Origin of the sequence: Azospirillum sp. (assembly GCF_035628975.1) — a bacterium.
Lineage (GTDB): Bacteria > Pseudomonadota > Alphaproteobacteria > Azospirillales > Azospirillaceae > Azospirillum.
This window is the reverse complement of the sequence record NZ_DASPIS010000027.1, coordinates 1-55,255: the sequence shown is the minus strand read 5'-3', so window position 1 is coordinate 55,255 and position 55,255 is coordinate 1. Positions and strand designations below refer to the sequence as shown.

Genomic DNA, 55,255 nt, shown 5'->3' with positions numbered 1-55,255 from the left:
AACCCTGGCGCCCCCGGCTTCGGCCGCGTCACCCAGGGTGCCCTGGAGACCTCCAACGTCAACGTCGTGCAGGAGATCACCACCCTGATCACCGCACAGCGCGCGTACGAGATGAACTCCAAGGTCATCAAGACCACCGACGAGATGATGCAGCAGGCCAGCCAGATGAGGTAACGGCGGCACCGCCGGCGCCTCGCCTCAGCCTCGAATTCGGGAACCACCGCCATGATCCGCCACCTCGCCGCCCGCCGCCTGCCCGCCCTGATCCTCGGCGCCGCCCTGCTGACCGCCCCGGTCGCAGTGCAGGCCGCCACGGCTCCGGCCGCGGGTGCGACGGCGCCGGTTCCGGACGTCGTCTACGGCATGCCGCATGTCGAGGCTGTGCTGTCGGACGCCCTGTCGCGGGTGGTCACCGTCGGCCGGCTCCAGATGGAACTGGACAGCCGCGCGGCGGAGCTGCGGGCGCCCCAGGGCGCCGGCGGGCTGGCGGTGGAGAACCTCTATTACAGCCCGGTCCAGGGCCGCTTCGCCGCCGAGATCGTGGTGACGGGCAGCCAGATCCGCCTGCCGGTGTCGGGCCGCGCCTTCGGCGTGGTGCAGATTCCGGTGCTGTCGCGCCGCGTCATCCCGGGCGACATCATCGGCCCGGGCGACATAGACTGGCAGGACGTGCGCGCCGACCAGACCACCAGCGACACCGCCGCCACCGACGCCCAGCTGATCGGCATGACGCCCCGGCGCGGCGTGTCCACCAACCAGCCCGTCCGCCTGCGCGACCTGCAATCGCCGCGCATGATCGACAAGGGAGCCCTGGTCACCATCACCCTGTCGACGCCGTCCATGACGCTGACCACCCAGGGCAAGGCCCTGCAGGACGGCGGCAAGGGCGAAGTCATCCGCGTCGTGAACACCCAATCCAACCGCATCGTCGAAGCGACGGTCGCAGGCCCCAACGTCGTCGCCGTGGCAAAGCCCGGCACCATCGCGCAGTGAGGAGAAAGCTCCAATGTCCGCCACCAAGACCGCCCGCCTGATCCGCTTCGCGATGATCGCCGCCGCCGCCACCTCGCTGACCGCCTGCGGTGCCGCCTCGCGCATCGCCGACATCGGCAAGGCGCCGGAGCTGTCCACCATCCAGGACCCGCAGGCCAAGCCCGGCTACCAGCCGGTCAGCCTGCCGATGCCGACCCCGCTGCCGACGGAGCGCAACCCGAACTCGCTGTGGCGGAACGGTTCGAAGGCTTTCTTCAAGGACCAGCGCGCCAACAAGGTGGGCGACATCCTGACCATCAACATCTCGATCGACGACAGCGCCAAGGTCGCCAACTCCAGCAAGCGGTCGCGCGCCAATTCCGAGGATGCCGGCATGCCGAGCCTGTTCGGTCTGGAAGCCGGTACGCTGAGCCGCGTCCTGCCGGCCGGCGCATCGGCCGCCAACCTGGTGGACCTGACCAGCAACAGCTCGAACGACGGCAAGGGCTCGGTCGACCGCAACGAGCAGATCGACCTGAAGGTCGCGGCGCTGGTGACGCAGTCCCTGCCCAACGGCAACCTCGTCATCCAGGGCCGCCAGGAAGTCCGGGTGAATTTCGAAGTCCGCGACCTGCAGATCCACGGCGTGATCCGTCCCGAGGACATAACCGCCCAGAACACCATCAGCTACGAGAAGATCGCGGAGGCCCGCATCTCCTACGGCGGCCGCGGCCAGATCAGCGACGTTCAGCAGCCGCGCTATGGCCAGCAGCTGTACGACATCATCATGCCGTTCTGAGGATTGTCCGCGGAGTGATGGCGGGGATGCGGCGTGGGCGCTTTGCTCGTGCGCATCCCTGCCGGATGGGAAGATCCTGCCGCCCGGCGGGTTGTGCCGGGGCGATGTTGCCGTGACGTGGCCTCACCTCAAGATGCGCCGGAGCTTCATCCCCCTACCGCCCGGCCAGCACATAGCGACAGGCGCGGCCGAGCAGCCACGGCACGACCGCCATCAGCGCGATGGACAGCGCGTTCCACTTCTGCCCGCTCTCGAGCTCGGTTGCCATGGCCGCAGCGAAGAGGAGAATCAGGGCGGCGATCCCACAGCCTGTCCAGTAGAGGACGTTGCCGAGGCGGGCCAGAATGCCGGTCATTGTTCCCCATAGCCGTAGCAAGCCACCCGTTGGGTGGTCGGAGCCTGCAGATAGGCAGGAGCGGCAGAGAAACTGGCCGTGAGCATGCCACCGGTATGAGGGTTCACATTCCCCTGCATCGAATAGGTGTCGAACAACGCCATCCCTTCGGCGCAACGGGATTTTGGCAGAGGGGCTGACGACTGTCCAGGCGGCGCCGATGGGCGACAGGCGAACGGGGTCGTCCCGCAGGGGTGCCCCCGTTCGTCAGCCGCGTTTGTGCTGCTTACTGGTAGCCGCCTTCGCGGGCGCGGTCCTTGGCAGCTTCCTCCTGGGCCTTCGCGGTGCGGCTGTCGATCTTGCCGCCTTCGGTCTTGTCGGTATCGCCTGCGGGCTTCTGCAGGTCGTCGCGCTGGGCGTCGGTTTGCTGCTTGTCGGGTTGATCGGCCATGTTGGTGCTCCTCGGTCGCGTATGGATTGGCGATGATGAGGAAACAGCACAGGCACCGGATCGTCGCGACTATCCGGCGGGGGGGCCGGCGGGGGAGCCGGCGGGGCGGCCGGTGGCGATCTCAGCCGGTCGGCGGATCGGTCTCGCGGTCGGTGTCGGCGCGGTCCAGAGCGGCGTTGATCTGGTCCAGAGTGCGGCCGCAGCCGGTGCAGACATCGCCGTCGATGGCGCACATGCCCAGGCAATCGGGATCGTCGCTCATGCGGTCAGGCCTTTCCGGCTGGTGGTAACGCGGTTCCATCCCTAGCCGAAAGCCCCTCGCTCCTCAAGATGTGCGCCAACTTGGATTGCCGTGAGGCGACCTATCCCGGTATGCATAGCTGCCCTTCGGTGGGGTGCCTCGGATTGCGGCACAAGGACCATGGCGCTAAACCTTCAGCGTAGCCCACCGATTACGAAGGTATTCATGCCGACGGCTCTGCTGGTGTCCTGCGCGATGTATCGTCACGGAACGGCACGAATGCCGGCGGCCCTGAAGGCTGCGGGTTTTCGCGTCTTTGCCATTTGTCCGCAAAACTCCCTGCTGGAGTTCAGCGACAGCATCGACGGCAGGCACTGCTTTCCCGCCGGCTTCGGTCCCGACGACCTGACCGTGATCACCGCAAGGGCCGCGGCACAGCTTCGCGCCGATATCGTGATCGCCTGCGAGGAAAGGGCCGTCAGAGTGTTGAGCTCCGCCAGCCGGCTGCTGGAGCAGGTGCCGGTCGACAGTGCCGATGCGCGGTGTCTTCGCATGGTCGGGGCGTGGTACGCAGGCCAATGCTGGGAGACGGTGCGATCGCACTGCGTGCAGCAGGCCGCCGCCGCCGGGATCCGCACGCCACGGCAGATCATCGTCGCTCCCGGTGAGACCAGCGTCGCCGATCTGGCCGGACTTGGCACGCCGCTGCTGTTGAAGCGGGACTACAGCTCGGCCGGATGCGGGATTCAACTGGCCGGCTGCCCCCGGGAGGCGCTGGAGCTTGTGGCGCAGGCCGTGACCGGCCGACGGGAAGACGGCTCCGCGATGCCCACAGACGGTAAAATTGTCGCGCAGGAGTTCATCCGGGGGCCGGCGGCATCGGTATCGTTCAGCGCGCTGCACGGCCGGATGCTGGAGGGATTCGCCTACACCACGCTTCACCATCAGCCGGAGCCCTTCGGTCCGGCGTCCGTGATCGAGGTGGGAGACCATCCCGCATTGATCGACATCGCGCGCCGTGTGGTGGAGATGACCGGCTATTCCGGCTTCGGCGGCATCGACGCGATCCTGCCGGAGGATGGCAGCCCGCCGGTCTTCCTGGAATTCAACGCCCGTCCCACCCAGACCAGCCATCTCGGCGGTCTGGTGGGAGCCGACCTGTGCCGGGCAATGGCCTGTGCCCTGGAAGGCCGCCCCTATGACTGCAACGTCGGGCGGAGCGTGGCCGTGCCGATCGCCCTGTTTCCGGCGGAATGGGTCCGCGATCCCAACAGCCGCTATCTCAAGTTGGCCCACCATGACGTGCCGTGGAACGAACGCAGGATGACCGCGGCGATCCTCAGCATCACCCCGCAGCTCCACTCCGCCTGACGCCTCACCCCGGCGGTTTTTCCAGCGACAGGTCGCCGGTGACCTCGTGCGTCAGGCCGATGCCGTCGACGGTCAGGACCACGCGGACGGGCAGCGACGTCACTCCGTCCAACCGGCCGTCCGCCAGTGCGCGGCCGACGGCCAGTTCGATTTCCCGCTGGGAGGTCACGCCGACCTGCTTCAGGAACTTGCGCAGGTCGAGGTTGAAGGTCTCGTTGTCCATGGATCGTCCCCCGGAGTCGGAACCGCCGTATGCCGTGCCGTTCCGAACCCCGGAGGGCTGGCTTTGGTTCCGCCCGCCCAATCGCACGCCCGCTGCGCACATGCCAAAGGCACCGGTCGGGATGACCGATGCCTTTGCCAGAACGGCGTGACGGCGGCAGCGATAGCGCAGGGATGAGCCGCCGGCGACCGGGACGGGTGGCAACAGTCCCTTGCGGCCGCGCGGCGTCAGTCGTCGCGCTGGGTCCGTTCCATCCGCTCGTGCCGTTCCTGGGCTTCCAGGCTCAGCGTCGCGATCGGGCGGGCATCCAGCCGGCGGACGGAGATGGGGTCGCCCGTCTCCTCGCAATAGCCGTAGCTGCCGTCGACGAGGCGCTCCAGCGCCGCGTCGATCTTGGAGATCAGCTTGCGTTCGCGGTCACGGGTGCGCAGTTCCAGCGCGCGGTCGGTCTCCGCCGAGGCGCGGTCGGCGATATCCGGTTCCTGGATACCGCCTTCCTGGAGGCTGTTCAGCGTGCCGGTGGATTCCGCGAGCAGTTCCGCGCGCCAGCGCAGCAGCTTCTGGCGGAAATACTCCCGCATGATCGGGTTCATGAACTCCTCGTCTTCCGACGGGGAATAGTTCTGGGGCAGAAGCGGCGACGTCATCCGAAAGCATCCAGCGAAAAAGGGGTGATCCGGGCGGCGCGGAGTATAGGCACGCCACGTCAGGACCGCAACCCTATGGTTCGCCCCCGCAACGACCAAACAAGCCCTTGGAATAAAAAAGATTTGTGACCGTGGCGAATCCGCCGCCCCAACCGGGGCGCGTGAGGCGGCCGGATGGCCGCCGGCAGGTCAGGAGGTGAGCTTCGCCAGTTCCACCTGCGCGCGCAGGTCGATCTCGTCGAGAATCTCGGCCAGGCCGGGGTCGTCGACCTGGGCGCGGCGCGATTGGACCACCTTGGCGAGATCCACCAGCTTCTGGACCGACAGGGTGCCGGACAGCAGGCCGTGCTGGATTTCCTCCAGCCGGTCAAGCATCTCTTCGGCCCGCATCTTGCCGCGCGACGCACGCGCGGTGGCGTCGTCGGTCGCGTCGACCTCCTGCAGGGCCAGCACGCCCGCGATCCCGGCCGTCGCGGCGGTGCCGCTGACCCCGTGGGCGGAGCCGGTCTCTCCCACCAGCTGCTTGGAGAACGCGGCGCCGGACGAGCCTTCGGCCTTCCCGGTGCGGCGAACCGAACCGCTGCCGCGTATGTTTCCGGTGCCTTCGACTTTCATGATCCGTGCAACCGTTTGCAGTAAAGGATGCGTAAACGCGCGCACTGTAGATGGATCAACCTTAACATCCGGTCAAGGCTTGCCGCAATCGGGCAAAAATTGCCGGGCGGCTGTGACCGAAACGCGTCATCTTCCGGGCGTTTTTCAGGGCAATGACCGAAAGCGGCCGTCCGCCGCATCTGGCACGGCGTTTGTATAGGACCGGGCACGAGTTCAGGAGTGTCCGCGTCATGATCCCCACCACCCTTCGCCTTCTGCGCCGCCGCACCGTCATGGTCGTGCTGACCGCCCTGCTGGCGCTCGGTGTCCAGGCGGCACCGGCAATCGCCGCGTCCGCCCGTATCAAGGACATCGTCGATGTGGAGGGTGTGCGCGACAACATGCTGATCGGCTACGGGCTGGTGGTTGGCCTGAACGGCACCGGCGACAGCCTGAACAACTCGCCCTTCACCGAACAGAGCCTGACCGGCATGCTGGAGCGGATGGGCGTCAACACCCGCGGCACCAACCTGCGCACCAAGAACGTGGCGGCGGTGATGGTGACGGCGACGCTGGGCGCCTACTCGGCCCAGGGCACGCGCATCGACGTCACCGTGTCGGCGATGGGCGACGCCAAGAGCCTGCTGGGCGGCACCCTGCTGGTCACCCCGATGATCGGCGCCGACGGCGAGGTCTATGCCGTGGCGCAGGGGCCGATCGCGGTGTCGGGCTTCTCCGCCCAGGGCCAGGGGGCCAGCGTGACGCGGGGCGTGCCGACCTCCGGCCGCATCTCCTCCGGCGCCATCGTGGAGCGGGAAATCCAGTTCTCGCTGGCAGAGCTGCCGGTCCTGCGCCTGTCCTTGCGCAATCCCGACTTCACCACCGCCCAGCGCGTGGCGACCGCCATCAACATCCAGCTGCGCGGCAACCGCGCCCAGGCGACCGACCCGTCCTCCGTCCTGATCAACGTGCCGGAGACGCGGCGCGGCGACGTGGTCGGGCTGGTGACGGAGATCGAACAGCTGCGCATCACACCCGATCAGGTCGCCCGCGTGGTGGTGGACGAGAAGTCCGGCGTGATCGTGATGGGGGAGAATGTCCGCATCTCCACCGTCGCCATCGCCCAGGGCAACCTGACCATCCGCATCACCGAAACCCCGCAGGTCAGCCAACCCGGCCCCTTCAGCCAGGGCCAGACCGCGGTGGTGCCGCGCACCGACATCCAGGTTGACGACCAGTCCAACAACCGCCTCGCCGTGATGAATGCCGGGGTGACGCTGCAGGAGTTGGTACAGTCCTTGAATGCGCTTGGCGTAGGACCGCGTGACATGATCGCCATTCTCCAGTCGATCAAGGCCGCCGGAGCCCTGCAAGCCGAGATCGAGGTGATCTGATGTCCATGAGCTCCGCCCTTTCCGCCGGTTTCGGCGTGCGCACCCAGGCAAGGATTTCCGATCTGGAGGCAAAGGCCGACCCGGCAAAGCTTGCCCAGCTGCGCAAGTCCGCCAACGAGTTCGAGAGCCAGTTCATTTCGCAGATGCTGGGCCCGATGTTCGAGGGGATCGGCACCGACGAGACCTTCGGCGGCGGGCGCGGCGAGGAGATGTTCCGCCCGATGCTGATCGAGCAGTTCGGCAAGCAGATCACCCAGCGCGGCGGCTTCGGCATCGCCAATCAGGTTTACGGAGAGCTTCTTCGCGCCCAGGAGGCCAGCCATGGATAAGGTCGACGTCCGTTTCCCCCAGCAGTCCAAGCCGGCCGCCAACCTGCCGAAGAATGCGCAGGAGCGCGCGGTGGCCCTGATCGAGCTGATGGGCCGCCTGACCGCCCTGCTGGAGCGCGAGGCCGCCGCCGTCCGCGCCCGCCGACCGGCGAAGGAACTGGCCCAGATCGTCCGGGACAAGCAGCCGATGACGCTGGTCTACGAGGAGATCAGCCGCCTGCTGCGCGTCGACCGCGAGGGGCTGATGGCGCTGCCTGCGGAGATGAAGACGGCGCTGAAGGAGGCGACCGGCAAGCTCTATGCCGCCACCGCCGACAATGCCGAGGCCCTGCGCATCGGCGGCGAGGCCCAGAAGGTGATGGTCGATACCGTGGTCACCGTGATCACCCGCCAGCAGAAGGCGCCCGCGACCGCCTATGCCGCGCATATGGGCGGCGGCCGCGGCTATTCCCCGCCGCCGAGCGGCCCGCGCACCTCGGCGGCGCTCAACACCCGGCTTTGAGCGACGCTCGCCGACAGCCTTCATCCGTGACTGCCGAGTTGTTTCGGACGGCCGCCTCCCGATCGGAGGCGGCCTTTTTCTTTGCGGGGATCGGTGAGCCGGCATCGGCAAGGCGCCGCGGCAAGAAAGACCCCACAGGGGGACGTTTTTGCCGGTCGCGGCCATGCCATGGGGCCGGAACTGCCGCCCTGCCCCTCCCCGGCACCCCGGCGGAGCCCGTCCGGCGGTTGGCCCGCCCGTTGCATTGATCTTGCCGCATCGCTGCCGGTGCGCTCCGCCGTCCTGAGAGGCCGTTCCATGGATATCCAATCGAACAACATCGCCGCATCCTTGTTCGACGGTCTCGGCCAGTCCCAGCAGGCGCAGGGGACGGCGGCGAAGAACGACCTGTTCTCCAAGATGATGGACCGCATGCTGGCCGACGCCGCCGCGCGCAAGCGCGAGCAGGCCGCGGATGCCGCCCGCGACTCCGCCAACGAGGCGAAGGAGGCCCGCGACGCCCGCACCGCCGACGCCCAGCGCAAGACCCCGGTCCGGGCGGAGCCCAAGCCCGAACTCGGCCGCGACACCCGCGCCCAGGCCGCGCGCCGGAGCGATGCGGATGCCGAGCCTGCCCGGACCCAGGAACCGAAGGCCGCCAGGACGGACGGCGACCGCGAGGTCCAGGCCGGTCAGGACGACCGCAAGCAGGTCGGGAGCGACAAGCCGAAGGATGCCGCCAAGGCCGATGGCTCCAAGGCCGATGGCTCCAAGTCCGACACCGCCAAGGCCACCACCTCCAAATCCGATGCGGTGAAGTCCGATGCGGCGAAGATCGGCACGGAGACCGCCGGCGCCGATCAGGCGCAGGCGAGCGATCAGGCGGATGCGGCGGTTGCGGACGTCGGGGCAGCACAGGCGGACATCGACGCCGCGATGGCCGAGGGGGGCGGAACCGGCGACGCGCCCGCCGAGGATGCCGGAGCGGAAGAGCAGACTGCCGACCAGCCCCTGACCGCCACCGCGGAACCGGCGTTGCCGCCGCCGGTCCCGCAGCCGAGTGACCTGATCCTCGCCGGATTGACGGCGCCCGGCCAGTCCGCCGCCGGTACGGCCGGCGATGGAGGCCAGGGCGGCGATGCGGCGGTTGCGGCGGCTGGCGCGGTCGCCGGTGGCGCAACGGCCGGTGCCGTCGACCCCGCCGCCCAACTGGCCGCCCAGTTGGCCCAGGCTCAGGCCACGGCCGGCCCCCCGGGTGCGGCGCAGGCCGGTGCGGATGCCGCGGCAAAGAGCGCCGCCGATGCACAGCCCGTGGACGGAGACGGCACCCGGCAGGCCCAGGCTGCAGCCTTGACCGGGGTTGATGGCGCCACCCGAAACGGCGAGGAAGCGGCGGAGGCTCTGCCGGACGACGACACCGCCCTGCCCGATCGCTTCGCCGACCTGCTCGCCGCCGCGAAGGCGAAGTCCGGCGAGGCCAAGCAGGGCGGCAAGCAGACCGGCGCCGATGGCGGCAGCCGGAACGATGCCCAATCCCAGGCCATGCCGCAGCCGCCCGCCGTCGCTCCGGCGGTTCCTCCGGTCGCGGAAACGGTTGCCGCGTCGGCCGCCGCCAAGGCCACCGGCGCGCTGGAGGGGCTCGAGGGCGCAGGCGCCGTCGCGGGCTCGGCCCATGCCGCTGCCGGCGTCCACACCCATCCGGCGCTGGCCGCCATGGAAGGGATGCATGGCAGCATTCCCGGCGGCATTCCCGGCATCGACCAGCCGCAGGCGACCGCGACGCTGCGCCCGTCGCGCGGCAGCGCCGGCATGCCGATGGGCGTCCATGACCAGATCGCCGTCCATATCAAGAAGCAGGTCGGCGACGAGGTCGACCAGTTCACCATCAACCTGCACCCGGCCGAACTAGGGCGGATCGACATCAAGCTGGACATCGGCGCCGACGGCCGGGTCAGCGCGATGGTCGCGGTGGAAAGAGCCCAGACTCTCGAACTTCTGCAGCGTGACAGCCGCGGTCTGGAACGCGCCTTGCAAGAGGCTGGACTGCAGACGGACTCCAACAGCCTGAACTTCAGCCTGCGCGGCGAAGGCAACCCCTTCGGCAATGACGGGCGGGGCGACGGCAAGGGGAACGAAGCGGGCCGGCGCGGCCGCAGCCTCGACGGAAGCGGCGACCAGGACGCGTCCGAAACCGCCGCCTACACCGCGACGCTCGGCAATGGACGTCTCGACATCCGCGCCTGACCCCGGCAGCACGCCCGCCGCACTCAAGACACCGGCCGCAAGAGCCACGAAGGACGACCGCCATGACCACGACCAACGCCACCACCACCCCGACCGTGAACAAGTACGGCACCTATTCGGGCGGCTTGTCGACCGGGTCGAAGACGGCGACCGAGACGGCCAAGACCCCGCAGACCGATGCCGACAAGACGGCGTCGGCCACCAAGGGCCTGGGCGACAATTTCCAGACGTTCCTCACCATGCTGACCACGCAGATGAAGAACCAGGACCCGCTGAAGCCGCTCGACACCAACGACATGACCAAGCAGCTGGTCGATTTCGCCAACGTCGAGCAGAACATCGGCACCAACAGCCGCCTGGACAAGCTGGTGCAGTTGCAGTCCGCCGGCACCGCCTCCACCAACCTGGCCTATCTCGGCCGCATGGTCGCCTTCGAGGGCGACGGCTTCCAGTACACCCAGGGCATGACCCAGGCCCCGCTGGGCTACGAGCTGGCGACCTCCGCCAAGTCGGTCCGCGTCGACATCCTGGACGACAAGGGCAACATCATCCGCTCCATGAAGGGTGAAACCGGCGCAGGGACCAAGCATGCGGTCAACTGGGACTTCAAGGACAACAACGGCCGCGCCGTGCAGCCGGGCGCCTACAGGATGAACGTCGCACCGGTGGCCGAGAACAAGGACGATATCATCAAGACGACCACCTACACCTTCGGCACCGTCGCCGGCATCGGCAACAGCAAGGACGGCGAAACCGTGCTGAACATCGGCGCCCGTGAAGTCCCCCTGTCTAAATTGACCACGGTTTACTGACAGGCGTTACTGCCGGGCATTCCTCATGGGGCGGCCGGCCATCTCCGGCCGCCGGACGAGCGCGTCGCCCCGACTGTCCGTTCGGGTTAAGGGATAACCCGCGATAAAAAGTTAACCCTATCGTTTAGGCATTTGTTAAGTGCCGGCGCCTAAAGTACCCCGAAATCGTGGAATCCACAGTTTGGGTTGGAGCGTCCGCGCATGGCACTCATAGAACTCGACACCGCCGACGACTCTGCGGCCGGTGCATCGGTCATTGGTCCTGAGGGGCGTCCCATGACCGAAAACGACCTTCCCCCGCCCGACACTAAGCGTTGGGTGATGCGCCGCAAGGCGGAAGTGGTCGCCGGCGTCCGATCGGGCCTGATCAGCCTGGAGGAGGCCTGTCGCCGCTATACCCTGTCGGTGGAGGAGTTCCTGTCCTGGCAGCGGCTGATCGACAGCCACGGCATGCGTGGCCTGCGCGCCACCCGCCTGCAGGAGTACCGTCCCGGCCAGCCCGTCCGCGACCGCATCGGCGCCGACTGACGCAATCGGCAGAATTGAAGAAGCGCCGCAGGTCTGGCCTGCGGCGCTTTTTTGCGTTCGAGGTGGTGTTTGGGAAGGCGTCGGCTGACGATGCCACCACCTAACCTCCCCCGCTCTCGGCCGACCTAAGGTCGGTCCGACCGCGGGGGAGGGACTGCCGCCACTCTCCCGCACAAGCGCTCGTCCCCTCCCCCGCCCAGCGGGGGAGGGTTAGGGTGGGGGCATCCGTCGGCCGAGGGCTCTCCACCACAAGCCCCGTCGATCAGCGCCGCCGCCGCACTCGCCACCGCCCCGTTGCCCGGACCCAGATCCAACGCGCGGCCGGCGGCGTAGGCGCCTTCCATCAGCAATTGCAGTTGCGCGGTCAACCGGTCCGGATTGTCCGCGCCGGCGGTGGCGGCCAACGCGCGCAGGCGGTCGCGGACCATGCGCTTGTGGGCCAGTGCCAGCGCGTGGGCGCGGTTGGCCGGGTCGCGCAGTTCGGCAGCGGCGGTGGTGAAGGGACAGCCCTGGAATTTGGGGTGGTCGATCCAGTGGCCGAGCGCGACGAACAGCGCCTTCATCTGCGCCCGCGGGTCGCCGGGATGGCGGGCGGTCACCCGGTCCCACCACGCGGCATGCTGGGCGATGTTGCGCTCCAAATAGGCGCAGACCAGGTCGTCCTTGGACTCGAAGTTGCGGTACAGGCTCATCTTCGCGACGCCGGATTTGGCGATGATCGTGTCGATGCCGACCGCGCGGATACCCTCGCGGTAGAACAGTTCCGCCGCCGTATCGAGAATCCGCTCCCGCGCCGGCTTCCTGACCGTTGCCGCTTCTGCCATCCCACCCCACCCGTTCAGGACGGCCCCGCTGCAAGCTTGGCCGTTGACAATGATACAGACCTGTCTCTACCATCGGGCGGAAGAGACAGGTCTGTATCATAGCCGGCCGATCCGGCCCTGACCACCACAACGAACGGAGTTCCGGGGGATGCGCTATTTCGAAGATGTCACGGTGGGCGACCGCTTCACCGGCGGACCGCTGACGGTCGAGACGGCGGAGATCGTCGCCTATGCCGAGAAGTTCGACCCCCAGCCTTTCCACCTGGATCCGGACGCAGCGAAGGACACGCTGTTCCGCGGGCTGGCGGCAAGCGGCTGGCATACTGCCGGGATGACGATGCGCATGATCGTGGGCAGCAACGCGGAGTTGGCCGGCGGCTATATCGGCATGGGCGTCGACCAGATCGGCTGGCCCCGCCCGACCCGTCCCGGCGACGTGCTGCGCATCGAGATGGAGGTGCTGGAGGCACGGCGCTCCGCCAAGCGCCCTGACCAGGGCGTGCTGCGGGTGAAGACCACCACCTTCAACCAGGATGACGAGGTGGTGCAGACCATGATCGCCAACCTGCTCGCGCCCGGCCGCCCGGCCTGAACAAGAAAAAAGCCCCCGCGACCGGGCGGGTCGCGGGGGCCTTGATTGCCGATTTGGCCTGCCGATACGGCCGTCAGCGCTTCAGGCCGGCGGTGAAGGCGAAGTTGTCAAAGGAGTTCTCGGCCACCCGGAACCACAGATACTCGTCGTCGCGGAACTTCTTCCACGGCTCGTAGATCTTGGCGAACTTCGGGTTGGTCTTCGCGGTCTCGTCATACAGCTCGGTGGCGGACTTGTAGCAGGCCTCCATCACGTCGCGCGGGAAGGGGCGCAGCTGGGCGCCGCCGCCGACCAGACGCTTCAGCGCCGCCGGGTTCTCGGCGTCGTACTTGGCAGCCATGGTCACGTTGGCTTCGAAGCAGGCGGCCTCCAGAACGGCCTTGTACTGCTTGGGCAGCTGTTCCCACTGCTGCTTGTTGACCAGCAGCGAGACGTTCAGTCCGCCTTCCCACCAGCCCGGATAGTAGTAGTACTTGGCGACCTTGTTGAAGCCGAGCTTCTCGTCGTCGTACGGGCCGATCCACTCGGCGGCGTCGATGGTGCCCTTTTCCAGCGACGGATAGATGTCGCCGCCGGCGATCTGCTGCGGCACGACGCCCAGCTTGGACAGAACCTGGCCGGCGAAGCCGCCGATGCGGAACTTCAGGCCCTTCAGATCCTCGACGGTCTTGATCTCCTTGCGGAACCAGCCGCCCATCTGCACGCCGGTGTTGCCGGCCGGGAAGTTCACGACGCCGTAGCCGTCGAAGAACTCGCGCAGCAGGGCCATGCCGCCGCCATTGTAGATCCAGGCGTTCTGCTGGCGGGCATTCAGGCCGAACGGCACCGTCGCGTCGAAGGTGAAGGTCGGGTCCTTGCCGACATAGTAGTAGCTGGCGGTGTGGCCGCATTCGACCGTGCCGTTCTGCACGGCATCCAGCACCTGCAGGCCGGGGACGATTTCACCGGCGGCGAAGGGGCGGATGGTGAACTTGCCGTCGGTCGCCGCGGCGACGCGCGCCGCGATGGTGTCGGCACCGCCGTAGATGGTGTCCAGGCTCTTGGGGAAGCTGGACGCGAGACGCCAATGGATTTCCGGCTGGGACTGCGCGATGGCGGGAGCCGCCAGCGTGCTGGCAGCGACGCCAACGCCGGCCGAGGTCAGGAAGGAACGGCGCTTCATGAACGTTTCCTCATCGTTATGGCCATGACGCCCATTGCGTGAAGGCGTCTTTCGCCGAACAGCAGACACTATGGTGCCTGAACAATCCTAGAAATCGCAGCGGCTTTCCGGCAATTCGTCAAAATGCATGGCTTCCATTCCCGTCCTATTCCACCGCGTGGAAAATACAGCGCGTACGCGCGACTGTACCGGCGCCGGCAGTCAGCCGCCGCCCCGGGGATTTTCAAAGCAATGCATCGCGGGAGCATGCCAAGACCGGCGTCTGCTCCTGGGAGCATCCATCAGCCGCATCGATCAACCGCGGAACCGTCTTGCCGTCACCCGAATGGTTACGTGTACCGATGATATATTCGACGTCCGGAAAGGCACACACCCCTACTTTCGTTCAGGGGCCGATCAGGCAGCCGAAGTCACTTTCCCATGTCATGGGCAAGCGCTTTGCGCACGCACAAAAGCGAGCGCGCGAAATTACATACAACTTGCAGCTTCCAACCGGCGGGGATGCTTGGCATGTTTGCGCCGCGGTCGGGGCGGTGGAACGGCCACCGCCCGCGCCGCACTAACGGAGGGCAAGAGGATGAACCAAATCCTCACTCTCCTGATCCTGCTGTTGCAGTTGCTCAAGCTGGTGCTTGAGTATCTGAACCGCTGATCGGGTCGGCGTACCGGGGATAGCAGCCTCGGTACGCCTTCCCCGAAAATAGTGCGTTTTCACGCCGCCGGCAACGGTTCAACCCGCAACGAGTCACCCCAGCGTACGCTTCACAATCAGCGACAGCTTTTCCAGCATTGCCGGGTCGCGGTGGGAGGGGGCGGTCATGATCGCGTTGTCGAGCGCGGTGTGGCAGCCCTGGGCGCAGGGGCCGTCGCGATGCGCCACCTTGGGCGCCAGGGCCGACACCAGCGAGCGCGCCTTGCCGGCATTGGCGACGACAACCTTGATCACCGCATCGACCGAGACATGGTCGTGCCCCTCGTGCCAGCAGTCGTAATCGGTGACCATGGCGACGGTCGCGTAGCACATCTCCGCCTCGCGGGCGAGTTTGGCCTCCGGCATGTTGGTCATGCCGATGACGTCGCAGCCCCAACTGCGATAGAGGTTCGATTCGGCGACCGTGGAGAATTGCGGCCCTTCCATCACCATGTAGGTGCCGCGCCGCTGGTGGGGGATGTCCAACTCGGCCAGCGCCTGCTCGATCAGGTCGCCCAGCCGGCCGCAGACGGGATGGCCCAGCGCCACATGGGCAACCAGCCCGCTGCCGAAGAAGGTTTTGTCGCGGGCGAAGGTGCGGTCGATGAACTGGTCGATCACCACGAAGGTGCCGGGCGGAAGATGCTCCTTCAGCGAACCGACGGCGGAGACCGACAGGATGTCGGTCACGCCCAGTTGCTTCAGCGCATGGATGTTGGCGCGGAAATTCAGGTCCGACGGCGGAATCCGGTGGCCGCGGCCATGGCGCGGCAGGAAGACCAGCTTGCGGCCCTCGTATTCGCCGGTCAGCAGCTCGTCGGACGGGTCGCCGAAGGGTGTCGTCACCTTGACCCAGCGGGTGTTCTCCAGCCCGTCGATGTCGTAAAGGCCGCTGCCGCCGATCACGCCCAGAACCGCGTCGTTCCCCATGGTCCGCTCTCTCCCGCTGACGATGGCGCGAGTATTTCGGGCATGGGGACGGATTGCAACCGCTCTGGAGGCGCCAACGGATTCCGCTACCGGACGCCGCTACCCGACGGTTGCCGGCCGCCTCGGGCCGGCCAGACACAGCAGCAGCGCCCCCAGCAGCAACCCGGCGGACAACCCGCCGGCATGGGCGCCCCATCCGACTTCCGCCAACGGAGAGCCGGCGGGCGGCGGCATCAGCGTCATCGCCGCGTTGAGCAGCGCGAAAACGACGATCGCTCCCTGCACGAGCCGCCGGGGAAGGCGCCGTGACAGCAGCCCGAAGCGCGGGCGCATCCACAGGAAGGCACCCATCAGCGCGCAGATCGCTCCGCTCGCCCCGATCAGCGGCGCCATCCGGTCTGCCGCCAGCAGCCCCTCGGTCAGCGCCGCTGCCACGGTGCCGGCGAAGAACAGCAGCAGAAAGCGCAGATGCCCGGCCTCGCGCTCCACCACGTCGCCCAGCAGCAAAAGTACCGCCATGTTGGAGGTCAGGTGCGTCAGGTCGCCATGGATCAGCACATGCCCGAACAATCCGCGCCATAAGGCGGTGGTGGGCAGCGGCCCGGCCAGTTCGACCGTCCCGAAGAAATAGGCGGGGACGAAGGCGAAGGACTCCGGCGGAAGCCGCAGCACGAAGGCGAGGACGCACACCAGGATGATGGTGCGGTTGGCGTAGGGCGGCAGGGGCGCGGCGACGACCGGCCGTTTCCCGCCACCCCTGCCCCGCCCCTGCCGATCCCCCTGCCGGTCCAGAGCCAGCGCCATTCCCCGCCTCCGCCCGTCCGTCATGCCATCCCGGCCCGCCAGGCGCTGCCGCGGCGATCGGCCTCACCCCAATGTAGGAAGGGGTATTGTGGAAGAACAGGCGTTTTCCGCGAAATCCGGCTTCTTCCTATACCGGTCGTACGGATTGGAGCGGTGCCCTCCCGCTGTCACAGTGGCTCTACCATCCGGCGAGGCCCCCTCCGCCGGACAAGGACAACCGGGGAAGAAACGACCATGAACGAACGACAGGATACCGGCAGCATGACGGTGGAACGCCAGGGCCGCGTCATGGTGCTGACCATGAGCGACACCGGCACCCGCAACGCGCTCGGCCTGCGGATGATGGCCGCCGGCCGCGATGCGCTGGACGAGGCGACGCACGATCCCAACATCGGCGCAATCGTGCTGACGGGGGCCGGCGGCGCCTTCAGCTCGGGCGGGCACCTGAACAACCTCTATCACCACGGCAGCCGCTCGCGGTCGGAGAACCGGGATGGGATCGAGCGTTTCCACGGCTGGGTCCGCGCCATGCGCGAATGCCCCAAGCCGATCATCGCCGCGGTGGAGGGACCGGCCGCCGGCGCCGGTTTCTCGCTGGCGCTGGCCTGCGACCTGATCGTCGCGGCGGAGGACGCGCAGTTCCTGACCGCCTACGTCAAGGTCGGGTTGACGGCGGACGGCGGCGCCTCGGCCTCGCTGGCCCGCGCGCTGCCGCCCCAGCTCTATGCGGAACTGATGCTGACCGGCGGCCCGGTGGATGCCGCCCGCCTGCATGCGGCCGGCGTCGTCAACCGCGTCACGGCACCGGGACAGGCGCTGTCGGATGCGGTCGCCTGGGCAAAGACCATCGCCGAGGGCCCGAGCGGCGCCATGGGCCGCGCCAAGAAGCTGATGGAACTGGCCTATGGCAGCTTCGCCACCCAGCTCGCCCGCGAAAGCGACCTGTTCGTCGAAGCCCTGCACCATGGCGAAGCGAAGGAGGGCATCACCGCCTTCTTCGAAAAGCGCCCGCCGGTGTTCCACAAGCGCTGACACGGAGCCGGAAGGCCGGGGCTGTCACCGGAGCAGGGTCAGCGGAGCAGGGTCAGCGGACCAGGACGTGCGCCGCCTCCTTGGTCCGTTCGACCGCTCCGGCCACCTGACTGACCGCCGTGGAGATCGCCGCGATGTTGGAGGTCACCGTCGCCACGGCGGCCGACGCGGTCTGCATGTTGGCCGACATGTTCTGGGTGACGGCGCTCTGCTCCTCGACTGCCGAGGCGGTGCCGGTCACATGCTCCCGCACGACGGCAACCGCCTCGCGGATGGCGTTCAGCGCACCGGCGACTTCAATCGAGGTCGACTGGATGCCCTCGATCTCCGCCGAGATCTGCTCGGTCGCCTTGCCGGCCTGATTGGCGAGGTTCTTCACCTCCGACGCCACGACGGCGAAGCCCTTGCCGGCCTCTCCGGCACGGGCCGCTTCGATGGTGGCGTTCAGCGCAAGCAGGTTGATCTGGCCGGCGATGGAGTTGATCAGCCCGACAATACCATTCATCGCCTGGGCGGCGGCTGCCAACCGGTCGGTGCTTTCCCCCACCGCGACGGTGCGGTCGAAGGCGCCGTCCGTTGCGGCGCGGGCGCGGGTCATGCTCTGCGAAATCTCGCCGATCGAGGCAACGAGTTCCTCTGCGCTGGCGGCCACCGCCTGGACGCTGGCGGACGTCGAGCCGGCGGCGGCATTGGCGGAGCCCGCCTCGCCCAGCGACAGGTGAAGCGCCTGATCGACCTCGCCGAAGTTCTTGTCGATCATCACCTTCAGATTGTTCAGGAGGGCGATCTGGGCGGTGATGTCCACCGCGAACTTCACGACCTTCGTCACCTTACCCTTATCGTCGAAGATCGGGTTGTAGGCGCCTTCGATCCACACCGGATTGCCGGACTTGCCGATGCGCTTGTATTGCGCAGCCTGGAATTCGCCGCGGCGAAGCGTATCCCAAAAGCGGGCATAGTCGGCGCTGTTGCGCTGGGCCGGTTCGACGAACATGCTGTGATGCTTCCCGATCACCTCATCCCGGCGATAGCCCATCACCTTCAGGAAATTGTCGTTGGCCTTGGTGATGGTGCCGTCCGTGGTGAACTCGATCACCGCCTGCGACCGGCTGATCGCCGCCATCTGCGCCGCATAGTCGAGATTCTCCAGCCGCTCCTTGGCGTCTGCCCATTCGACGACAAAGCCGATGCGCTGCCCGTTTTCCGTCAACGGGGTGACCAGCAGGTCGAACTGATGGCCGCCAACCTTGATGGTGGCGTTGTACGGCTTCGTCAGGGTGGCGAGCAACCGGCGCTGGTGGTCGGGATTCTTGTGGAACACGTCGATGTTGCTGCCAACCAGACGACTCACGTCCAAACGGGGCAAATCCTTGCGGAGGTCGCCCTCCGCTTCGCGCAGCAGCGAGACCACGGCGGGATTGACGTGGACGATGGTCAGATCATTGTCGGCCACCATCACCTTCGCCCGCAGAGCATCGAGCGCCGACAACTTCCGCGCCAGCGCCTGGTTGATTTTCCCCCGTCCGAACACCGCCCACCCCCAGTCCATGGTCTGGAGCCTATGATACATAGCAATGAACGCGGTTCTATTGGGGAAACTCCGGCATAAGTCGCTATTCCGAAAAAATCACAAACCACTGATTTAACGGAATTTCCTAATTTCTAATTGAGAACGCTCTTCACTGCGACACGCCTTGATGGAAGACTGTCATCGCACACGGGCGTCAACGGACCGAAACTATATTACTTGCGATTGGCGTTTCATTACCTTTAGCGGCAACGAAGCCACGCGACACCCCGCCGCAATTGACACACGCGCAGGTTCCACATGGTGTTGCCGGGCCGGCAGGGAGGTATCCCGGCCGGCGATCCGAAAGGAGGTGACGCGAGTGAAGAAGTTCCTGAAGTGGCTCGACCGCTTCTGGTTCAAGTTGAAGATCGAGCTGGAAACCGGCTTCAACAAGGACCGGGATAGCTAAGGGCCGACGGGCGGGGCCGGAAAGCCGGCTCCGCCTTCAGGATGGAAACTCGCGTCACCTCCTGCCCACAAAGCTACCATGGCCGCTGTGGAGTTCAAGGAGGCAGAAGGACGGCACGACGCTACCCGCTGGATTGCGGCGGCGACGACGCAAACCATTGCGAGGAGATTTATCCGGCAGATCGCGCCGCCATACGTTCGCATGTTGATGCCCCGCATGGATCGGTTGTATAAAATCCAAGCATGACACAACCGCGCCGCCCCTTGTCCGATGCCGAACGGCTCGACTGGATCCGCCTCATTCGCACCGAGAATGTGGGACCGATCACCTTTCATCGCCTGTTGGAGCAGTTCGGCAGTGCCCGTGCGGCGCTGGACGCCCTACCGGACTTGGCGCGGCGCGGCGGGCGGACCAAGCCGCTGCGCGTCGCCTCCAAGGCGGAGGCGGAGCGGGAGATGCAGGCGAACCGCCGCTTCGGCGCCCGCCTGATCTGCGCCTGCGAACCCGACTACCCGGAACCGCTGGCCGCGGTCGACGACGCGCCGCCGGTGGTGTCGGTGGCGGGTCACGCCCATCTGCTGAAGCGGCGTGCGGTCGCCATCGTGGGCGCTCGCAACGCCTCGCTGAACGCCAAGAAATTCGCCGAGTCGCTGGCGCGGGAGCTTGGCGCGGCCGGACTGCTGGTCGTTTCCGGCCTTGCCCGCGGCATCGACACCGCCGCCCATGCCGGGTCGATCGCCGGCGGCACCGCCGCGGTGCTGGCGGGCGGCATCGACGTCGTCTATCCGCCTGAGAACGAGGGACTCTACCGCGACATCGTGGCACAGGGCGTGGTGGTGGCGGAAAGCGCGATAGGCACCCAGCCGCAGGCGCGTCACTTCCCCCGCCGCAACCGCCTGATCTCCGGCCTGTCGCTGGGTGTGCTGGTGGTGGAGGCGGCGCTGCGCTCCGGCTCGCTCATCACCGCGCGGATGGCGCTGGAACAGGGGCGGGAGGTGATGGCGGTCCCCGGCTCCCCGCTCGACCCGCGCTGCCACGGCACCAACAATCTGCTGCGCCAGGGGGCGACGCTGGTGGAACGGGCCGACGACGTGCTGCGCGCCATCGAGAACCTGCGGCCGCCGACGCTGGCGGAACGGCCGCGAGACCTGTTCAGCGCCGCCGGACTGGTCCCCGGCCCCACCACGGAACCGGACGAATCCGACCTTGCAAAGGCACGCGCCCTGGTGCTGGAAAACCTCGGCCCCTCGCCCGTCACCATTGACGAACTCGTCCGCGGGTGCCAATTGTCCGCTCCGGTGGTGCTGACCGTGGTTCTGGAACTTGAGCTTGCCGGCCGAGTCCAGCGTCTTCCCGGTCATCAGGTCTCTCTCGCCTGATCGGCATCGCCGTGGTTTGGGTGGGCATACGCGAAGGGCTGGTTTCTTGCCGGGCAGCAACGTCGTCATCGTCGAATCGCCGGCCAAGGCGAAGACCATCAACAAGTATCTGGGCGACGACTATACCGTCATCGCCAGCTTCGGCCATGTCCGCGACCTTCCGGCGCGGGACGGCTCGGTGCGCCCGGATGAAGACTTCGCGATGGAATGGGAGCTGGGCGACCGCTCCAAGCGCCACATCGACGAGATCGCCAAGGCGGTGAAGTCGGCCGACCGCGTCTATCTCGCAACCGACCCGGATCGCGAGGGAGAGGCCATCGCCTGGCACCTGTCTGAACTGCTGCGCGAAAAGCACCTGACCGACAATCGCGACGTCCAGCGGATCACCTTCAACGAGATCACCAAGAGCGCGGTGCAGGCCGCCATCGCCAACCCGCGCGACGTGTCGCGCGAACTCGTCGACGCCTATCTGGCGCGCCGGGCGCTGGACTATCTGGTCGGCTTCACCCTGTCGCCGGTGCTGTGGCGCAAGCTGCCGGGCTCCAAATCGGCCGGCCGCGTGCAGTCGGTCGCGCTGCGCCTGATCTGCGAGCGCGAGTCGGAGATTGAGGTCTTCAAGCCGCAGGAATATTGGTCGATCGCGGTCGGCTTCACCACGCCGGCCGGGGCCTCCTTCACCGCGTCGCTGACCCAGCTGGACGGCAAGCGGCTCGACAAGTTCGGCCTGCCCAACCGCGAGGCGGCGGAAGCCGCCGTGGCGAAGATCCGCCCGCAGGCCTTCGCCGTCTCGACGGTCGAGCGCAAGCAGAGCCGCCGCAACCCGTCGCCGCCCTTCACTACCTCCACCCTCCAGCAGGAGGCCTCGCGCAAGCTGGGCTTCGGCGCCACCCGCACCATGCGGACCGCGCAGAAGCTGTATGAGGGCGTCGACATCGGCGGCGAGACGGTCGGCCTCATCACTTATATGCGAACCGACGGCGTCAGCCTGTCGCAGGAGGCCATCGACGGCGCCCGCAGCCTGATCGGCTCCCAGTATGGCGAGCGCTACGTCCCGGCCCAGCCGCGCGTCTACAAGACCGCCGCCAAGAATGCCCAGGAGGCCCACGAGGCCATCCGGCCGACCGACCTGCAGCGCCGCCCCGATTCGGTTGCCGGCTATCTGGAACAGGATGAACTGCGCCTCTATGAGCTGATCTGGAAGCGCACGCTGGCCAGCCAGATGGAAAGCGCCGTGCTGGATCAGGTTGCGGTGGACATCGCCGGCCCCTCGAAGGACGTGGTGCTGCGTGCCACCGGCTCCATCGTCGTGTTCGACGGTTTCCTGAAGGTCTATCAGGAGGACCGCGACGACGCGGCCGAGGACGACCAGCAGGAACGCCGCCTGCCCGCAATGGACCAGGGCGACGCCCTGGCCCGCGGCGACATCAATCCGGAACAGCATTTCACCCAGCCGCCGCCGCGCTATTCCGAAGCCAGCCTCGTCAAGAAGCTGGAGGAGCTGGGGATCGGCCGGCCGTCGACCTATGCCTCGATCCTCCAGGTTCTGCAGGACCGCAACTACGTCCGGCTGGACAAGCGGCGCTTCATCCCGGAAGACCGCGGCCGGCTGGTGACCGCCTTCCTGGAGAATTTCTTCCACCGCTATGTGGAGTACAACTTCACCGCGGAGCTGGAGAACCAGCTGGACGAGATCTCCGACGGCAAGATCGACTGGAAGACCGTCCTGCGCGACTTCTGGACCGCCTTCGACGTGGCGGTGAACGGCACCAAGGATCTGACGATCACCCAGGTGCTGACCACGCTCGACAACGAACTCGGCGCGCACTTCTTCCCCGCCGCCACCGAGGACGGTCATGATCCGCGCGTCTGCCCGGTCTGCCGCGAGGGCCGGCTGGGGCTGAAGCTGGGCAAGATGGGCGCCTTCATCGGCTGCTCGCGCTATCCGGAATGCCGCTACACCCGGCCGCTGGCCGTCGCCAACGACGAGAACGGCGAGGCGCAGGAAGGACCGCGCGAGCTGGGCAACGATCCTGAGACCGGCCTGCCGGTGACGGTGCGCCGCGGCCCCTACGGCGCCTACATCCAGTTGGGCCCGGCGCCTGTCGCGGCTGTCGCTCCGCCGGAAGAGCCGGTGGCGGAAGAGCCCGCTGCCGACGGCAAGAAGCCCAAGGCGAAGAAAAAGAAGAAGGACGAGGCGCCGAAGCCCAAGCGGGTGTCGCTGCCCAAGGGCATGGCCGCGGCGGACGTCGATCTCGACACCGCGCTGAAGCTGCTGGCCCTGCCCCGCACCATCGGCAACCACCCGGAGACGGGCGAGGAGATCAGCGCCGGCATCGGCCGCTTCGGTCCCTACCTGAAGCATGGCAGCGTCTACAAGTCGCTGACGCCCGATGACGACGTGCTGACCATCGGCATCAACCGAGCCGTCGATCTGCTGGCCGGTGCGGCCAAGAAGGCGTCGGCGCCGGCCAAGACGCTGGGCGACCACCCGAAGACCGGCAAGCCGATCACCATGGGCTCCGGCCGGTTCGGCCCCTATGTGAAGCACGCCAGCGTCTATGCCTCGATCCCGAAGGGGACCGAGCCGGACAGCGTCACGCTGGAACAGGCGCTGGAACTGATCGACGCCAAGGTCGCCAAGGACGCCGCCAAGAAGGGCAAGGCCCCGAAGGAGGCTGAGCCGGCCAAAGCCGAGGGCGCCGACGTGGAAAAGCCCGCCAAGGCGAAGGCGCCTGCGAAGAAGCCCGCCGCCAAGAAGGCGACCAAGGCCAAGGCCGCCAAGGACGCACCGGCGGAAGCCGCCGCACCGAAGAAGAAGACCGCCAAGGCATCCTGACCGAACGAACGGCGGCGTATGGCGGGGACTGAGCAATGGCGACCATCCGTGAAGCCCTGCTTGCCGCCCTCGACCATCACGGCTCCGGTCGGCTGGATGCCGCGGCGACGCTTTACAGCCGCATCATCGAGGCGGATTACGGCCAAGCGGATGCCCATCATCTGCTCGGCGTCGCGTTGACGCAGATGGGGCGCGCAACGGATGCAGTCGCGTCCTTCCGGACGGCGATCCGTCTCGCGCCGGAGCAGGCCACCTACCGGTCGAACGCGGGGAATGCCCTGAAGGCGCTCGGGCGAAACGACGAAGCCCGCACCTGCTACCGTATGGCCCTTGCCCTGGAACCCGATCATCCGGATGCACTGGGCAATCTCGCCGCCATGATCGCCGACCCGGCCGGGGCGCTGGTCATCGCCCGCCGCAGCGGCCGTCTCGAGCCGCTGAAGGAGGAGACGCTGTTCAACTGCGGCGTTCTCCAGCGCCGGCTTGGACGCGAGGGCGAGGCGCTGGACAGCTTTCGCGCCTGCCTGCTGCTTTCGCCGGCGCATGCCGCAACCCTTCATGCGGCAGCCGAACTGCTGGAAGCGGATCGGCCGGCCGAGGCGGCCGCCCTGTTCCTGCGGGTCGCCTGTCTGGTTCCGGACTCCTTCGGGTCGATCCTTCGCGCCGCGGCGGCTCTCTCGCGATCCGGCGCGGTGGACGGCGCCATCGCCCTCCTTGACAGGTTGGTCCGCAAAGTTCCGGATCTGGCAGAAGCCCATTTCAACCGCGCCGGCCTTCATCACGAATCGGGCAGCCTGGAGACCGCGTCCGCAGGCTACCGCCGGGCCCTCGCGCTGACGCCGGGCGATGCCGAGGCATGGTACAGCCTCGCGTCCGTCGAGAAGGACCGGCACCGGATGGATGCGGCAACCGCGGGATACCGCCGGGCGCTGGCCGTCAAGCCTTCCTTCCAGGCAGCCCAACTCGATCTGCGCCTTGTGCTTGGCAGACAATTTCCCGCCTGGCATTTCACCATGCTGGCGGATCAGGCGCGCAATGCCGCCTATCAGCGGGCGATCGACTCAGCCGTGAAGCCCGGCATGATCGTCCTGGAGATCGGCACCGGTGCGGGCCTGCTCGCCCTGATGGCCGCCCGGGCCGGCGCCGCCCATGTCTACAGCTGCGAACTGTCGCGACCGCTGGCGGAGCTTGCGAGGGGAATCGTGTCCGACAACGGCTTGTCGGACCGGATCACCGTCATCAACAAGCGGTCGTCGGAACTGCGCGTCGGGATCGATCTTCCCGAACCGGCCGATCTGCTGATCTCAGAAATCCTCGACGCCGGACTGCTGGGCGAAGGAGCGGCGGCAAGCGTGGCCAAGGCCGCGCGCGCCCTGGTGAAGCCCAATGCCGTGATCCTGCCGCGAGGCGCGGTCATCAAGGCGATGCCGATCGAATGCCCCGGCTTGCGAAGCGCAAACCCGGTCGGCACCATCGCCGGATTCGACCTGTCGCGGCTGGAGGCGTATCGCAACCCCTCCTACATGGTCCTGGCGTTGAACGATCTGCCGCACCGGCCGCTGGGGCCGGCGACCGATGTCTGCTGGATCGACCTGCGCAATCCACCCGCGCATGGTCCGGTCGGGTCCGCCCGCCTCTCCATTGCCGCCGACGGTGCCTTGCACGCCATCGCCTTCTGGTTCGAACTGCACATCGACGACGACACGGTGCTGTCCACCGCTCCGGGTTCGGAGTCGCGCCACTGGCAGCAGGCTTTGCAATTCCTGACGATCGACCGGCGGGTCCGGGCTGGCGACATGGTCGAGACCCGCCTGAGCTACATCGCCGGACGGCTTCACTTCTCGGTCTGACCATCGCTGACGCCCAGGCCGGACATCGGTCCGCACCGCGTTGCCCAGACATATTCCCTATTAATATAGTAGCTTTTTGAGGAGTTATAGCAAAATTACCCGTTGAATTCCTTCTCCACCTGTCGTCTCATTGTCCCTGCCCTGCAGGTTCCCCGTGTCGCCCGCAGGCCCGGCGCGCTAAGCTGCCGGCGGTGCGCAACCAAAGGAATACGGGAGGACAACGACCATGAGCGCCGCGGTTTCAACACACGATCCCCACGCCCCGCTGGTCCTGCGAGAGGACCGCGATGGGATCGCCACGCTGACGCTGAACCGGCCGAAGGCGCGCAACGCCCTGTCGGTGGGGCTGATGGCGGCGTTGCAGGACGCGCTGGACGCCATTCATGAGGACCGCTCCGTGCGCGCCGTGGTTCTGGCGGGGGCCGGCGGCGCCTTCTGCGCCGGGCATGACCTGAAGGAGATGCGCGCCGCCCCGTCGCGCGAGCTGTACGAGGCGCTGTTCACCCAGTGCTCCCGCCTGATGCTGACGATCAACCGCGTCCGCCAGCCGGTGATCGGCAAGGTCCGCGGGGTGGCAACCGCCGCCGGCTGCCAGCTGGTGGCCACCTGCGACCTCGCCTATTGCGAGGAGGAGGCGCGCTTTGCGACGCCGGGGGTGAATATCGGGCTGTTCTGCTCCACGCCGATGGTGGCGCTGACCCGCGCGGTCGGGCGCAAGGCGGCGATGGAGATGCTGCTGCTGGGCGACCTGATCGACGCGGAAGAGGCGGAGCGCATCGGCCTCGTCAACCGCGCGGTGCCGACCGACCAACTGGACGAGGTGGTGGACAGCGTCGCGGCGAAGATCGCGTCCAAATCGCCGCTGACTCTCGCCACCGGCAAGGAGGCCTTCTACCGCCAGATCGATCTGGATGCGGAGGGCGCCTACGCCTATGCGGCCAAGGTGATGACCGAGAACATGATGGCGCAGGATGCCGCCGAGGGCATCGACGCCTTCCTGGGCAAGCGCACGCCGGTCTGGTGCGGCCGATGACCGATCCCAAGACGGGCGGGCAAAAGATCACGGAGCCCGCCGACTACACCGACGCCTTCCTGCGCGGCATCCTGGAAAGCGCCAAGAGCATCGCCGTGGTGGGCGCCAGCGCCGACCCGGTGAAGGCCAGCTTCTTCGTGATGAAGTACCTGCGCGACAAGGGCTATCAGGTCATCCCGGTCAACCCGAAGATGGCCGGCCAGACCATTCTCGGCCTGCCCGTCTACGCCAGCCTTCAGGATCTGCCGGAGCCGCCGGACATGGTCGACGTCTTCCGCAACTCCGCCGCCGCCGGCGGGGTGACGGACGAGGCGATCGCCGCCGGGGCCAAGGTGGTTTGGATGCAGCTGGGCGTCCGCAACGACGAGGCGGCGGCGCGGGCACAGGCCGCCGGACTGACCGTGGTGATGGACCGCTGCCCGAAGATGGAAATCCAGCGCCTCTACGGCGAGATCGGCCGGATCGGGGTCAATTCCAACGTGCTGGTGACGCGCCGCATGGCGCCGACGAAATCGTTCAAAAAGCTGATCTGAAAATTTGGGGGAATCACGCAGATGACTGAGCAGAAGAGCTTCGGCTTCGAGACCCGCGCCATCCATGCCGGCGCCGCTCCCGACCCGGCGACGGGCGCGCGGCAGACGCCGATCTACCAGACCACCAGCTTCGTCTTCGAGAATGTCGACGACGCCGCCTCGCTGTTCAACCTGCAGAAGGTCGGCTTCATCTATTCCCGCCTGACCAACCCGACGGTTGCGGTTCTGGAAGAGCGGCTGGCGAACCTGGAAGGCGGCGCCGGCGCCACCGCGACCTCGTCCGGCCATGCGGCGCAGTTGCTGGCGCTGTTCCCGCTGATGGCGCCCGGCGACCACATCGTCGCGTCGAAGAAGCTCTATGGCGGTTCGCTGAACCAGCTCGGCATCAGCTTCCCGCGCGCCTTCGGCTGGCAGCCGAGCTTCGTCGACACCGACACCGTCGACACCGTGAAGGCGGCGCTGACCGAAAAGACCAAGGCGATCTTCGTCGAAAGCCTCGCCAACCCCGGCGGCGTGGTGACGGACATCGAGGCCATCGCGAAGATCGCCGACGACGCCGGCATTCCGCTGATCGTCGACAACACGCTGGCCACCCCCTACCTGATCAACCCGATCCAGTGGGGCGCCACGCTGGTGGTGCATTCGACCACCAAGTTCCTTTCCGGCAACGGCACCTCGGTCGGCGGCGTGGTGGTGGACAGCGGCAAGTTCGACTGGAGCAAGTCCGGCAAGTTCCCGGCGCTGAGCGAACCCGATCCCGGCTATCACGGCCTGCGCTTCCACGAGACCTTCGGCCATCTGGCCTTCACCATCCACGGCCATGCCGTGGGCCTGCGCGACCTGGGGCCGAGCCAGGCGCCGATGAACGCCTTCCTGACGCTGAACGGCATCGAGACCCTGCCGCTGCGCATGCAGCGCCATGCCGACAGCGCGCTGAAGGTGGCGCAGTTCCTGGAAAGCCATCCGGCGGTCGGCTGGGTCAGCTATGCCGGGCTTGAGTCGTCGAAGTACCACGCGCTCGCGCAGAAGTACCTGCCGCGCGGCGCCGGTGCGGTGCTGACCTTCGGCGTCAAGGGCGGCTTCGAGGCCGGCGTGAAGGTGGTGGAGAGCGTGGAGCTGTTCAGCCACCTCGCCAACATCGGCGATGCCCGGTCGCTGATCATCCACCCATCCTCGACCACCCACCGCCAGCTGTCGGCGGAAGCCCAGGCGTCGGCCGGCGCCGGCCCCGACGTGCTCCGCCTGTCCATCGGGCTGGAGACGCCGGAGGACATCATCGCCGACCTCGACCAGGCGCTGAACAAGACGCTGGGGTAAAGCCCCTCAATCCGGCGGCGGATCACTCCGCCGCCGGCAGCGGCTCCGCCACCGGTTCGGCCTTGCGGCGGTCGTCGGGCAGCAGAAGGGCGGCGGCGAAGGCCAGGGCGGCCAGCGCCGACAGGGTCAGGTAGAGCATGGTGAACTCGCCTGTGCGCTCGTACACCCAGGCGACCAGTTGAACCGCCAGCGGGCCTGCGCCGAAGGACAGGATGTATTTGGCGCCGAAGGCCAGCCCGCGGTGCTTGTCCGGGGTGTAGCGGGCCAGCAGCATGTTCTCCGCCGGGATCTGCGTCTGCGAGGCGATGACCACGAAAGCGGCGGCGGCCACCAGCGGCAGGTCTGCCAGGACGGACACCGCGGCCATCATCGGAATCTGGACCAGCAGGCAGAGCATATAGACCCGCTTCAGCGAATGGCGGTCGGCCAGCACGCCGCCGATCATCTGCGGCAGGGCCGCGATCAGATAGACCGCCGTCACCAGCCCGCCGACCCCCAGTGTACCGGTGCCGAGCCAGCCCCCCAGCCGCGCCTCGAACAGCTTGGGCAGCACGACCTGCATGGCGTTGAAGATCAGCCCGGCGCAGACCATGGTCAGCGACAGCACGAAGAAGGCGCGCACCACGTCGCCGCGCGAGGGCTTGGGCTGCGGCTTCACGTCGGCGTGACGGTCCTGGACGATGCCGCTCATGATCAGCAGGGCCAGGGCGGCACCCATCACGAGGCAGATGGCGCCGGGGATGATGAAGGCCATGCGCCAGTTCAGCCATTCCGTCAGGCTGCCGGCGACGATGGCGGCGGTGGCGACCCCGAAGGTGCCGAACAGGCCGAGCCAGCCCATCGCCTTGCCGCGATTCTCGGCATTCGCCATCATCCAGGCCATGCCGACGGGGTGGTAGATCGACGCCCCCAGCCCCAGCAGGGCCAGCGACCACATCAGCATCTCCGGACCGTCCGACAGCCCGGCCATCACCGCCCCGCCTCCGGTCATCAGGTAGAAGACCGCCATCATGCCGGCCGAACTCCAGCGGTCGCCCAGCCAGCCGGCCAGCGGCGCCCCCAGCCCGATCATGAAGGCGCCCAGCGTCCACAGCCGGATCAGTTCGTCATAGGAGAGCTTCCATTCGGTTTCCAGCGCCAGCACGATGGTGAGGAACAACGCCGACACGATGTGCATCAGCGTATGCCCGACCCAGGCGAAGCCGACCGACAGACGGGCCGAGGTCGGCGACGGCAGGGCGGCGCTGGCGGATGGATGACTCATCGAACGTCTCCGGCCCCGGATTTGTCCTCACGGGGGAATGTTTCACGGGCAAGCGAAGAGCAAAGGCTGGCACGGGATGGTTGAACCGTCCAATGCGCCTGCCTCATGGCGGGCATGTCTGCCTGCTTTGGAGCGCCGGTTTCTTCAGCGACTGCAGGGCGGCGCATAGTCCGATGTGGTAGCTTGCCATATGTGGCTTCACCACATCGCAGGGACGGCTTATATTGATGCATGCACAAAGCCGCGCTCCTCCTATCCCGCAAGACCGTCTACGACGACGGAAGCATTGTCCAGGTGCGGGTCTGGTCAGTCGCGGTTCCGGTGCCGCCATCGGAACACCGGTACAAATACAGCCTGTTCTACGGCAAGGACGGCGAACGGATCGTCGGATACGACAATGAGAAGGGCAAAGGCGACCACAAACACATTCGAGGTCAGGAATCGCCAGTTCGGTTCGAAACCATCGAGCAGTTGATCGACCAGTTCTTCACCGAAGTCGCCGCGGTTAGAGAGGGTAGGTTATGACCACGCTTCAGATCCACATCGGTGTCGATCTCCAGGCCGAAGCGGCTGCGATCAAGGATGCGCTCCGCCGTCATGAGGCCGGAGAGACCATTAGGGAACACCACATCACCTTCGAGTCTTTCGAGGGAATGGCCAGGATCCTGACGCCGAAACGGCTCGAAATCCTCCGTTACCTGCACCGTACGCCGACCGCCAGCATCCGGGCGCTGGCCGGGGCGCTGGGCCGCGATTACCGCAACGTCCACATGGACGTGACCGCGTTGGTCGAGGCCGGTCTGATCGACGATCAGGACGGATTACGGGTCGACTATGACGATGTCGAGATGAAAATGGCTCTCTAGATCGGGACCGCTCAGTCGTTAACGTTCCCGCGCATCTTCTTCACCTCCGACCGCTTGGCCTTCCCTTCCAGACGCCGCTCCTTGGAGCCCTTGGTCGGCTTGGTCGGGCGGCGGGGCGGCGGTGGCGGGGCCGCGGCGTCGCGGATCAGGTCGATCAGGCGCTCGCGGGCGTCTTCCCGGTTGCGGATTTGCGAGCGGTGGCGGTCGGCGACCAGGATCAGCACGCCGTCCTGGGTCAGGCGGGAGCCGGCGAGCCGCTCCAGCCGATAGCGCACCGGATCGGGCAGGTTCGGCGAGCGCCTCACGTCGAAGCGCAGTTGGACCGCCGTCTCCGTCTTGTTGACGTGCTGGCCGCCGGGGCCGGAGGCGCGGACGAACTCCTCCTGCAGTTCGTTTTCGTCCAGGCTGATGCGGGGCGTGACCCTGATCATTCAGTCCTCTCCGACGGTGGCTCCAGCGGATGGCGGGCACGGAAGGCGCGGGCAAGTGCGGCAAAGCCGGCGACGTCGATCTCCTCCGCCCGCGCGGTCGGGGCGAGGCCGGTCTCATCCAGCAGGGCTTCGGCGTTGCCCAGCGACTTCAGGCTCTGGCGCAGCATCTTGCGGCGCTGGCCGAAGGCGGCGGCGGTGACCTGTTCCAGCGCGCGCCAGTCGGCCGGCTCCGGGTTGGCGCGCGGGGTCAGATGGACGACCGTCGATTCGACCTTCGGCGGCGGGGTGAAGGCCCGCGGCGGCAGGTTGAACAGCACGCGGGCGTCGGAACGCCATTGCGTGATGACCGACAGCCGGCCATAGGCCTTGCTGCCGGGCTTCGCCACCAGCCGGTCTGCGACCTCCTTCTGGAACATCAGGGTCAGGCTGACATAGGCCTCGATCCGCGCCAGCCAGCCCAGCAGAAGCGGTGTCGCGACATTGTAGGGCAGGTTGGCGACGATGGCGCGCGGGGCGGGGGCGAGGTCCTCCGGGTCCACCGTCAGGGCATCGGCCTCGACGATGGATAGCCGGCCCTGGGATGCCTCGATCACGTCCTGCAGCGCCTCGATGAAGCGGCGGTCGCGTTCGATGGCGATGACCTTCACCGCGTTGGTCGCCAGGAGCGCGCGGGTCAGGCCGCCGGGACCGGGACCGACCTCGATGGCGGTGGTGCCGGCCGGCAGGTTGGCCGAGCGGGCGATCCGCCCCGTCAGGTTCAGGTCGAGCAGGAAGTTCTGACCCAGCGACTTGCGCGCCTCCAGCCCGAAGCGCGCGATCACGTCGCGCAGCGGCGGCAGGGCGTGCGGGTCGAAGGCGGCGGGCGCGGCGGCGGCGGCAGGGGCGGAGGTCGGGTCGGTCATTCCCGACTTATAGGCATCCCCCGCGCGCTTCACCAGACGGCAGTTTGCAACAGTCGCTACAGCAGGCGGCGCAGCAGCACGACGGCGACCACGCCGGCCGCCACCGCCACCACCATCGGCACACGGCGGGCGATCAGGCAGACGAAGGCGGCGGCCAGCGCATCGGACGGGCGCGACAGGGCGGCGGGCGCCACCAGCGCCACCAGCACCGCACCCGGCGTGGCTTCCAGCGCCGCATTGGCCACCGGGCCGAGGCGCACCCGCGCGATCAGCCACGGCCCGCCGATCCGGGTCATCCAGGTGACCAGCGCCCCGCCCAGCACGATGGCGAGGAGGCTCCAGTCCAGATGCAGCGACTCAAGCATCGCTCGCCCTCCCCTGCCACTTGGCTTGAACGGCAGCGACGGCGCCGCCGGCCAACGCGCCGGCGATGATGTGCCAGGTGCCGCCGGGCGACAGCGCATGGACGGCCAGCGCGGCGGCGGCGCTCGCCAGCCAGGGCGGCAGCGAGCCGACGCCTCGCCAGAATCCGGCGAGCAGGCAGAGGAAGACGGCGATGAAGGTGAAATCCAGCCCCCAGGCGTTCGGGTCGGCGATCAGCGCCCCGGCCAGCGTGCCGGCCACCGTGCTGGCGAGCCATGCCAGATAGAGCGTCGCCGCCACCCCGTACCAGTAGGCCAGCGTCAGTTCCGGCCCACGGCGCAGCGCCAGCGCCCATTGCTCGTCGGTCATGAAGAACAGCGCCAGACCGGCCCGTGCCCGCGGGATGCCGCGGAAACGCGGTTCCAGCGTCGCCCCCATCAGCAGGTGGCGCAGGTTGACCAGCAGGATGGCCCCGACCACGGCCAGCCCGGCGCTGCCCCCGCTCCCATTTTTGTCCAGCAGTTCGACCGCGACGAACTGGGAGCTGCCGGCGAAGACCAGCGCGCTCATCAGCCCCATGTCCAGAGCCGACAGCCCGGCCTTGGCGGCGAGGCTGCCAAGCAGGAAGCCGAAGGGAACGGCGCCCGCCACGATGGGCAGGGAATGGACGACACCCGCCGCGAACTCCTGTCGCGGGGATGCCGGGATGGTGATGCTGTCCGTGCTCATAAGTGTGCCATATGCTTGCTCATGGGCGGCAAGCTAGGCGGCCGAGGCGCGCGCGTCTTGGACGGGATTGCTGCCGCGCCGGTATTGGCCGGGAGAGACGCCGACCCGCCCCTTGAACACCCGGTTGAAATGCGCCTGATCGCAGAAGCCGCAGGCCAGCGCCACGTCGGCTAGCGGCAGCGGCCCGGCGAGCAGCCGCTTGGCCTGCGCGACCCGCCGGTCGGTCAGATAGCCATGCGGGGTCGTCCCCACCGCCGCCCGAAAGACGCGCAGCAGGTGGAACCGGCTAAGCCCGGCCGCCTCCGCCAGATCGGCCAGTTCGACCGGGCTGTCGAGATGGGCATCCAAGAATTCCCGCGCACGGCGGACCGCCGCCGGCTCCCGTCCCGCCTCGCGCGGGCGCGCACTCAGGTCGCCGTGGCGCAGGGCCAGCGCGGTGAAGGCGCGCAGCGCATCGGTATCGGTGCGCAAGGGTTCGCGATTCGGCCCCTCCAGCCCATGGTGCAGGCCGCGCAGGGCCTGGAACAGTTCCAGGTCGTCCAGTTCGGTGGCCGCGAAATGCGGTGCGACCGGCCGGCCGAGCGCGTCGGCCATCGCCTGTTCGAACAGGGCCACCGACGGGTAGAACATGCGGTAGGCATAGCCGTCCTCGGCCGGCCGCCCGTCATGCAGAACCTCCGGGTCGAGCACCACCACCTGCCCGGCCCGCGCCACCCGTTCGGCACCGCGGCAGCGGTACAGCTCGGTCCCGGCGGTGATGACGCCGACCACATAGGTCTCGTGCGTGTGCGGCGCGTAGCTGTGGCGCTGGAAGCGGGCGTTCAGGCATTCCATGCCGTCGAAGCGCGCCTCCCGCCACAGCCGGGCGAAGTCGCCGCCGGCGGCCGGCGTCTCGAAGAGTGCGGATTGCTGGTCCATGCCGCAGTCTAACAGGCGGGCGCGGCGGTCGTCTTGGACAGGATTGTTGCGGCGGGACCGCAGACTACCCCATCACGCGCCGGCCGACTGCATGCTCCGCCGGGTCGCCGGGATGCTCGGGGAACGAAACCCCATGGGACGGCTGGTGGCTGTCATGGACAAGACACGCATCGGCGATCAGCGGCCACAGGTGGGAGCGGAGGAAGCGCTGGTCCTGCCAGCGATCGGCCTCCGCCGCAGCGAAGCGTTCGATCAGCGGTTCCAGCGGCGGCAAAAGGCCGGCGGTCCCGCCCCACATGCCCGCCAGCATCAGTTCGCTGTGCAGCGGGTGGTCGCGCATGACGTGGAAGGGCTTGCCCGAGGCGATCCACGCCTCCACCGCCGCCCGCTCGCGCGGACCGACGCGCGAATCGCAATCGCGGCAGACGAAACGGCGGACGTTCGGATCGTCGGAGGCCAGGAAGCGCCAGTAGAGGCCAATGACCGGGCCGCTGCCGGGCGGCATCACCACCCGTTCCGCGCCCAGTTCGTCCAGCTCCGCCAGAATCTCCGGCGGCACGCTGTCGTCGTGGTAAATCCGGCAGGTCCAGCCGGGATAGACCGACCGCACCAGCCGGGCATTCTCCACCGCACCACGGCGGTAGATGTCGGCCGTCCCCCACAGGCTGAAGGCCACCACATTGCGGATGCGCCGCTCCGGAGCGGCCGGGCGGCCGCGAAGCGGCGGCAAAGCCAGCGCCGCGCCCTCCTGCACCGCGATCCGCTTTTTCATCGTCAGGAGCCTGTCGCCCTCGGCCAGAGCCTCCGCCTCCCGATAGGACTGGAAGAGAAGGATGGCGAGGTTCTCACGCGCGTCGAGAAAATCGGGCGCCAGCGCCACCGCCCTGCCCAGGATGGCCGCCGCCTGTTCCAGCGCCGCCAGATCCAGTCCCCCCGCCTGCCGGGTCAGGACGCCGAGGTTGAAGACAGCCCCGACATGGTCGGGCTGCAGAACCAGTGCCTGCCGGTAGCGGGACTGCGCATCGTCCGCCCGTCCGGCGCGGGAGAGGGCGTTGCCGAGTTGGAACATCCGCTCCGCCGTCGGCGGTTCCACGTCGATCAAGCGCGACAGGTCGGCGACCGCCAGTTCCGCCCGCCGCCCTTCCAGATGGTCGAGGCCGCGCAATTCCAGAAGCAGGGACAGGCGCTGCCGGGTCTCGCCGTCCTGCCGGTCGAGCGTCAACGCCCGGCCCAGCGCGTCGATGGCGGCGCCGGTGTCGCCCGTCATCTGCGCCGTCACGCCGAGAAGAGCCAGGACCGCAGCATCGTCGGGCTGCAGGACGGCGGCGCGGCGGTGGCTGACCATGGCTTCCGCCGGTTGCCCGAGCGCCTGATGGACCTTGCCGAGATCGCGGTGGTAATCGGCCACCTCCGGCCTGCCCCGCACCGCATCGGCGATATGCGGGGCCGCTTGCTCCAGCCGGCCGGTCTGCGCCAGCAGCATGCCCAGCAGATGGGATGCGGCGTGTGTTTCGGGGGCGGCGTCGAGGATGCGGCCATAAAGGATTTCCGCCTCCCGCAGCCGCCCGGCCCCGTGATGGTCGACGGCGACCCGCAAGGCTTCCTGAATCGAGGCCATGACACTCCCCAAACACATCGCGGACAATGACGGGCGACACGGCCGATAACATGCCGGCCGGCGCGTTACACACTGTTACACAGCCGCACCCTGCTGGATATTGTCCAGTTACAGTCGCGCGCGATCATGGTCGCTCACCAAGAACAACAATGTTTCAGGGGCGACTGCCATGACGATGTCAATCTCCAAGACCATGACCCGCGACGTTGTGACCCCCGTCACCATCGTCACCTTCGTCGTGTCCACCGTGACCGGCATCATGCTGCTTCTGCATTGGAACGCCGGGCTGGTGCGCTTCTCCCACGAATGGCTGAGCGTGGTGTTTTCCGCCATTGCGCTCTGGCATCTGGTAAAGAACTGGCGCGCCTTCATGGGATATCTCAAGCGCCATGCGGCGCAGGCGGCCTTCGTCACCAGCATCATCGTCTCGGTGGTCTTCACCGGCATGACCGGCACCACCGGCGGCGGCGGGGCCAATCCGGGCGCGGTGTTCGGCGCGCTGTCCGCCGCCCGGCTGGAAGCGGCGGCGCCGGCCCTGGGCATGACGCCGGACAAGGCGGTGGAAGTGCTGAAGGCCGCGAACATCGAGGCGGCGCCGGGCGAGACACTGACCGCCATCGGCGAGCGCGCCGGCAGGACCGGGGCGTCGGTCGCCAGCATGCTGGCCGCCCAGCGGCCGCGCTGACGCCTATTACTCCTCCTCCCCGTCGCCGAGCAGATAGTCGATGTCGCCGCCGTCGAGCGCGCTGACCAGCCCCTTGCCCTCGATGGTGGCGGCGGACAGGCTGCCCTTGCGGCGCTGGAGATCGAGGATGCGCTCCTCCACCGTGTTGGCGGCGATCAGCTTGTAGACGAAGACCGGCTTGTCCTGGCCGATGCGATAGGCGCGGTCGGTCGCCTGATCCTCGGCGGCCGGGTTCCACCAGGGATCGTAATGGATCACCGTGTCGGCGGCGGTCAGGTTCAGGCCGCGGCCGCCGGCCTTCAGGCTGATCAGGAAGACCGGGACCTCGCGGTTCTGGAAGCGGTTCACCGGCAGGGCGCGGTCCAGCGTGCGGCCGGTCAGCTCGACATAGGGGATGGCGGCCTTCTCCAGCTCCAGCTTGATCAGGTCGAGCATGGTGGTGAACTGCGAGAAGATCAGGATGCGCCGGCCTTCCGGCACCATCTCCTTCACCATCTCGGTCAGGGCGTCGAGCTTGGCGCTCGACCGCGCCTTGCCGCCCAGCGCGGCGATGGATTTCAGCAGGCGCGGGTCGCAGCAGACCTGACGCAGCTTCAGCAGCGCGTCGATCACCGCGATGGCGTTCTGGCCCAGCCCCTTGCCGCTGGCGGCCAGCGCCGCACGCACCGTCTCGTTCACCGACAGGCGGATGGTCTCGTACAGGTCGCGCTGGTCGCGGTCGAGGTCGATGCGCACCACCACCTCGGTCTTCGGCGGAAGCTCCTTCGCCACCGCCTCCTTGGTGCGGCGGAGCAGGAAGGGGCGGATGCGGCGCATCAGCAGGTTGGCGCGGGTGTTGTCGCCACGCTTTTCGATGGGGACGCGATAACGCTTGCCGAAATCCTTGCGGTCGCCCAGCAGCCCCGGCATCAGGAAGGCGAACTGGCTCCACAGCTCGCCCAGATTGTTCTCCACCGGCGTGCCGGACAGGCAGAGCCGGTGCCGCGCCGGCAGCGCCGCAACCGCGCGGGTCGCCTTGCCGTCGGGGTTCTTGATCGCCTGCGCCTCGTCCAGAACGATCATGTGCCAGGTCAGGCGCTTCAGCAGGTCGATATCGCGCGCCACCACGCCATAGGTGGTCACGACAATGTGGGCGCGGTCGATGTCGGCCAGCTTGCCGTGACGGTCGACGCCATGCAGCACCACCACCCGCAGATGCGGGGTGAAGCGTTCCGATTCCGCCACCCAATTGGGTACGAGGCTGGTCGGCACCACCACCATGCAGGGCTCGGTCAGCCGCCCCTCATGCTCCTCCATCGCGATATGGGCCAGCGTCTGGGCGGTCTTGCCCAGCCCCATGTCGTCGGCAAGGATGCCGGCGACGTTGTTGGCGCGCAGGCTCTGCATCCAGGCGAGGCCGGCGCGCTGGTAATCGCGCAGCTCGCCCTTGAAGCCCGGCGGCGGCGTCATGTCGCCGGGCATCTCGTCGGCGCGCAGGCGCTGGAGATAGCCGTCGATCTGCGCCGTCTCGTCGCCGCGCCGGGCGATCAGGTCGTCGATGTCCAGCAGGGAGTCGGCCTCGGCCAGCGGCACCTTCAGCCGGTCGCCGCTGCTGCGCCCGCTGTCAAGCATCGCTTCGAGAACGCTGAGCAGCCGCTCGATCCGCTCGGCCGGCAGGGCCAGGACGTTGCCGTCGTCCAGCACGATATGGGCGCGGCCGTCGATGATGCGGGTGGTCGACAGGCCGCCCTTCTCCACCAGCCGGGCCAGGATGGGCAGAAGCGGCTGGCGTTCGCCGTCGATCTCAACGCCGACATCCAGGTCGAACCAGCCGTCGCCGGCGTCGCGCACCGCGACCTCCACCTCGGCCCCCGGCTCGATCACCTTGGTGCCGAAATCGGCGCCGACCTCCATGACCCAGCCGGCCTTGGTCAGGGCCGGAACCTCGGTGGTGAGGAAATGCTGCCAGCGCTCCTCCACGTCGCGGCCGGTCAGCCAGTGGACGCGCGAGCCGCGGGCGTTCAGCGCACCCTTCGGCGGCTCGATCCGCGCCTGGGCGAAGCCGAGGCCGGACAGACGGTCCAGCGCCGCCTGCTCGTCGGCCTTGTCGCGGCGGACGAAGGTGACGTCGCCGAAATCATCCTCGTAGCGGGCGAACTGGCGCTGGTCGTCGGGCTCGATCTCCACCGGGCGGCCGGGTTCGCCATAGTCGAAGGACAGGCGCAGCACGTCGACCAGCCCGTCGGCCGGCGTCACCACGCGGCCCAGCCGCGCGATGATGCGCGGCGACCGCTCGACGATGGCCGCGGCATCGGCGGCTCCGCTGCGCACGCCGGGAATGCCGGTGTCGCGGAAACTGGAACCCGGCATCGACGGCGGCGGGGTGATGCGCGGCATCGAGGCCGCCCCCGGTTTCGAGGGACCGCCGCGCGACGGGCCGAACAGGCGGGACGGCGTCGCTTTGGACGGAACCGGCGGCGGCACCGGGGCGGCCGGCACCGGCTTGGCCTTCGGCACCTCGACCACCTGCAGATCGACCGGAAAGACGGTGCCGGTGGCGCTGTCGACGCACCAATAGGTCTGGCCCTTCACCAGAACACTGCGTTCGGGCAGGCCGGTCGGGCGCAACTTGCGGGTGGCGGGGTCACGGAAGGTCCGGACGGTGCGGCCCGGCGCCTCGGCCAGCGGGGTGCCATCACGCCAGCGCAGCCGCCCGGTGGAGAGCAGGCGGCGCAGCAGGCGGTCCACCGCCTCTCCCCGGCTCTTGGCGACGGGCGTGCGCTCGGTCCCGCCGCCGCCGAGCAGGCGGGCGATGGCACGGTCGGCGTCGGCGTCGAGCGAGCGCGGCGCCTTCGCCAGCACGTCGCGCGGGGTGGCGGGGCTGCTGTCGGCCGATCCCTCCGCCACGAACTCCGCCAGGATGTAGCAGGCGACATCGCCCTGCCCTGGCTCCAGGGTCCAGCGCAGGCTGCGCACCGGCTCCGGCTTCGGCGGGGCCGGCGGAGGCGGCGCGATGGTGCGGATCGGCGGCGGAACCGGCGGGCGGACCAGCGACAGCGGGGTCTTCGGTGCTGGGGGCACGGGCGGCGCGGGCGGCTTCGGCTGGGGAGCCGGCGAAAGGCTTGCCGGCGCGGCCACCGGAGATGGAATCGGGGATGGGATCGGGGGCGGTGGCGGGGGCGGCGCGATCGGCGCCTTCACGTCGGCGACGTCGAACAGGGAGGCGCGGCGCCATTCCGGGCGGCTTTCCAGCGCCAGCATCGCCGCCGCGGCCATATGGGCGCAGGCGTTGCGTCCGCAGCTGCAGGTCCGCTCCAGCACGACGCTGCGCTTGCCCTGCACCGGAGTCACCGTCACCGACAGGCGGCGGCCGAGGTCGCTGACCTCCGCCTCGATCCGGTCGCCGCCGGGAGGCCCCAGCGTCGCCGCACCGGTCATCATCAGCGTGCGGCCGCGCTGCAGCGTCTTGGCATCGAAGACGCGCGTCAGGTCCTCCTGGGCGAAGGGGACGGCGGCGCCACCCGAAGGGCCACGCGGCAGGGCATCGAATAGCGACATGCGGTGCGGAAGTGACCTGGCCGGAACGGAACGGAAACGGGGCGTCGGTATAGGACCTTGCGCGGCGGGACGCAAGCCCCTGGCTCAAGCTTGCAGGGGTGTCAGGCTTCCGGGGGCTCAAGCCTCCGGGTCACGCGCGACCGCCCGTCATACCACAGGACGCCGCCGGCTTCATCCCGATTGGTGGTTTATCCGCGGGCACCGGGGAAGACCCGGCCGGCGAGTTCGCACAGTCCGGCGCCGCTGCCGAAATGGTAGGCCACGCGGCGGATGGTCCCCTCGACGAAGGACGGGTCGCCGGCATGGACCAGCAGGGCGAGCCCGAGCGCGAGAGCCCCCAATAGCCAGGGCGAGACGCGCAGGCGCGGCGCGCCGTCCTTCCGGCTGGTCCACAGGAACAGCAGGACCGACAGGCCGCCGATCAGCAGCCCGGCCACCACCTCCGCCCCCGAATGGGCCGATACCGCGACACGGGACGCGCCGATGGCCAGCACCAGGGCCACCGCCGCCAAAGGCAGGCCGATCCTGAGCCAGACGGAGCGGGCGTCTCGCGCGGCCAGTGCAGCCACGGAACCGTAGAAGACGGTAGCGAAGGCGGCGTGCCCGCTGGGGCTGACGAAACGGTCGCCGGCGAACAGCGAGGGGAACAGCGGAAAGTCCGGCAGGCCGCAGCCATGCCCCACCAGCTTCAGCACCACCATGACACCGAGGCAGAGCGACAGCGCCAGCAGCCAGCGCAGCGCCAGCGGCGCCGAATGGTGCCGCCAGAGGGCGGTGGCGTAGAGGGCGGAAAGCGGGACGAGAAGGCTGCTGCTGCCCAGATGGGTGATGGCGCCGCTGGCGGTGGCGAACATCGGGACCCCGTGCATGGTGGTGGTGGAGGCGGCGAAGGAAGGAACGGCTTTGCCAGATGGTGCGGCGCAGCACGAACGACAAGGGCCGGGAAATTCCGCCCCGCCCTACCCCTCCACCTGATCGGCGCGCGCGTCGGCGATGACGCAGTTGCGGCCGGACCGCTTCGCCTCGTACAGCGCCTCGTCGGCGCGGCGGATGAGGCCCTCGGCCGTGTCGCCCAGTCGGCCGCCGATGGAGATGCCGATGGAGACGGTCACGTTGATCTCGCCGCGGTCGGCCGACACGGCGAAGGGGGTGTCGGCGATGCGCGAGCGCAGGCGCTCGGCGACGATCAGCGCAGCCTCTCCGTCGGTGTCCGGCAGGATGACGACGAACTCCTCACCACCCAGCCGGGCGACGAGGTCGAAGGTGCGCAGGTTGCGGCTGGCGCGCGCCGACACCTCGCGCAGCACCTCGTCGCCGATGGCGTGGCCGTAGGTGTCGTTGACGACCTTGAAGTGGTCGATGTCGAACATCAGCACCGACACCGGCTTGTGGCTGTCGATGGCGCGTTCCAGCAGCCGCGGCAGATGGGCGTTGACATAGCGGCGGTTGAAGACGCCGGTCAGGCTGTCGGTCAGCGCCATAGACAGGCTCTGCTCGTAATTGGAGCGCAGCCGTTCCTGATAGCGCTTGCGCCGGATCTGGGTGCGGGCGCGGGCCAGCAGCTCGTTCCGGTCGACCGGCTTGACGACGTAGTCGTTGGCGCCGAGTTCCAGCCCCTTGGCCACCTGCCCCAGATCGCCCTCGTCCACCATCAGCAGGATCGGCACCTGCCGCGTCCGCTCGTGCGAGCGCAGCTGCGAACAGAGCCGCAGCCCGTCCTCGTTCAGCAGGGTCAGGCTGACCACCACGAGGTCCAGTTCGCTTCCCAGCGCGCGTTCCAACGCCTTGGCGCAGGTGTCGGCCGACATCACCGTGTTGTGGTCGCGCCGCAGGGTCTCCGTCACCTTCTCCAGGTCGAGCATGGAATCCTCCAGCACCAGCACGGTGGCGTGCTCGAAGGATTCGCTCAGCATGGTGCCGCTGCGCTCGATGACGCCGAACTGGCCGGACGTGCTTTCGCGCAGCCGCCATTCGTCCATCATCATCTTCAGGCGGACCAGCGAGCGCACGCGCGCGAACAGCGCGATGTCGTTCACCGGCTTGGTCAGGAAATCGTCGGCCCCGGCCTCCAGCCCGCGCACCCGGTCGGCGATGTCGGACAGCGCCGTCACCATCACGACGGGGATGTGCATCGTGGCGGGGTCGGAGCGGATCTTCTCGCACACCTCGAACCCGTCCATGCCCGGCATCATCACGTCCAGCAGGACGATGTCCGGCGATTCCCGCCGCACCATCTCCAGCGCGTCCGGCCCGTTGTACGCCGTCAGCACATTGAAGTACTCGCGCGTCAGCTTCGCCGCGAGCAGCTTCACATTGGGCAGAACATCATCGACGACAAGGACACGCGCGGACATCGAAAGGCAAATTCCTGCAGAATTGCTACAGAGAAAACCGACTTACCCGAGAAACTTCTTGACGGTTTCGAGGAACTTCACGACCGAAATGGGCTTCGCCACATAATCCTCGCAGCCGCCCTGGCGAATCTTTTCCTCGTCGCCCTTCATCGCGAAGGCGGTGACGGCCACGACAGGGATCGATTTCAGATCGGGATCGTCCTTGATCCAGCGGGTGACCTCCAGCCCCGACACCTCGGGCAGCTGGATGTCCATCAGGATCAGGTCGGGATGGTGCTGGCGGGCCAGCCGCATCGCATCCATGCCGTCGCGGGTCTGCAGCGTGTCGTAGCCGTGCGCTTCGAGCAGGTCATGAAAGAGCTTCATGTTCAGCTCGTTGTCCTCGACGATGAGGACGGTCTTCGTCGGCTTACCACCGGCCAAGGTTGGACCGCCCGGCTCCGCTGACATGCATCCTCCCCTGGGTCTGGCCCCCGCCTTCACGCCATCCGATACCCGGTTGCGCCCGCCATTCGACCATCGGGCGGCTGGTACCCGTGCGGCATCGCACTCCGGTATACCCCCTTTCTGAATAGGTCGCGACGGTTAAATAGTCGTTACCTGACCAATGGACGTCACCCCTGACGCCGTCCAATCGCCCTGTCCGGACAGGAAAAAGCCGCCAGCGTCGGGCGCGGGCGGCTTTGTGCGGGCAATCGAGGGACGGGCGTTGCGGCTCAGGCGGCGCGCTTGGTCTTCCGCTTGGCGTCTCGGCGGCGGGCCCCCTTGGCGCCGTACATCATGGCGTCGGCACGGCGCATCACCTCGTCCTCGCTGTCGTCGGCGCCATAGGGCTGGGTGCCGACGGAGAAGCGGACCGGCAGGCTGTGCCCACCCCATTCCACATGGGTGGCGTCGGCGATGGCCGCCAACTGCCGGGCGCGGGCGAGGCCGCTGGCGGTGTCGGTGTTGGTCAGCAGCACGGCGAACTCGTCGCCGCCCAGCCGGGCGACCACATCCTCCTGGCGGACATTGCCGACGATCATGCGCGCGACCTGCCGCAGATAGGCGTCGCCGGCGACGTGGCCGTGGGTGTCGTTGATCGCCTTGAACCCGTCCAGGTCGATCATGACCAGCAGGCCGCCGGCGGACCCGTTGCGGCGGGCAGACGCCAGTTCGCGGCGGAAATGGCTGTAGAAACCGCGCCGGTTCAGCAGCCCGGTCAACTCGTCCGTCATCGTCAGGCTTTCGAGGTAGGCGATGCGCTCCTGCAACTCGGCGATCGTCTCCTTTGCCTCGGCGAGCAGTTCGATCGTCTCGTCCAGCGTCTGGCGCTCGGTCCCCCGCAGAAGCCCGACGCGCGAAGCCAGCGCGACCGGCGACCAGCCCACCGGCACGTCGAAACGGTCGGAGGCATGATGCTTCAGGTCCAGGGCGGCGACGATGGCGTTCATGGGGTCGGCTCCTCTGATGAAGGTCGGAACACTTCGACCTCATCCAAGCAACCATCGTGCCAACCCAACGGACCCCGCGGATACCAAGCATTTTATCGATCGGCGGCGAATTGTGCCTGCCGATCACCGGCCGGGTATGGAGCGTCTTTCCCACCCGGCCGGCATCTTCTGCCCACCGCCGCTCTTTGGTGGCAGGAAATCCCTGCCGGGCGGCGGTCGCACCGACCTCACGGCGGCGGTTCACACCACCCGGTCGGGCGCCGGACGGCCGGCCATCACCGCGTCGATGTTGTCCAGGGCCTTGAACCCCATGGCATTGCGGGTCTCCACCGTGGCGCTGCCCAGATGCGGAAGCAGGAAGGCGTTGGGCAGGTCGCGATAGCCGGGATGCAGGTTGGGTTCGTTCTCGAACACGTCGAGCCCGGCCGCCGCCAGCCGTCCCCTCTTCAGCGCGTCGATCACGGCGGCGTCGTCCACCACGCTGCCGCGCGCGGTGTTGACCAGAATGGCCCCCGGCGGCAACCGCTCGATCCGCTGGGCGTTCAGCCAATGGCGGGTTTCCGCCGTGGCAGGGAAGTGGAGCGACAGGACATCGCAGACCGCCAGCATCTCCTCCGGGTCGGCATGGTGGGTGGCGCCGAGTTCCAGTTCCGGGGGCAGGCGGCGGCGGTTGCTGTAGTGGATCGCCATGCCGAAGGCGCGGGCGCGGGCCGCCACCGCCTGGCCGATGCGGCCCATGCCGACGATGCCCAGCCGCTTGCCGCCGATATGGCTTCCCATCAGCTGGGTCGGGGTCCAACCGGTCCAGGCATTCGCCCGGATCATCCGCTCTCCCTCGGACGCACGGCGCGCGGCACCCAGCAGGAGAAGCAGAGCGATGTCGGCGGTGGCGTCGGTCAGCACGTCGGGCGTGTTGGTGACGGTCAGGCCGCGGGCGCGCGCCGCCTCCAGGTCGATGTGGTCCGTCCCGACGGAGAAGGTCGCCAGCACCCGCACCCGTTCCGGCAGGGCGGCGATGGCGGCGTCGTCGAGCCGATCGCCGGCACAGCACAGCACGGCATCGGCCCCGGTCTCCGCGGCGCGGGCGGCGATCTCCGCCCCGCTGAACGCCCGGTCTTCGGGGTTGAGGATCGCCCGGTAATCGCGCGACGCCCGCGCCTCCACCGCATCGGGAAGGCGGCGGGTCAGCAGCACCACGGGACGGGCGGCGGCGTCCAGCGGGGTCTCGGCAGGGCTTGTCATTCCGGCTGTTCCCTTCCATTGATTAGGAATCAAGGGTGGCGGCTCTTTCGGACCGCGGCAAAAACACCCATACTTCACCCAGAGCCGTCAATCACCTGTGGATCCCGTCTTGCTCGACCGTCTCTCTGCCCTGCCGGCGACCGTCGGCACGGTCCTCGCCGCCGCCGTCACCGCCGGTGCGCTCCTCGCGGCCACTCCCGTCCTGGCACAGCCGGCCGCCACCTCCATGGCGGCGGTCGCAGCCAAGATCCAGCCGCACCGGGCGATCTACGCCATGTCGCTGGGATCGGCGCGCAACGGGTCGAAGGTCAGCGACGTCCGCGGCCGCATGATGTTCGAATGGGCCGACGCCTGCGATGGCTGGACGACGGAACAGCGCTTCCAGCTGCGCTTCGTCTACAGCGAGGGCGACGACATGGCGATGAACACCAACTACACGACGTGGGAGGCGAAGAACGGCATGCGCTACCGCTTCAACGTCCGCAAGCTGGTGAACGGCGAGCTGGACGAGGAGGTGCGCGGCGAGGCGAACCTGCAGGCCGACGGCGCCGGCACCGCCCAGTTCACCAAGCCGGAACCGCAGGAGATGGAGCTGCCGGCCGGCACCATGTTCCCCACCGCCCACACGCTGGCGATCCTCGATCATGCCGAGCGGAACGAGCCCTTCTTCACCCGCACCATCTTCGACGGATCGGATGCGGAGGGGCCGACGGAGGTGTCGACCGTCGCCGGCAAGCCGGGCGCGCCGAAGGAAGCCGGCAAGGATCCGCTGCTGAAGGTGGGCAAATCCTGGCCGGTCCGCATGGCCTTCTTCCCGCTGCAGAGCGATTCGGCGCAGCCGGAATATGAGATGAGCCTGCGCCTGCTGGAGAACGGCATCGCCGAGTCCATGCAGATCGACTATGGCGATTTCACCGTCAACGCCGTGCTGGAGAAGATCGAGGCGCTGCCGAAATCGGGCTGCTGACGGTTGGCCGCCCCGTGACAATCATGCCTGCATCATCGCATCAGGTGGAAGAACGGCTGTTTCCCTGTTGATCGCGACTCGTTGCTGCGTTTAACTGTGGGTTGAGTTTTGCGCAACAGGCCGACTCGGCCCCATCGAGGGGGTGCGGGCGGCCGTCGAAGGGTTTGTCCGTCATGAGCAAGAAGCATGTCCAGATCGGGCAGGTTTTCCAACCGGTCGGTACGGCCGGCGGCCGCGGTTGGCGGGTGACGGCGACGGTCAACCTGCTGGGCATCCCCCACGCCCGCGTCGTCAGCACCGAAGACGACGGCGTGTCGAAGACCCTGAGCTGCTCGGTTCTGGCCGACACCAGCCACTATCGCTTGATCGCGGCGGCACCGTCGGGCGGGATGGCGGCGTAACGTTTTCGCCAAAAATCACTGTTTTACGAAAGCACTCGCCCCCTCCCTAACCCTCCCCCTCTTCGAGGGAGAGGGAACTGGCGTCGCATTGCAAACCTTTCCCTCTCCCACCGAAGGTGGGGGAGGGAGGGACCCACGCGCCAGCGTGGGAGGGAGGGGGCGAAACGCTTAACCCTCCCCTACTCCTCCCCCCGCCGCTCGCGCAGCTTGGCCCAATAGTCCAGCCGCTTGCGCAGGTCGCGCTCGAATCCCCGTTCCACCGGCTGGTAGAACTCGCGCCGAGCCATGCCTTCGGGGAAGTAGTTCTGGCCGGAGAAACCCTCCGCCGTATCGTGGTCGTATTCGTAGCCCTTGCCGTAGCCGATGGTCTTCATCAGCTTGGTCGGCGCGTTCAGGATATGCTTGGGCGGCATCAGCGAGCCCGTCTCCTTCGCCGCGCGCACCGATGCCTTGTAGGCGGTATAGCCGGCGTTCGACTTCGGCGCCGTCCCCAGATAGATGACCAGCTGAGCCAGCGCCAGCTCGCCCTCGGGGCTGCCGAGCCGCTCATAGGCCTCCCACGCCGCGATGGCCTGGGTCAGGGCGTTGGGATCGGCCAGCCCGACATCCTCCACGGCAAAACGGGTCAGGCGCCGGGCGATGTAGCGCGGGTCCTCCCCGCCGTCCAGCATGCGGCTGTACCAGTAGAGCGCCGCGTCGGTGTCGGACCCGCGCAACGATTTGTGCAGGGCGCTGATGAGGTTGTAATGCCCCTCCTGCGCCTTGTCGTACAGCGGGGCGCGGCGCTGGATGGTGGCGGCGAGCGCATTGGTGTCCAGCACCGTCTCGCCGGGCAGTGCGAACAGCTCCTCGCACAGGTTCAGGCAGAATCGGCCGTCGCCGTCGGCCATCGCCTTCACCGCGGCGCGCGCATCGGCATCCAGCGGCAGGGGCCGGCCCATCTCCGCCTCCGCCCGCGACAGCAGCTTTTCCAGCGCCGTGTCGTCCAGCCGGTTCAGAACGAACACCTGGGCTCGCGACAGCAAGGCGGCGTTCAGTTCGAAGGACGGATTCTCGGTGGTGGCGCCCACCAGCGTGACGGTGCCATCCTCGACGAAGGGCAGGAAGCCATCCTGCTGCGAGCGGTTGAAGCGGTGGATCTCGTCGATGAACAGCAGGGTGCCCTGCCCCGCCACCCGCCGGGCACGCGCGGCGTCGAAGACCTTGCGCAGGTCGGCGACGCCGGAGAAGACCGCCGACAGCGGTTCGAAATGCAGGTCGGTGCTGTGGGCCAGCAGGCGGGCGATGGTGGTCTTGCCGCAGCCGGGCGGTCCCCACAGGATCATGGAGGCCAGCCGCCGCGCCGCGACCATGCGGCCGAGCGGCCCGTCCGGCTTCAGCAGATGGTCCTGGCCTACCACCTCGTCCAGCGTGCGCGGGCGCAGCCGGTCGGCGAGCGGGCGGGGAGCCGCCGACTCGAACAGCCCGGCATCCCCGCCCGACTCGCCGCGTTTCGCCATGGCCGCTGCCTCAGCGCGCCGCGCCGCAGCGCTGGTAGCACTGCTTCAGCTGGAAGCTGCAGTTGTCGGTCGGGCTGAAGGGAGTCGAATTGGCGCGGTCGATGCCGCCCTGGTTGCGCGCGGCCACCGAATCCATGCACACATTGTGGCTACGCTCGCACTGGGCCTGGCAGGAGGCGCCGACATCGGCGCCGGTGCCGTTATCCAGGCGCAGCGACTGGTCGTCGGCGCCGCCGCGCGGAGTCGAGGGGCCGGGCACGATGGTGACGGTGGGCGCCGGGCCCGAAGCGGCCGGACGGTCGGATGGACGGTCGGCGCAGGCCGACAGGCCGAGCAAGGCGACGGCCACCAGCGGGGCGATGAGACGGACCGGACGGAACATAGCCACGACGGCTCCTATTCTTCTTGTTGTGAGGACGGCCGCGGGCATGGCGGAATGCCACACCCCTCTGGACCATCCCCCGTTCGGTCCCCACTATGCCGACAACCGCATCAAGAAGGGAATGACTGAAATGACACCGGAATCGGACGGCAGATCAACACGCAACCCGCCGCGCCACCGCTCCCTGCGGCTGCTGCTGGCGCTGCTGGTCCTTGGTCTGGTCATGCTGGCCTCGCGCGCGCTGGCCCTGCCCAACATCGGAATGGGCGAGATGATCATCCCAATGTTGGGCGGGCTGTTCGTGGCGGTCGCCATCGTCATGATCGTGCGCCGCGACCGTGCCGACCGCGACGCCCTGCCCCCGTCCCGGCGCAACCGCCAGGACCAGGGCATGCCCGACTGATCAAACTGGCCTGATCAAACGAACTTGAAGCTGAGCAGGCCGCCGACCACCACGACCAGAAGGACGGTGGCCACCAGCATCAGGCGCTTTTCGATGATCTGCTGAACCTGCGGCCCGTAGAAGTGCAGCAGGATGGCGATCATGTAGAATCGGGAAAAGCGCGCGACGATCGAACAGAGGATGAAGACCGTCAGGTCCAGATGGGCGAATCCGGCGGTGATCGTCAGCAGCTTGTAGGGGATCGGCGTCACCCCCTTCAGGATCAGGAACCAGGGGCCGAACTCGGCGAACATCTCCTGGAAATGCTGGAACGACTCCTGCGCATTGTAGAAGTCGATGATCATCCGTCCGACGCTCTCGAACAGATAGAAGCCCAGCGCATAGCCCAGCAGCCCGCCCAGCAGCGACGCCAGCGCGCAGATGTTGGTGTAGAACCACAGCTTCTTGGGCTTCTCCAGGCACATCGGCACCAGCATCACGTCCGGCGGCAACGGGAAGAAGGAGCTTTCGGCGAAGGAGATCGCCGACATCCACCAAACGGCATCGTCGCGGGCGGAGAGGCGCTGGAGGCGCGTGTAAAGGGAACGCAACATTCGACCGGCCACATAAGAGAAAACCCTTCCTCCGGGGGGTGCCCCGAAGGAAGGGTCTAATATATCACCGATATCGGCGGTTCCGTCCTGCACAACACGGGGTCCTGGGACCCGATGCCGCACGGGGCGGGAAACCGGCGCGATGCCCGGTCATGTTACTCGGCGGTCTCGCCTTCGGCCTCGGCGGCATCCTGCGTCGGGCCGGAGTTCTGGCCCTTGGCGGAGACATCGCGCTCGACCAGCTCGAACACGGCCATGTCGGCGGCATCGCCATAGCGGAAGCCGGCCTTCAGGACGCGGCTGTAGCCACCCTGACGGTCCTTGTAGCGGTCCGCCAGAACGGTGAACAGCTTGGTGACCGTCTCGTTGTCGCGCAGCTGGGCGAAAGCCAGACGACGGTTGGCCAGGCCACCCTTCTTGCCGAGCGTGATCAGCTTGTCGACGATTGGACGCAGGTCCTTCGCCTTCGGCAGGGTGGTGGTGATCTGCTCGTGCTTGATCACCGCGTTCGCCATGTTCGAGAACATGGCCTTGCGGTGGCTGCTGGTCTTGCTGAACTTACGTCCCGAAACGCCGTGACGCATGGCGGTCCTCCTTCATGGCTTGGCCCCCCTCGGGGAGCCGATCGTGAACCCCGCCGCCCAGTCGAAATGCTGGTACGGCTGCGGGGTCGGGCCGTGTCGGCCCTGGGAAACGCGCCCTTCCCGCCTGACGACGGAAAGGGCGCGGAAAACGCGAGATGCTTAGTACGGCTCTTCCAGACGCTTGGCCAGCTCTTCGATGTTCTCCGGCGGCCAGTTCGGGATTTCCATACCGAGGTGCAGGCCCATCTGGGACAGCACTTCCTTGATCTCGTTCAGCGACTTGCGGCCGAAGTTCGGGGTGCGGAGCATTTCCGCCTCCGTCTTCTGCACCAGGTCGCCGATGTAGACGATGTTGTCGTTCTTGAGGCAGTTGGCCGAACGGACCGACAGCTCCAGCTCGTCCACCTTGCGGAGCAGGTTCTTGTTGAACGGAACCTCCTCGTGCTTCTCCTCGGAGACGGCGTGCGTCGGCTCCTCGAAGTTGATGAACAGCTGCAGCTGGTCCTGCAGGATGCGGGCGGCCAGAGCCACCGCGTCGTCCGGCTTGACCGAACCGTTGGTCTCCACCGTCATCGACAGGCGGTCATAGTCGGTGACCTGCCCGACGCGGGCATTGTCGACCTTGTAGGACACCTTGCGCACGGGCGAGAACAGGGCGTCGATCGGGATCAGGCCGATGGGCGCGTCTTCCGGACGGTTCTGGCTGGCCGGGACATAGCCCTTGCCGGTCTCGACCGTCAGTTCCATGTTCAGGCGCGCGCCGTTGTCCAGCGTGCAGATCACCAGTTCCGGATCCATGACCTGGATGTCGGGACCGGTCTCGATCATGCCGGCCTTGACCTCGCCCGGGCCTTCGGCGCGCAGACGCATGCGCTTCGGGCCGTCGCCGCCCATGCGCAGACCCATCGTCTTGATGTTCAGGACGATGTCGGTCACGTCCTCGCGGACGCCGGGAATGGACGAGAACTCGTGCAGCACACCGTCGATGTGGATCGAGGTGACGGCGGCACCCTGCAGCGAGGAGAGCAGGATACGGCGCAGCGCGTTGCCGAGGGTCAGACCGAAGCCGCGTTCCAGCGGCTCGGCGACCACGGTCGCGAAGCGGTCGGCGTCGTCACCGGGCTGGATGTCCAGCTTGCTCGGCTTAATCAGTTCCTGCCAGTTCTTCTGAAGCACGGATCGACCTCAAGATGCCATCGGGTGGACACGAACCCGCGGGGCCCGAACCATTCCCATGCTGAGGGGGCCGCGATGGCAGCGGCCCCCTGTCCCGGAACGGTCGGTCCCCGCGGGTGCGGAAACGGTACTGGATCAGACGCGACGCTTCTTCGGCGGGCGAACGCCGTTGTGCGGGATCGGCGTGACGTCGCGGATCGAGGTGATCTGGAAGCCGATCGACTGCAGGGCGCGCAGGGCGGACTCACGCCCCGAACCCGGACCCTTCACTTCGACTTCCAGGGTCTTCATGCCGTGTTCCTGGGCCTTGCGGCCGGCGTCCTCGGCAGCGACCTGGGCGGCGTAGGGCGTCGACTTGCGCGAACCCTTGAAGCCCATGGTGCCCGACGACGACCAGGCAATGGTGTTGCCCTGCGCGTCGGTGATGGTGATCATCGTGTTGTTGAACGAGGCGTTCACGTGAGCGACGCCGGCGGTGATGTTCTTGCGCTCGCGACGACGCAGGCGCTGAGAAGCGGCGGAGGGCTTGGCCATTTTGCGTTCGTCCTCTTACTTCTTCTTGCCGGCGATCGGCTTGGCCGGACCCTTGCGGGTGCGGGCGTTCGTGTGGGTGCGCTGGCCGCGGACCGGCAGGCCCTTGCGGTGACGCAGGCCACGGTAGCAGCCCAGGTCCATCAGACGCTTGATGTTCATAGCGACTTCACGACGAAGATCGCCCTCGACGCGGTAGTCGGCGTCGATGGTTTCGCGGATCTTCAGGACTTCGTCGTCCGTCAGCTCGTTCACGCGACGCTCGGCCGGGATTTCCAGCTTCGCGCAGATTTCCTTGGCCTTGAAGGGGCCGATGCCATGGATGTAGGTCAACCCGATCTCCACGCGCTTCTGCGCGGGGATGTTGACGCCAGCGATACGCGCCACGTTACTCTCCTCGATCTCGATATCTCAACGGCAGCCCGTCGGGCCACCTACACACCGAGCAAATCCCGTCGGGCACAAGGCCGCGACCAGGAACGCACAATGTTACCCGCCACCCGGTGGGGCGGCGAGAGGGTGGGACTATAGAAAAACCCCGGAACTTGTCAAGGCCGATTACTCGGCAGGAACCGCCGGCCGCACAAGCCCCGGCGCGGTATCGAGCGGTTCGCGGCCGGGGTCGGTGTCATTGACCGCCATATCCCTGGCCGGAACCGGGCTCCGCGGCAGTCGCCCTGCATTCAGAAGCGCGCGGTCGCGGTTCACCTGCGGCAGGTCGAGACTCAGCTTCAGCTCGATGTTGCGCCAGATCTGGCGCAGGCGCTGGACATGCAGATCCTCGCCGATGGCCTGCACCACCGAGTCCAGGTTCTCCAGCGTGATGCCGCGGTCGGCCACCAGCACCGTGCCCTTGCCGTCCGTCTTGGGGCAGTTCAGCGCCTGGACCAGCCGAGGCCGCGACTCCGGCCGCGCCATGAAACGCTCGATGTCGAAGATGGTCCGCACATTGACGACCCGCAGCGCCTCGATCTGGTCGAGGTCGAGCGCGAGAATCAGCTGGGCCTGGGCCACCCAGTCCATCGTTTCGTAGATGCCGTAGGGCGTCTCCACGAACAGCAGGATCGGATTCGCGGTGGCGAGGTTCTGCACATCCTCGATCTCGAACTCGGCCAGCCGGAATTTGATGGACGAGTCGATGCCCAGGATCATGTCGATCGGATATTCGCGGATGAAAGCCTGCGCCCGCGGGTCGATCCGCCGGATTTGCAGCTGCGGCACCCGGCTGAGCAGCGTCTGCAAGCCGAGCTTGGGGAAGAATCCGATCAGGAACGCCACGATCAGCTCCGGGACCCGGTCGCCGACCGCCCCTTCCGGCACCATCTGCGCCAGATCCATATAGCCGTGGTGCAGGGTGACCGCGGTAACGCAGGCCAGGATGATGTGGCCGGTCACGCGCAGGAAGGAGATCGGCGACAGGTCGTAGTTGGAGATTCGGCGAATCAGGTAATTGATCGACCAGACATAGGCGCCGAAGAAGGTGAAGGACAGCACCGCCACGGTCTGAAGCTGATAATGCACCAGATCGACCGGCGTGACCCCGTCGACTCCGTACAGCGTCATCCCGCTGAACAGTGGCTGGAAATGGTCCAGGCGATCCTTGCCCAGCAGCATGCCGCTGGAAGTCAGGAAACCGCTGAAGGACACCATGATGAAAACCAGGACGGGAAAGAAATAAGCCCGCCACTCCGACGGTTGCGTGTTGTCCGGTCCTTGCGGCAAGGCGCGGTATTTGTAGGCAGCGAACTCGAAGGACGGGATCAGCTGGTCGTGCTCGCGCCCCTCGATGCGGAAGACCGACTCCAGGTCGGCGATGATCTTCTGCCTGACATTCTTGATGTTGGTACGGCCGATGAAGATCGTCAGCGGCAGAATGAAGGACAGGCCGAGCAGGCCCAGTGCGCTAAGCACCCGCAATTCGCCGATGAGATGGATGGCTTGGTCGAACATCGTACCCCCGGCACCCGGCCCAGCCGCACCGATTGCGGACGCGCAGGATTGAGACGGCGACCGCCCATTGGTCGCATCACCGAAGGTTATACCTCCATCGCGCGTCTTTTGGGAGATTATTGCTCGTGACAATCGGTAGCAGCCGATCCTGCCGGCCTGCCTAGAGGTCGGTACCGGCGGCGCGGTGCCGGAGGGCGTCGGCCTGTGCCCGCACCCGGCCGAGATGCGGGTTGATCTTCAGCGCCGCATCGAAGGCTCGCAACGCCGGCTTCTCGTCACCCAGCGCCAGATAGACCAACCCCAGTTCCACCAGCGCCCCGAAATGGCGCGGCTCCAGCGACAAGGCGTGGCGCAGGTCCAGCATGGCCGACCGGTAGTCGCCCAGCATGTAATGGGTCGCGGCGCGCTTGTTCCAGCCTTCGGCATAGGAGGGGTCGCGGGCAACCACCGCATCGAAGGCGCGCAGAGCCGACTCGTAATCGTCGCCGTTCAGGCTGAGCACGCCGGCGCGCATGTCGCGGACCATCGCCGGGTCGGGATGGTCGAGCCAGAAGTCCCAGATATGCTCCTCAACCGATTCGGCATAGGCCGCGTCGGTGGTGCTGTGCAAGGCCTGGAAAAGGCTGTCCAGACGCAGATTCCCCTGCCCCGCCCCGGCCGGCACCCCGAGGGTCAGCAGCAAAAGCACTGTCAAGGAAAAGAAGCGCCGAATCATCATGCTCCAAATTTGGGCACGGATTCGACGCTCTGCCAACTATTTTTTGGTTGCAAATCGCTAAAGAATTGGTCAGAGGCGCTGACTCGGTGCCATAAGCCGCCGATCTATGACCCTTACCCCATCGGTGCAGTCCTCGTCGGGTGACGGAACGGACTTGAGCCGGAAGTTCAGGATCCTCCCACAACCTCTTGAAACGGCGAACGGCCGGCGGATCGCTCCGCCGGCCGTCTGCTTTACCGGATGTGTCCCGATTGCCAGCCCGAAGATTCGGGCCGGGCGATCAGGCGGCCTTGTTGCGGCCGGCCACGATTTCGTCGGTGACGTTGCGCGGCACCGGCTCGTAGTGGCTGAACTCCATCGTGTAGGACGCACGGCCCGAGGTCATGCCGCGCAGCTGGCCGATGTAGCCGAACATTTCGTTCAGCGGGACATTGGCCTCGACGGCGATGTTCGAACCACGCTCCAGCTGGCCCAGGACGGTGCCGCGACGACGGTTCACGTCGCCGATGACGTCGCCCAGGTAATCGTCGGGGGTGACGATCTCGACCTTCATCACCGGCTCGAGCAGGATCGGACCGGCCTTCGGCAGAGCCTCGCGGAAGCAGGCCTTGGCGGCGATTTCGAACGTCAGGGCGTTCGAGTCGACGTCGTGGTACTTGCCGTCCACCAGGCGGGCGCTGAAGTCCACAGTCGGGTAGCCGGCGAGGACGCCGTCTTCCTTCTGCATCTCCAGGCCCTTCTTGACCGACGGGACATATTCGCGCGGGACCGTGCCGCCGACGGTCTCGTCGAGGAACTCGAAGCCCTCACCCCGCTCGCGCGGCGCAAAGACGATCTTCACCTCGGCGAACTGGCCCGAACCACCGGTCTGCTTCTTGTGGGTGTAGGTGTATTCGACCGGCTTGGTGATCGTCTCACGGTAGGCGACCTGGGGCTTGCCCATGTTGCCTTCCACGCCGAACTCCGTGCGCATACGGTCGAGCGTCACTTCCAGATGCAGCTCGCCCATGCCGCGCAGGATGGTCTGGCCGGTTTCACGGTCGGTCTCCAGGCGGAGCGACGGATCGGCGCGGACCATCTTGCCCAGAGCGATCGAGAACTTCTCCTGCTCGCCCTTGGTCTTCGGCTCGACCGAGACGCTGATGACGGGGTCGGGGAAGCGCATGCGCTCCAGGATGACCGGCGCGGAGGCGTCGCACAGCGTGTCACCGGTCTCGGTCTCCTGCAGGGAGACGAGCGCGATGATGTCGCCGGCGCGGGCTTCCTCGATCGGGTTGGCGTCCTTCGCGTACATCTCGACCATGCGGCCGATCTTCTCGCGCTTGCC

The 55,255-nt window shown here is 67.5% G+C and carries 58 protein-coding genes (1 of these 58 cut by a window edge); 24 read left to right on the top strand and 34 right to left on the bottom strand.

Annotation, left to right across the window (positions count from 1 at the left end; translation table 11 throughout):
* The 3 genes in view from flgG to flgH are tightly spaced (at most 51 nt apart) and all read left to right on the top strand, a layout consistent with a single transcriptional unit that may run on beyond the window.
* On the top strand, window positions 1-174 hold the 3' end of the coding sequence (gene flgG, locus VD964_RS05530) for a flagellar basal-body rod protein FlgG (protein WP_324866390.1). It extends 612 nt beyond the left edge of the window; the window shows 174 of its 786 coding nt (coding positions 613-786); its start codon lies off the left edge, out of view; the stop codon is at window positions 172-174.
* Window positions 175-225: 51 nt separating this feature from the next.
* Window positions 226-993: a flagellar basal body P-ring formation chaperone FlgA gene (gene flgA, locus VD964_RS05525; RefSeq protein ID WP_324866388.1), complete on the top strand. Its 768-nt coding sequence runs from the start codon at window positions 226-228 to the stop codon at window positions 991-993.
* Window positions 994-1,006: 13 nt separating this feature from the next.
* Window positions 1,007-1,771, top strand: a complete 765-nt coding sequence (flgH, locus tag VD964_RS05520) for a flagellar basal body L-ring protein FlgH (RefSeq protein WP_324866386.1) — start codon at window positions 1,007-1,009, stop codon at window positions 1,769-1,771.
* A gap of 154 nt (window positions 1,772-1,925) precedes the next feature.
* On the opposite strand, the gene VD964_RS05515 is transcribed toward flgH, so the two are convergent.
* From VD964_RS05515 to VD964_RS05505, 3 genes are all read right to left on the bottom strand, one after another.
* A complete protein-coding gene (locus tag VD964_RS05515; RefSeq protein WP_324866384.1) occupies window positions 1,926-2,126 on the bottom strand; it encodes a hypothetical protein in 201 nt (66 codons plus the stop codon).
* Between the two features lie 265 nt (window positions 2,127-2,391).
* Entirely contained in the window at window positions 2,392-2,556 is a 165-nt protein-coding gene (locus VD964_RS05510; protein WP_324866382.1) for a hypothetical protein, read from the bottom strand.
* 121 nt (window positions 2,557-2,677) lie between these two features.
* The gene (locus tag VD964_RS05505; protein WP_324866380.1) at window positions 2,678-2,818 is read right to left on the bottom strand and encodes a DUF1289 domain-containing protein; all 141 of its coding nucleotides are present in this window, start codon (window positions 2,816-2,818) and stop codon (window positions 2,678-2,680) included.
* 204 nt (window positions 2,819-3,022) lie between these two features.
* Between VD964_RS05505 and VD964_RS05500 the strand changes: the two genes are divergently transcribed.
* Window positions 3,023-4,168: an ATP-grasp domain-containing protein gene (locus VD964_RS05500; protein ID WP_324866378.1), complete on the top strand. Its 1,146-nt coding sequence runs from the start codon at window positions 3,023-3,025 to the stop codon at window positions 4,166-4,168.
* A 4-nt stretch (window positions 4,169-4,172) separates the two neighbouring features.
* Here the strand turns inward: VD964_RS05500 and VD964_RS05495 are convergent, their stop codons facing one another.
* From VD964_RS05495 to VD964_RS05485, 3 genes are all read right to left on the bottom strand, one after another.
* A complete protein-coding gene (locus VD964_RS05495; protein WP_324866376.1) occupies window positions 4,173-4,391 on the bottom strand; it encodes a DUF6494 family protein in 219 nt (72 codons plus the stop codon).
* Between the two features lie 227 nt (window positions 4,392-4,618).
* Window positions 4,619-5,038 carry an RNA polymerase-binding protein DksA gene (gene dksA / locus VD964_RS05490; protein ID WP_012974451.1) on the bottom strand — a complete coding sequence of 140 codons (420 nt, stop codon included), beginning with the start codon at window positions 5,036-5,038 and terminating at the stop codon, window positions 4,619-4,621.
* A 189-nt stretch (window positions 5,039-5,227) separates the two neighbouring features.
* On the bottom strand, window positions 5,228-5,653 hold the full coding sequence (locus VD964_RS05485) for a flagellar assembly protein FliX (RefSeq protein WP_324866373.1): 426 nt from the start codon (window positions 5,651-5,653) through the stop codon (window positions 5,228-5,230).
* A gap of 230 nt (window positions 5,654-5,883) precedes the next feature.
* On the opposite strand from VD964_RS05485, the gene VD964_RS05480 reads away from it, so the two are divergent.
* The 6 genes from VD964_RS05480 (at window position 5,884) to VD964_RS05455 (ending at window position 11,420) form a co-directional block, all read left to right on the top strand.
* A complete protein-coding gene (locus VD964_RS05480) occupies window positions 5,884-7,026 on the top strand; it encodes a flagellar basal body P-ring protein FlgI (RefSeq protein ID WP_324866371.1) in 1,143 nt (380 codons plus the stop codon).
* Between the two features lie 5 nt (window positions 7,027-7,031).
* Complete coding sequence (locus VD964_RS05475) at window positions 7,032-7,355, top strand: rod-binding protein (protein ID WP_149221908.1); 324 nt, start codon at window positions 7,032-7,034, stop codon at window positions 7,353-7,355.
* Window positions 7,348-7,857: a flagellar basal-body protein gene (locus tag VD964_RS05470; RefSeq protein ID WP_324866368.1), complete on the top strand. Its 510-nt coding sequence runs from the start codon at window positions 7,348-7,350 to the stop codon at window positions 7,855-7,857. Before VD964_RS05475 ends, VD964_RS05470 begins: the two co-directional genes overlap by 8 nt.
* Before the next feature lie 297 nt (window positions 7,858-8,154).
* Window positions 8,155-10,080 (top strand): flagellar hook-length control protein FliK, encoded by a 1,926-nt coding sequence (locus VD964_RS05465; protein ID WP_324866366.1) that lies wholly within the window; start codon window positions 8,155-8,157, stop codon window positions 10,078-10,080.
* 62 nt (window positions 10,081-10,142) lie between these two features.
* Window positions 10,143-10,892 carry a flagellar hook assembly protein FlgD gene (locus VD964_RS05460; protein WP_324866364.1) on the top strand — a complete coding sequence of 250 codons (750 nt, stop codon included), beginning with the start codon at window positions 10,143-10,145 and terminating at the stop codon, window positions 10,890-10,892.
* Window positions 10,893-11,093: 201 nt separating this feature from the next.
* The gene (locus VD964_RS05455) at window positions 11,094-11,420 is read left to right on the top strand and encodes a DUF1153 domain-containing protein (protein WP_324866362.1); all 327 of its coding nucleotides are present in this window, start codon (window positions 11,094-11,096) and stop codon (window positions 11,418-11,420) included.
* A gap of 125 nt (window positions 11,421-11,545) precedes the next feature.
* Here VD964_RS05455 and VD964_RS05450 read toward each other — a convergent pair whose 3' ends face one another.
* Window positions 11,546-12,244 (bottom strand): TetR/AcrR family transcriptional regulator, encoded by a 699-nt coding sequence (locus VD964_RS05450; protein WP_324866360.1) that lies wholly within the window; start codon window positions 12,242-12,244, stop codon window positions 11,546-11,548.
* A 148-nt stretch (window positions 12,245-12,392) separates the two neighbouring features.
* Between VD964_RS05450 and VD964_RS05445 the strand changes: the two genes are divergently transcribed.
* Entirely contained in the window at window positions 12,393-12,836 is a 444-nt protein-coding gene (locus tag VD964_RS05445) for a MaoC family dehydratase (protein ID WP_324866358.1), read from the top strand.
* Window positions 12,837-12,909: 73 nt separating this feature from the next.
* Here the strand turns inward: VD964_RS05445 and VD964_RS05440 are convergent, their stop codons facing one another.
* The 3 genes from VD964_RS05440 to VD964_RS05430 all read right to left on the bottom strand — a co-directional run bounded on the left by VD964_RS05440 (window position 12,910) and on the right by VD964_RS05430 (window position 16,423).
* Window positions 12,910-13,998 carry a TRAP transporter substrate-binding protein gene (locus VD964_RS05440; protein WP_324866356.1) on the bottom strand — a complete coding sequence of 363 codons (1,089 nt, stop codon included), beginning with the start codon at window positions 13,996-13,998 and terminating at the stop codon, window positions 12,910-12,912.
* Between the two features lie 745 nt (window positions 13,999-14,743).
* Window positions 14,744-15,619 (bottom strand): S-methyl-5'-thioadenosine phosphorylase, encoded by an 876-nt coding sequence (locus tag VD964_RS05435; protein WP_324866353.1) that lies wholly within the window; start codon window positions 15,617-15,619, stop codon window positions 14,744-14,746.
* A 99-nt stretch (window positions 15,620-15,718) separates the two neighbouring features.
* Window positions 15,719-16,423, bottom strand: a complete 705-nt coding sequence (locus tag VD964_RS05430) for a rhomboid family intramembrane serine protease (protein ID WP_324866351.1) — start codon at window positions 16,421-16,423, stop codon at window positions 15,719-15,721.
* A gap of 234 nt (window positions 16,424-16,657) precedes the next feature.
* On the opposite strand from VD964_RS05430, the gene VD964_RS05425 reads away from it, so the two are divergent.
* On the top strand, window positions 16,658-17,455 hold the full coding sequence (locus VD964_RS05425) for an oxepin-CoA hydrolase, alternative type (RefSeq protein ID WP_324866349.1): 798 nt from the start codon (window positions 16,658-16,660) through the stop codon (window positions 17,453-17,455).
* A 52-nt stretch (window positions 17,456-17,507) separates the two neighbouring features.
* Here VD964_RS05425 and VD964_RS05420 read toward each other — a convergent pair whose 3' ends face one another.
* Entirely contained in the window at window positions 17,508-19,004 is a 1,497-nt protein-coding gene (locus tag VD964_RS05420) for a methyl-accepting chemotaxis protein (protein WP_324866347.1), read from the bottom strand.
* Between the two features lie 672 nt (window positions 19,005-19,676).
* Here VD964_RS05420 and dprA point away from each other — a divergent pair.
* From dprA to VD964_RS05390, 6 genes are all read left to right on the top strand, one after another.
* On the top strand, window positions 19,677-20,813 hold the full coding sequence (dprA, locus tag VD964_RS05415) for a DNA-processing protein DprA (protein WP_324866345.1): 1,137 nt from the start codon (window positions 19,677-19,679) through the stop codon (window positions 20,811-20,813).
* A 46-nt stretch (window positions 20,814-20,859) separates the two neighbouring features.
* A complete protein-coding gene (topA, locus tag VD964_RS05410; RefSeq protein WP_324866344.1) occupies window positions 20,860-23,649 on the top strand; it encodes a type I DNA topoisomerase in 2,790 nt (929 codons plus the stop codon).
* Between the two features lie 35 nt (window positions 23,650-23,684).
* The gene (locus tag VD964_RS05405) at window positions 23,685-25,499 is read left to right on the top strand and encodes a tetratricopeptide repeat protein (protein ID WP_324866342.1); all 1,815 of its coding nucleotides are present in this window, start codon (window positions 23,685-23,687) and stop codon (window positions 25,497-25,499) included.
* Between the two features lie 226 nt (window positions 25,500-25,725).
* Window positions 25,726-26,532, top strand: a complete 807-nt coding sequence (locus VD964_RS05400; RefSeq protein WP_324866340.1) for an enoyl-CoA hydratase — start codon at window positions 25,726-25,728, stop codon at window positions 26,530-26,532.
* The gene (locus tag VD964_RS05395) at window positions 26,529-27,065 is read left to right on the top strand and encodes a CoA-binding protein (protein ID WP_324866338.1); all 537 of its coding nucleotides are present in this window, start codon (window positions 26,529-26,531) and stop codon (window positions 27,063-27,065) included. The genes VD964_RS05400 and VD964_RS05395 overlap by 4 nt, the downstream gene beginning before the upstream one ends.
* Before the next feature lie 21 nt (window positions 27,066-27,086).
* Window positions 27,087-28,382: an O-acetylhomoserine aminocarboxypropyltransferase gene (locus tag VD964_RS05390; RefSeq protein WP_324866336.1), complete on the top strand. Its 1,296-nt coding sequence runs from the start codon at window positions 27,087-27,089 to the stop codon at window positions 28,380-28,382.
* A gap of 22 nt (window positions 28,383-28,404) precedes the next feature.
* Here VD964_RS05390 and VD964_RS05385 read toward each other — a convergent pair whose 3' ends face one another.
* Window positions 28,405-29,646, bottom strand: coding sequence for an MFS transporter (locus VD964_RS05385; protein WP_324866334.1), 1,242 nt, complete (start codon window positions 29,644-29,646; stop codon window positions 28,405-28,407).
* A gap of 231 nt (window positions 29,647-29,877) precedes the next feature.
* Here VD964_RS05385 and VD964_RS05380 point away from each other — a divergent pair, with 231 nt between their 5' ends.
* Both VD964_RS05380 and VD964_RS05375 read left to right on the top strand, forming a co-directional pair.
* A complete protein-coding gene (locus tag VD964_RS05380; RefSeq protein ID WP_324866332.1) occupies window positions 29,878-30,171 on the top strand; it encodes a toxin-antitoxin system TumE family protein in 294 nt (97 codons plus the stop codon).
* Complete coding sequence (locus tag VD964_RS05375; RefSeq protein WP_324866330.1) at window positions 30,168-30,512, top strand: hypothetical protein; 345 nt, start codon at window positions 30,168-30,170, stop codon at window positions 30,510-30,512. Before VD964_RS05380 ends, VD964_RS05375 begins: the two co-directional genes overlap by 4 nt.
* Window positions 30,513-30,523: 11 nt before the next feature.
* Here the strand turns inward: VD964_RS05375 and arfB are convergent, their stop codons facing one another.
* From arfB to VD964_RS05345, 6 genes are all read right to left on the bottom strand, one after another.
* Window positions 30,524-30,943: an alternative ribosome rescue aminoacyl-tRNA hydrolase ArfB gene (gene arfB, locus VD964_RS05370; protein WP_310112965.1), complete on the bottom strand. Its 420-nt coding sequence runs from the start codon at window positions 30,941-30,943 to the stop codon at window positions 30,524-30,526.
* Window positions 30,940-31,845, bottom strand: coding sequence for a 16S rRNA (adenine(1518)-N(6)/adenine(1519)-N(6))-dimethyltransferase RsmA (gene rsmA, locus VD964_RS05365; RefSeq protein ID WP_324866326.1), 906 nt, complete (start codon window positions 31,843-31,845; stop codon window positions 30,940-30,942). The genes arfB and rsmA overlap by 4 nt, the downstream gene beginning before the upstream one ends.
* Before the next feature lie 56 nt (window positions 31,846-31,901).
* Window positions 31,902-32,210 carry an AzlD family protein gene (locus VD964_RS05360; RefSeq protein ID WP_324866324.1) on the bottom strand — a complete coding sequence of 103 codons (309 nt, stop codon included), beginning with the start codon at window positions 32,208-32,210 and terminating at the stop codon, window positions 31,902-31,904.
* A complete protein-coding gene (locus VD964_RS05355; protein ID WP_324866322.1) occupies window positions 32,203-32,937 on the bottom strand; it encodes an AzlC family ABC transporter permease in 735 nt (244 codons plus the stop codon). Before VD964_RS05355 ends, VD964_RS05360 begins: the two co-directional genes overlap by 8 nt.
* A 33-nt stretch (window positions 32,938-32,970) precedes the next feature.
* Window positions 32,971-33,855 (bottom strand): AraC family transcriptional regulator, encoded by an 885-nt coding sequence (locus VD964_RS05350; RefSeq protein WP_324866320.1) that lies wholly within the window; start codon window positions 33,853-33,855, stop codon window positions 32,971-32,973.
* Window positions 33,856-33,919: 64 nt separating this feature from the next.
* Complete coding sequence (locus tag VD964_RS05345) at window positions 33,920-35,473, bottom strand: tetratricopeptide repeat protein (RefSeq protein WP_324866318.1); 1,554 nt, start codon at window positions 35,471-35,473, stop codon at window positions 33,920-33,922.
* 169 nt (window positions 35,474-35,642) lie between these two features.
* On the opposite strand from VD964_RS05345, the gene VD964_RS05340 reads away from it, so the two are divergent.
* Entirely contained in the window at window positions 35,643-36,158 is a 516-nt protein-coding gene (locus VD964_RS05340) for a DUF4405 domain-containing protein (RefSeq protein WP_324866315.1), read from the top strand.
* Between the two features lie 6 nt (window positions 36,159-36,164).
* Here VD964_RS05340 and VD964_RS05335 read toward each other — a convergent pair whose 3' ends face one another.
* From VD964_RS05335 to VD964_RS05310, 6 genes are all read right to left on the bottom strand, one after another.
* Window positions 36,165-39,695, bottom strand: coding sequence for a DEAD/DEAH box helicase (locus VD964_RS05335; protein WP_324866314.1), 3,531 nt, complete (start codon window positions 39,693-39,695; stop codon window positions 36,165-36,167).
* 188 nt (window positions 39,696-39,883) lie between these two features.
* Window positions 39,884-40,549, bottom strand: coding sequence for a phosphatase PAP2 family protein (locus VD964_RS05330; protein WP_324866312.1), 666 nt, complete (start codon window positions 40,547-40,549; stop codon window positions 39,884-39,886).
* A 105-nt stretch (window positions 40,550-40,654) separates the two neighbouring features.
* Window positions 40,655-42,049, bottom strand: coding sequence for a PleD family two-component system response regulator (locus tag VD964_RS05325; protein WP_324866310.1), 1,395 nt, complete (start codon window positions 42,047-42,049; stop codon window positions 40,655-40,657).
* Between the two features lie 42 nt (window positions 42,050-42,091).
* Window positions 42,092-42,499: a response regulator gene (locus VD964_RS05320; protein WP_324866309.1), complete on the bottom strand. Its 408-nt coding sequence runs from the start codon at window positions 42,497-42,499 to the stop codon at window positions 42,092-42,094.
* A gap of 266 nt (window positions 42,500-42,765) precedes the next feature.
* Window positions 42,766-43,482 carry a GGDEF domain-containing protein gene (locus tag VD964_RS05315; protein WP_324866307.1) on the bottom strand — a complete coding sequence of 239 codons (717 nt, stop codon included), beginning with the start codon at window positions 43,480-43,482 and terminating at the stop codon, window positions 42,766-42,768.
* Window positions 43,483-43,722: 240 nt separating this feature from the next.
* Entirely contained in the window at window positions 43,723-44,724 is a 1,002-nt protein-coding gene (locus tag VD964_RS05310) for a D-glycerate dehydrogenase (RefSeq protein WP_324866305.1), read from the bottom strand.
* Between the two features lie 109 nt (window positions 44,725-44,833).
* Between VD964_RS05310 and VD964_RS05305 the strand changes: the two genes are divergently transcribed.
* Both VD964_RS05305 and VD964_RS05300 read left to right on the top strand, forming a co-directional pair.
* Window positions 44,834-45,691 carry a cell envelope integrity EipB family protein gene (locus VD964_RS05305; RefSeq protein WP_324866303.1) on the top strand — a complete coding sequence of 286 codons (858 nt, stop codon included), beginning with the start codon at window positions 44,834-44,836 and terminating at the stop codon, window positions 45,689-45,691.
* 173 nt (window positions 45,692-45,864) lie between these two features.
* Entirely contained in the window at window positions 45,865-46,092 is a 228-nt protein-coding gene (locus VD964_RS05300; protein WP_149221943.1) for a hypothetical protein, read from the top strand.
* 179 nt (window positions 46,093-46,271) lie between these two features.
* Here the strand turns inward: VD964_RS05300 and VD964_RS05295 are convergent, their stop codons facing one another.
* Window positions 46,272-47,591, bottom strand: a complete 1,320-nt coding sequence (locus VD964_RS05295) for a replication-associated recombination protein A (protein ID WP_324866300.1) — start codon at window positions 47,589-47,591, stop codon at window positions 46,272-46,274.
* Window positions 47,592-47,601: 10 nt separating this feature from the next.
* Entirely contained in the window at window positions 47,602-47,979 is a 378-nt protein-coding gene (locus tag VD964_RS05290) for a hypothetical protein (RefSeq protein ID WP_324866298.1), read from the bottom strand.
* A gap of 40 nt (window positions 47,980-48,019) precedes the next feature.
* Here VD964_RS05290 and VD964_RS05285 point away from each other — a divergent pair, with 40 nt between their 5' ends.
* Entirely contained in the window at window positions 48,020-48,376 is a 357-nt protein-coding gene (locus VD964_RS05285) for a hypothetical protein (protein WP_324866296.1), read from the top strand.
* A gap of 14 nt (window positions 48,377-48,390) precedes the next feature.
* On the opposite strand, the gene VD964_RS05280 is transcribed toward VD964_RS05285, so the two are convergent.
* From VD964_RS05280 to VD964_RS05245, 8 genes are all read right to left on the bottom strand, one after another.
* Window positions 48,391-48,969, bottom strand: a complete 579-nt coding sequence (locus VD964_RS05280) for a YqaA family protein (protein WP_149221946.1) — start codon at window positions 48,967-48,969, stop codon at window positions 48,391-48,393.
* A gap of 155 nt (window positions 48,970-49,124) precedes the next feature.
* On the bottom strand, window positions 49,125-49,553 hold the full coding sequence (gene rplQ, locus VD964_RS05275) for a 50S ribosomal protein L17 (protein ID WP_149230052.1): 429 nt from the start codon (window positions 49,551-49,553) through the stop codon (window positions 49,125-49,127).
* 159 nt (window positions 49,554-49,712) lie between these two features.
* Window positions 49,713-50,729 (bottom strand): DNA-directed RNA polymerase subunit alpha, encoded by a 1,017-nt coding sequence (locus tag VD964_RS05270; protein ID WP_085089782.1) that lies wholly within the window; start codon window positions 50,727-50,729, stop codon window positions 49,713-49,715.
* Window positions 50,730-50,864: 135 nt separating this feature from the next.
* Complete coding sequence (rpsK, locus tag VD964_RS05265; RefSeq protein ID WP_012974490.1) at window positions 50,865-51,263, bottom strand: 30S ribosomal protein S11; 399 nt, start codon at window positions 51,261-51,263, stop codon at window positions 50,865-50,867.
* A 15-nt stretch (window positions 51,264-51,278) separates the two neighbouring features.
* Window positions 51,279-51,647, bottom strand: a complete 369-nt coding sequence (gene rpsM, locus VD964_RS05260) for a 30S ribosomal protein S13 (RefSeq protein ID WP_012974491.1) — start codon at window positions 51,645-51,647, stop codon at window positions 51,279-51,281.
* 171 nt (window positions 51,648-51,818) lie between these two features.
* On the bottom strand, window positions 51,819-53,210 hold the full coding sequence (locus tag VD964_RS05255) for a hypothetical protein (RefSeq protein ID WP_324866278.1): 1,392 nt from the start codon (window positions 53,208-53,210) through the stop codon (window positions 51,819-51,821).
* A gap of 160 nt (window positions 53,211-53,370) precedes the next feature.
* Window positions 53,371-53,898, bottom strand: a complete 528-nt coding sequence (locus VD964_RS05250; RefSeq protein WP_324866396.1) for a tetratricopeptide repeat protein — start codon at window positions 53,896-53,898, stop codon at window positions 53,371-53,373.
* Between the two features lie 310 nt (window positions 53,899-54,208).
* The coding region (locus VD964_RS05245; protein WP_414637095.1) for an elongation factor G at window positions 54,209-55,255 on the bottom strand (1,047 nt) is incomplete at its 5' end.

Coding starts and splice junctions, on each gene's coding strand:
- VD964_RS05315 (WP_324866307.1), bottom strand. CDS start 43,482: ATGAACGCCATCGTCGCCGCCCTGGACCTGAAGCATCATGCCTCCGAC.
- VD964_RS05440 (WP_324866356.1), bottom strand. CDS start 13,998: ATGAAGCGCCGTTCCTTCCTGACCTCGGCCGGCGTTGGCGTCGCTGCC.
- VD964_RS05350 (WP_324866320.1), bottom strand. CDS start 33,855: ATGGACCAGCAATCCGCACTCTTCGAGACGCCGGCCGCCGGCGGCGAC.
- VD964_RS05320 (WP_324866309.1), bottom strand. CDS start 42,499: ATGTCAGCGGAGCCGGGCGGTCCAACCTTGGCCGGTGGTAAGCCGACG.
- VD964_RS05310 (WP_324866305.1), bottom strand. CDS start 44,724: ATGACAAGCCCTGCCGAGACCCCGCTGGACGCCGCCGCCCGTCCCGTG.
- VD964_RS05485 (WP_324866373.1), bottom strand. CDS start 5,653: ATGAAAGTCGAAGGCACCGGAAACATACGCGGCAGCGGTTCGGTTCGC.
- VD964_RS05380 (WP_324866332.1), top strand. CDS start 29,878: ATGCACAAAGCCGCGCTCCTCCTATCCCGCAAGACCGTCTACGACGAC.
- VD964_RS05455 (WP_324866362.1), top strand. CDS start 11,094: ATGGCACTCATAGAACTCGACACCGCCGACGACTCTGCGGCCGGTGCA.
- VD964_RS05510 (WP_324866382.1), bottom strand. CDS start 2,556: ATGGCCGATCAACCCGACAAGCAGCAAACCGACGCCCAGCGCGACGAC.
- VD964_RS05450 (WP_324866360.1), bottom strand. CDS start 12,244: ATGGCAGAAGCGGCAACGGTCAGGAAGCCGGCGCGGGAGCGGATTCTC.
- VD964_RS05340 (WP_324866315.1), top strand. CDS start 35,643: ATGACGATGTCAATCTCCAAGACCATGACCCGCGACGTTGTGACCCCC.
- dprA (WP_324866345.1), top strand. CDS start 19,677: ATGACACAACCGCGCCGCCCCTTGTCCGATGCCGAACGGCTCGACTGG.
- VD964_RS05255 (WP_324866278.1), bottom strand. CDS start 53,210: ATGTTCGACCAAGCCATCCATCTCATCGGCGAATTGCGGGTGCTTAGC.
- VD964_RS05480 (WP_324866371.1), top strand. CDS start 5,884: ATGATCCCCACCACCCTTCGCCTTCTGCGCCGCCGCACCGTCATGGTC.
- VD964_RS05430 (WP_324866351.1), bottom strand. CDS start 16,423: ATGGCGCTGGCTCTGGACCGGCAGGGGGATCGGCAGGGGCGGGGCAGG.
- arfB (WP_310112965.1), bottom strand. CDS start 30,943: ATGATCAGGGTCACGCCCCGCATCAGCCTGGACGAAAACGAACTGCAG.
- VD964_RS05515 (WP_324866384.1), bottom strand. CDS start 2,126: ATGACCGGCATTCTGGCCCGCCTCGGCAACGTCCTCTACTGGACAGGC.
- VD964_RS05470 (WP_324866368.1), top strand. CDS start 7,348: ATGGATAAGGTCGACGTCCGTTTCCCCCAGCAGTCCAAGCCGGCCGCC.
- rpsK (WP_012974490.1), bottom strand. CDS start 51,263: ATGGCCAAGCCCTCCGCCGCTTCTCAGCGCCTGCGTCGTCGCGAGCGC.
- VD964_RS05435 (WP_324866353.1), bottom strand. CDS start 15,619: ATGGGGAACGACGCGGTTCTGGGCGTGATCGGCGGCAGCGGCCTTTAC.
- VD964_RS05400 (WP_324866340.1), top strand. CDS start 25,726: ATGAGCGCCGCGGTTTCAACACACGATCCCCACGCCCCGCTGGTCCTG.
- flgH (WP_324866386.1), top strand. CDS start 1,007: ATGTCCGCCACCAAGACCGCCCGCCTGATCCGCTTCGCGATGATCGCC.
- VD964_RS05330 (WP_324866312.1), bottom strand. CDS start 40,549: ATGTTCGCCACCGCCAGCGGCGCCATCACCCATCTGGGCAGCAGCAGC.
- VD964_RS05300 (WP_149221943.1), top strand. CDS start 45,865: ATGAGCAAGAAGCATGTCCAGATCGGGCAGGTTTTCCAACCGGTCGGT.
- VD964_RS05360 (WP_324866324.1), bottom strand. CDS start 32,210: ATGCTTGAGTCGCTGCATCTGGACTGGAGCCTCCTCGCCATCGTGCTG.
- VD964_RS05495 (WP_324866376.1), bottom strand. CDS start 4,391: ATGGACAACGAGACCTTCAACCTCGACCTGCGCAAGTTCCTGAAGCAG.
- VD964_RS05505 (WP_324866380.1), bottom strand. CDS start 2,818: ATGAGCGACGATCCCGATTGCCTGGGCATGTGCGCCATCGACGGCGAT.
- VD964_RS05285 (WP_324866296.1), top strand. CDS start 48,020: ATGGCGGAATGCCACACCCCTCTGGACCATCCCCCGTTCGGTCCCCAC.
- VD964_RS05375 (WP_324866330.1), top strand. CDS start 30,168: ATGACCACGCTTCAGATCCACATCGGTGTCGATCTCCAGGCCGAAGCG.
- VD964_RS05345 (WP_324866318.1), bottom strand. CDS start 35,473: ATGGCCTCGATTCAGGAAGCCTTGCGGGTCGCCGTCGACCATCACGGG.
- VD964_RS05395 (WP_324866338.1), top strand. CDS start 26,529: ATGACCGATCCCAAGACGGGCGGGCAAAAGATCACGGAGCCCGCCGAC.
- VD964_RS05425 (WP_324866349.1), top strand. CDS start 16,658: ATGAACGAACGACAGGATACCGGCAGCATGACGGTGGAACGCCAGGGC.
- VD964_RS05295 (WP_324866300.1), bottom strand. CDS start 47,591: ATGGCGAAACGCGGCGAGTCGGGCGGGGATGCCGGGCTGTTCGAGTCG.
- VD964_RS05385 (WP_324866334.1), bottom strand. CDS start 29,646: ATGAGTCATCCATCCGCCAGCGCCGCCCTGCCGTCGCCGACCTCGGCC.
- VD964_RS05280 (WP_149221946.1), bottom strand. CDS start 48,969: ATGTTGCGTTCCCTTTACACGCGCCTCCAGCGCCTCTCCGCCCGCGAC.
- flgA (WP_324866388.1), top strand. CDS start 226: ATGATCCGCCACCTCGCCGCCCGCCGCCTGCCCGCCCTGATCCTCGGC.
- VD964_RS05465 (WP_324866366.1), top strand. CDS start 8,155: ATGGATATCCAATCGAACAACATCGCCGCATCCTTGTTCGACGGTCTC.
- VD964_RS05390 (WP_324866336.1), top strand. CDS start 27,087: ATGACTGAGCAGAAGAGCTTCGGCTTCGAGACCCGCGCCATCCATGCC.
- VD964_RS05355 (WP_324866322.1), bottom strand. CDS start 32,937: ATGAGCACGGACAGCATCACCATCCCGGCATCCCCGCGACAGGAGTTC.
- VD964_RS05500 (WP_324866378.1), top strand. CDS start 3,023: ATGCCGACGGCTCTGCTGGTGTCCTGCGCGATGTATCGTCACGGAACG.
- VD964_RS05475 (WP_149221908.1), top strand. CDS start 7,032: ATGAGCTCCGCCCTTTCCGCCGGTTTCGGCGTGCGCACCCAGGCAAGG.
- VD964_RS05420 (WP_324866347.1), bottom strand. CDS start 19,004: ATGGACTGGGGGTGGGCGGTGTTCGGACGGGGGAAAATCAACCAGGCG.
- VD964_RS05445 (WP_324866358.1), top strand. CDS start 12,393: ATGCGCTATTTCGAAGATGTCACGGTGGGCGACCGCTTCACCGGCGGA.
- rplQ (WP_149230052.1), bottom strand. CDS start 49,553: ATGCGTCACGGCGTTTCGGGACGTAAGTTCAGCAAGACCAGCAGCCAC.
- VD964_RS05405 (WP_324866342.1), top strand. CDS start 23,685: ATGGCGACCATCCGTGAAGCCCTGCTTGCCGCCCTCGACCATCACGGC.
- VD964_RS05325 (WP_324866310.1), bottom strand. CDS start 42,049: ATGTCCGCGCGTGTCCTTGTCGTCGATGATGTTCTGCCCAATGTGAAG.
- dksA (WP_012974451.1), bottom strand. CDS start 5,038: ATGACGTCGCCGCTTCTGCCCCAGAACTATTCCCCGTCGGAAGACGAG.
- rsmA (WP_324866326.1), bottom strand. CDS start 31,845: ATGACCGACCCGACCTCCGCCCCTGCCGCCGCCGCCGCGCCCGCCGCC.
- VD964_RS05460 (WP_324866364.1), top strand. CDS start 10,143: ATGACCACGACCAACGCCACCACCACCCCGACCGTGAACAAGTACGGC.
- VD964_RS05335 (WP_324866314.1), bottom strand. CDS start 39,695: ATGTCGCTATTCGATGCCCTGCCGCGTGGCCCTTCGGGTGGCGCCGCC.